The 49,633-nt window shown below is 69.6% G+C and carries 44 protein-coding genes and 1 pseudogene; 29 read left to right on the top strand and 16 right to left on the bottom strand.

Features of this window, described 5'->3' with window-relative positions; genetic code table 11:
• Positions 1-95: 95 nt before the first annotated feature.
• Positions 96-875 (bottom strand): PhzF family phenazine biosynthesis protein, encoded by a 780-nt coding sequence (locus tag IF64_RS0122190; protein ID WP_030534104.1) that lies wholly within the window; start codon positions 873-875, stop codon positions 96-98.
• Positions 876-967: 92 nt separating this feature from the next.
• Here IF64_RS0122190 and IF64_RS0122185 point away from each other — a divergent pair, with 92 nt between their 5' ends.
• Complete coding sequence (locus IF64_RS0122185; RefSeq protein ID WP_030534103.1) at positions 968-2,608, top strand: AMP-binding protein; 1,641 nt, start codon at positions 968-970, stop codon at positions 2,606-2,608.
• Positions 2,609-2,815: 207 nt separating this feature from the next.
• A complete protein-coding gene (locus IF64_RS0122180; RefSeq protein WP_030534102.1) occupies positions 2,816-3,424 on the top strand; it encodes an HAD family hydrolase in 609 nt (202 codons plus the stop codon).
• 98 nt (positions 3,425-3,522) lie between these two features.
• Here IF64_RS0122180 and IF64_RS0122175 read toward each other — a convergent pair whose 3' ends face one another.
• A complete protein-coding gene (locus IF64_RS0122175) occupies positions 3,523-3,756 on the bottom strand; it encodes a hypothetical protein (RefSeq protein ID WP_030534101.1) in 234 nt (77 codons plus the stop codon).
• Between the two features lie 163 nt (positions 3,757-3,919).
• Between IF64_RS0122175 and IF64_RS0122170 the strand changes: the two genes are divergently transcribed.
• A complete protein-coding gene (locus IF64_RS0122170; protein ID WP_030534100.1) occupies positions 3,920-4,306 on the top strand; it encodes a cold-shock protein in 387 nt (128 codons plus the stop codon).
• Between the two features lie 105 nt (positions 4,307-4,411).
• On the opposite strand, the gene IF64_RS0122165 is transcribed toward IF64_RS0122170, so the two are convergent.
• Genes IF64_RS0122165 through IF64_RS0122150 form a run of 4 tightly spaced genes read right to left on the bottom strand, consistent with a single transcriptional unit; the run spans position 4,412 to position 8,683 of the window.
• On the bottom strand, positions 4,412-5,338 hold the full coding sequence (locus tag IF64_RS0122165; protein WP_030534099.1) for a macrolide 2'-phosphotransferase: 927 nt from the start codon (positions 5,336-5,338) through the stop codon (positions 4,412-4,414).
• 4 nt (positions 5,339-5,342) lie between these two features.
• Positions 5,343-5,834 carry a DUF2771 family protein gene (locus IF64_RS0122160; RefSeq protein ID WP_030534098.1) on the bottom strand — a complete coding sequence of 164 codons (492 nt, stop codon included), beginning with the start codon at positions 5,832-5,834 and terminating at the stop codon, positions 5,343-5,345.
• 9 nt (positions 5,835-5,843) lie between these two features.
• A complete protein-coding gene (locus IF64_RS0122155; protein WP_084706035.1) occupies positions 5,844-7,829 on the bottom strand; it encodes an MFS transporter in 1,986 nt (661 codons plus the stop codon).
• Between the two features lie 50 nt (positions 7,830-7,879).
• Positions 7,880-8,683: a glutaminyl-peptide cyclotransferase gene (locus IF64_RS0122150; protein WP_036877543.1), complete on the bottom strand. Its 804-nt coding sequence runs from the start codon at positions 8,681-8,683 to the stop codon at positions 7,880-7,882.
• 96 nt (positions 8,684-8,779) lie between these two features.
• Here IF64_RS0122150 and IF64_RS0122145 point away from each other — a divergent pair, with 96 nt between their 5' ends.
• Complete coding sequence (locus IF64_RS0122145; protein WP_030534095.1) at positions 8,780-9,556, top strand: DUF3027 domain-containing protein; 777 nt, start codon at positions 8,780-8,782, stop codon at positions 9,554-9,556.
• Positions 9,540-12,503: a sacsin N-terminal ATP-binding-like domain-containing protein gene (locus tag IF64_RS0122140; protein WP_030534094.1), complete on the top strand. Its 2,964-nt coding sequence runs from the start codon at positions 9,540-9,542 to the stop codon at positions 12,501-12,503. The genes IF64_RS0122145 and IF64_RS0122140 overlap by 17 nt, the downstream gene beginning before the upstream one ends.
• A 103-nt stretch (positions 12,504-12,606) precedes the next feature.
• Here IF64_RS0122140 and IF64_RS0122135 read toward each other — a convergent pair whose 3' ends face one another.
• A complete protein-coding gene (locus IF64_RS0122135; RefSeq protein WP_048808499.1) occupies positions 12,607-12,879 on the bottom strand; it encodes a DUF2530 domain-containing protein in 273 nt (90 codons plus the stop codon).
• A gap of 45 nt (positions 12,880-12,924) precedes the next feature.
• Here IF64_RS0122135 and IF64_RS0122130 point away from each other — a divergent pair, with 45 nt between their 5' ends.
• From IF64_RS0122130 to IF64_RS27765, 4 genes are all read left to right on the top strand, one after another.
• Positions 12,925-14,388 carry an NCS2 family permease gene (locus IF64_RS0122130; RefSeq protein WP_030534092.1) on the top strand — a complete coding sequence of 488 codons (1,464 nt, stop codon included), beginning with the start codon at positions 12,925-12,927 and terminating at the stop codon, positions 14,386-14,388.
• A 171-nt stretch (positions 14,389-14,559) separates the two neighbouring features.
• On the top strand, positions 14,560-15,012 hold the full coding sequence (locus IF64_RS0122125; RefSeq protein WP_036877565.1) for a MarR family winged helix-turn-helix transcriptional regulator: 453 nt from the start codon (positions 14,560-14,562) through the stop codon (positions 15,010-15,012).
• A 94-nt stretch (positions 15,013-15,106) separates the two neighbouring features.
• On the top strand, positions 15,107-16,447 hold the full coding sequence (locus IF64_RS0122120; protein ID WP_246134909.1) for an MFS transporter: 1,341 nt from the start codon (positions 15,107-15,109) through the stop codon (positions 16,445-16,447).
• A gap of 256 nt (positions 16,448-16,703) precedes the next feature.
• Positions 16,704-17,036, top strand: a complete 333-nt coding sequence (locus IF64_RS27765) for a hypothetical protein (protein ID WP_211252638.1) — start codon at positions 16,704-16,706, stop codon at positions 17,034-17,036.
• A gap of 89 nt (positions 17,037-17,125) precedes the next feature.
• On the opposite strand, the gene IF64_RS0122110 is transcribed toward IF64_RS27765, so the two are convergent.
• The 4 genes from IF64_RS0122110 to IF64_RS0122095 form a co-directional block, all read right to left on the bottom strand.
• Positions 17,126-17,749: a superoxide dismutase gene (locus tag IF64_RS0122110; RefSeq protein WP_030534088.1), complete on the bottom strand. Its 624-nt coding sequence runs from the start codon at positions 17,747-17,749 to the stop codon at positions 17,126-17,128.
• 188 nt (positions 17,750-17,937) lie between these two features.
• Complete coding sequence (locus IF64_RS0122105) at positions 17,938-18,636, bottom strand: biliverdin-producing heme oxygenase (RefSeq protein WP_051758070.1); 699 nt, start codon at positions 18,634-18,636, stop codon at positions 17,938-17,940.
• A gap of 67 nt (positions 18,637-18,703) precedes the next feature.
• A complete protein-coding gene (locus tag IF64_RS0122100; RefSeq protein ID WP_030534086.1) occupies positions 18,704-19,333 on the bottom strand; it encodes a TetR/AcrR family transcriptional regulator in 630 nt (209 codons plus the stop codon).
• Between the two features lie 38 nt (positions 19,334-19,371).
• Complete coding sequence (locus tag IF64_RS0122095) at positions 19,372-20,868, bottom strand: glutamate-cysteine ligase family protein (RefSeq protein ID WP_030534085.1); 1,497 nt, start codon at positions 20,866-20,868, stop codon at positions 19,372-19,374.
• A gap of 222 nt (positions 20,869-21,090) precedes the next feature.
• On the opposite strand from IF64_RS0122095, the gene IF64_RS0122090 reads away from it, so the two are divergent.
• From IF64_RS0122090 to IF64_RS0122075, 4 genes are all read left to right on the top strand, one after another.
• Entirely contained in the window at positions 21,091-21,939 is an 849-nt protein-coding gene (locus IF64_RS0122090; protein ID WP_036877556.1) for a TrmH family RNA methyltransferase, read from the top strand.
• The gene (locus IF64_RS0122085) at positions 21,926-22,690 is read left to right on the top strand and encodes a DUF2537 domain-containing protein (protein WP_051758069.1); all 765 of its coding nucleotides are present in this window, start codon (positions 21,926-21,928) and stop codon (positions 22,688-22,690) included. Before IF64_RS0122090 ends, IF64_RS0122085 begins: the two co-directional genes overlap by 14 nt.
• 274 nt (positions 22,691-22,964) lie before the next feature.
• Positions 22,965-23,909, top strand: coding sequence for an NAD-dependent epimerase/dehydratase family protein (locus IF64_RS0122080; protein ID WP_030534082.1), 945 nt, complete (start codon positions 22,965-22,967; stop codon positions 23,907-23,909).
• A 41-nt stretch (positions 23,910-23,950) separates the two neighbouring features.
• The gene (locus IF64_RS0122075; protein WP_030534081.1) at positions 23,951-26,230 is read left to right on the top strand and encodes a glycosyltransferase family 2 protein; all 2,280 of its coding nucleotides are present in this window, start codon (positions 23,951-23,953) and stop codon (positions 26,228-26,230) included.
• A gap of 560 nt (positions 26,231-26,790) precedes the next feature.
• On the opposite strand, the gene IF64_RS0122070 is transcribed toward IF64_RS0122075, so the two are convergent.
• Positions 26,791-27,336, bottom strand: coding sequence for a GtrA family protein (locus tag IF64_RS0122070; protein ID WP_246134785.1), 546 nt, complete (start codon positions 27,334-27,336; stop codon positions 26,791-26,793).
• 156 nt (positions 27,337-27,492) lie between these two features.
• Between IF64_RS0122070 and IF64_RS0122065 the strand changes: the two genes are divergently transcribed.
• Positions 27,493-28,692: an NAD-dependent epimerase/dehydratase family protein gene (locus tag IF64_RS0122065; RefSeq protein ID WP_030534079.1), complete on the top strand. Its 1,200-nt coding sequence runs from the start codon at positions 27,493-27,495 to the stop codon at positions 28,690-28,692.
• A 123-nt stretch (positions 28,693-28,815) separates the two neighbouring features.
• On the opposite strand, the gene sepH is transcribed toward IF64_RS0122065, so the two are convergent.
• A complete protein-coding gene (gene sepH / locus IF64_RS0122060; RefSeq protein ID WP_030534078.1) occupies positions 28,816-29,793 on the bottom strand; it encodes a septation protein SepH in 978 nt (325 codons plus the stop codon).
• 237 nt (positions 29,794-30,030) lie between these two features.
• On the opposite strand from sepH, the gene IF64_RS0122055 reads away from it, so the two are divergent.
• Complete coding sequence (locus tag IF64_RS0122055) at positions 30,031-31,569, top strand: arylsulfotransferase family protein (protein WP_030534077.1); 1,539 nt, start codon at positions 30,031-30,033, stop codon at positions 31,567-31,569.
• An 84-nt stretch (positions 31,570-31,653) separates the two neighbouring features.
• Here IF64_RS0122055 and serC read toward each other — a convergent pair whose 3' ends face one another.
• Both serC and IF64_RS0122045 read right to left on the bottom strand, forming a co-directional pair.
• Positions 31,654-32,784, bottom strand: a complete 1,131-nt coding sequence (gene serC, locus IF64_RS0122050) for a phosphoserine transaminase (protein ID WP_030534076.1) — start codon at positions 32,782-32,784, stop codon at positions 31,654-31,656.
• A gap of 12 nt (positions 32,785-32,796) precedes the next feature.
• A complete protein-coding gene (locus IF64_RS0122045; RefSeq protein WP_030534075.1) occupies positions 32,797-34,161 on the bottom strand; it encodes a serine hydrolase domain-containing protein in 1,365 nt (454 codons plus the stop codon).
• A gap of 92 nt (positions 34,162-34,253) precedes the next feature.
• On the opposite strand from IF64_RS0122045, the gene IF64_RS0122040 reads away from it, so the two are divergent.
• On the top strand, positions 34,254-35,984 hold the full coding sequence (locus IF64_RS0122040) for an SDR family oxidoreductase (RefSeq protein ID WP_030534074.1): 1,731 nt from the start codon (positions 34,254-34,256) through the stop codon (positions 35,982-35,984).
• 66 nt (positions 35,985-36,050) lie between these two features.
• Here the strand turns inward: IF64_RS0122040 and IF64_RS0122035 are convergent, their stop codons facing one another.
• On the bottom strand, positions 36,051-37,199 hold the full coding sequence (locus IF64_RS0122035; protein ID WP_030534073.1) for a citrate synthase 2: 1,149 nt from the start codon (positions 37,197-37,199) through the stop codon (positions 36,051-36,053).
• Positions 37,200-37,637: 438 nt separating this feature from the next.
• On the opposite strand from IF64_RS0122035, the gene IF64_RS0122030 reads away from it, so the two are divergent.
• The 13 genes and pseudogenes from IF64_RS0122030 (at position 37,638) to IF64_RS0121965 (ending at position 49,032) form a co-directional block, all read left to right on the top strand.
• A complete protein-coding gene (locus IF64_RS0122030) occupies positions 37,638-37,940 on the top strand; it encodes an urease subunit gamma (protein WP_030534072.1) in 303 nt (100 codons plus the stop codon).
• Between the two features lie 109 nt (positions 37,941-38,049).
• Complete coding sequence (locus IF64_RS0122025) at positions 38,050-38,346, top strand: urease subunit beta (protein WP_030534071.1); 297 nt, start codon at positions 38,050-38,052, stop codon at positions 38,344-38,346.
• Positions 38,343-40,070, top strand: coding sequence for an urease subunit alpha (locus IF64_RS0122020; protein ID WP_030534070.1), 1,728 nt, complete (start codon positions 38,343-38,345; stop codon positions 40,068-40,070). Before IF64_RS0122025 ends, IF64_RS0122020 begins: the two co-directional genes overlap by 4 nt.
• Positions 40,071-40,170: 100 nt before the next feature.
• A complete protein-coding gene (locus tag IF64_RS0122015) occupies positions 40,171-40,863 on the top strand; it encodes an urease accessory protein UreF (protein ID WP_030534069.1) in 693 nt (230 codons plus the stop codon).
• On the top strand, positions 40,853-41,596 hold the full coding sequence (gene ureG / locus IF64_RS0122010) for an urease accessory protein UreG (protein WP_211252637.1): 744 nt from the start codon (positions 40,853-40,855) through the stop codon (positions 41,594-41,596). Before IF64_RS0122015 ends, ureG begins: the two co-directional genes overlap by 11 nt.
• Positions 41,593-42,423 carry an urease accessory protein UreD gene (locus IF64_RS0122005; RefSeq protein ID WP_030534067.1) on the top strand — a complete coding sequence of 277 codons (831 nt, stop codon included), beginning with the start codon at positions 41,593-41,595 and terminating at the stop codon, positions 42,421-42,423. The genes ureG and IF64_RS0122005 overlap by 4 nt, the downstream gene beginning before the upstream one ends.
• A 140-nt stretch (positions 42,424-42,563) precedes the next feature.
• A complete protein-coding gene (pdxH, locus tag IF64_RS0122000) occupies positions 42,564-43,241 on the top strand; it encodes a pyridoxamine 5'-phosphate oxidase (RefSeq protein ID WP_030534066.1) in 678 nt (225 codons plus the stop codon).
• A gap of 107 nt (positions 43,242-43,348) precedes the next feature.
• Positions 43,349-43,744, top strand: a complete 396-nt coding sequence (locus IF64_RS0121995; RefSeq protein ID WP_030534065.1) for an SdpI family protein — start codon at positions 43,349-43,351, stop codon at positions 43,742-43,744.
• A 110-nt stretch (positions 43,745-43,854) separates the two neighbouring features.
• The gene (locus IF64_RS0121990) at positions 43,855-45,192 is read left to right on the top strand and encodes an MFS transporter (protein ID WP_030534064.1); all 1,338 of its coding nucleotides are present in this window, start codon (positions 43,855-43,857) and stop codon (positions 45,190-45,192) included.
• A 366-nt stretch (positions 45,193-45,558) separates the two neighbouring features.
• Positions 45,559-45,768: pseudogene (locus IF64_RS0121985) on the top strand (amino acid permease); the annotation flags it as partial.
• A gap of 86 nt (positions 45,769-45,854) precedes the next feature.
• Positions 45,855-46,331, top strand: a complete 477-nt coding sequence (locus IF64_RS0121980) for a hypothetical protein (RefSeq protein ID WP_030534062.1) — start codon at positions 45,855-45,857, stop codon at positions 46,329-46,331.
• A 326-nt stretch (positions 46,332-46,657) separates the two neighbouring features.
• Complete coding sequence (locus tag IF64_RS26300) at positions 46,658-47,500, top strand: hypothetical protein (protein WP_051758067.1); 843 nt, start codon at positions 46,658-46,660, stop codon at positions 47,498-47,500.
• Between the two features lie 527 nt (positions 47,501-48,027).
• Positions 48,028-49,032: an AAA family ATPase gene (locus IF64_RS0121965; RefSeq protein WP_030534060.1), complete on the top strand. Its 1,005-nt coding sequence runs from the start codon at positions 48,028-48,030 to the stop codon at positions 49,030-49,032.
• The last annotated feature ends 601 nt before the right edge of the window (positions 49,033-49,633 follow it).

Genomic DNA, 49,633 nt, shown 5'->3' with positions numbered 1-49,633 from the left:
CTGGCCACGCGCTACGACAAACTCGCCACCATCTACCGATCAGCGGTCGTCCTCCACGCCGTGACCACCTGGACCAAAACATTGTCAGACACGCACTAGGCGTGCAGGGTGCCCTCGATGATCGTGACGGCACTGCCGGTGAGCACCACGTGGTCGCCGTCCAGCCGCGTGCGCACCGTGCCCCCGCGCGGCGACGCCTGGTAACCCGTGAGCGCGTCGCGGCCGAGTCGCTCCGACCAGTACGGCGCGAGCACGCAGTGGGCAGAGCCCGTCACCGGGTCCTCGGGGATGCCGATCGCGGGAGCGAACATCCGGCTCACGAAGTCGACACCGTCCACGTCGCCGGGGGCGGTGACGATCACCGAGTGCTCGTGCAGGCCGGTCAGTGCCTCGAGATCCGGTTCGCAGGTGCGCACCGCTGCGGTGTCGTCGGTGATCACCAGCAGGAAGCCGGCGCTGCGCCGCACCTCGACGATCGGCACCGCGGGCAGGGCCTTGGACAGGGTGGCGTTCGCTCCGTTCGGCACGATCTCCGACGGCGGGTCCGCGGGGAACCGCATGTCGATGCCCTTCCCGTCGTCCGACGGCGTGCAGGTGAGCGTGCCGGACGCGGTCGTGAAGGTCTGCCGCCCTCCGAGCACGTGTGCGGTCGCGAGCGTGGCGTGTCCGCATAGCGGCACCTCGGTCGTGGGCGTGAACCAGCGCAGCGGTTTGGGTTCCTCCGACGTGACCACGAATGCGGTTTCGGCGTGCTTCATCTCCGCGGCCACCGACTGCATCCACGCCTCGTCGGCCGGCTCGTCCAGCAGGACGACTGCCGCGGGGTTTCCGCGGAACGGAATGTCGGTGAACGAGTCGACGACGTAGAGGCGCATACGTCGCACCCTAGTGAGTCATGGCCGTACCGCGCGGCGGTCCCTAGACTCACCGGCGGAAACGTCAGCGTTGACGCCCGAGGAGTAAGAACATGACTTCGCCCGCAGTCCCCAGTTACGCATCCGGCACGTCCGACGTCCCGTTGCTCGGCGACACGATCGGGGCGAACCTCGACCGCACCGTGGCCGCGCACGGCGACCGCGACGCGCTGGTCGACATGCCCTCGGGGCGCAGGTGGACGTATCGCGAGTTCCAGGCCGACGTCGACGCGCTCGCCTCGGGTCTGCTGGCACGGGGCGTCGGCAAGGGGGACCGGGTCGGCATCTGGGCACCGAACTGTCCCGAGTGGACACTGACGCAGTATGCGACCGCGAAGATCGGCGCCATTCTCGTCAACATCAATCCGGCGTACCGGGCGCACGAACTCGAGTACGTGCTGGGTCAGGCCGGGATCCGCATGCTCGTGTCCGCCGAGCGGTTCAAAAGCTCCGACTACGTGGCGATGATCGACGAGGTTCGGCCGCGTTGTTCCGCGCTGTCCGACGTCGTGTACATCGGCAGCGACGACTGGAAGAGCCTGGCCTCCGGCCCGGCCGATCCGGCGAAACTGGCCGCATGCGAACGGGAGTTGAGTGCCGACGACCCGATCAACATCCAGTACACGTCGGGCACCACGGGATTTCCGAAGGGCGCGACGCTGTCGCACCACAACATCCTCAACAACGGCTTCTTCGTCGGCGAGCTCTGCAAGTACACCGAGGCCGACCGGATCTGTATCCCGGTGCCGTTCTACCACTGTTTCGGCATGGTCATGGGAAATCTCGCCGCCACGACCCACGGCTGCTGCATGGTGATTCCCGCGCCCGGATTCGATCCGAAGGCATCGCTCGACGCGGTCCAAGCCGAGGGGTGCACGTCGCTGTACGGCGTGCCGACGATGTTCATCGCGGAACTGGCCGAGCCGACGTTCGCCGACTACGATCTGTCCACTTTGCGCACCGGGATCATGGCTGGCTCGCCCTGTCCGGTCGAGGTGATGAAGCAGGTCATCGAGCGGATGGGCATGACGGAGGTGTCGATCTGTTACGGCATGACCGAGACCTCGCCGGTGTCGACCCAGACCCGCGCGGACGACTCCATCGAACGTCGTGTGTCCACTGTGGGCAGAGTCGGTCCGCATCTGGAGGTCAAGGTCGTCGACCCGGCCACCGGGCTCACGGTGCCGCGCGGGGAACCGGGCGAGCTGTGCACCCGCGGGTACTCGGTGATGCTCGGATACTGGGAGCAGCAGGACAAGACCGACGAGGCCATCGACAAGGCACGCTGGATGCACACCGGCGACCTCGCGGTGATGGACGACGAGGGATACGTCACCATCACCGGTCGCATCAAGGACATGGTGATCCGCGGCGGCGAGAACATCTACCCACGGGAGATCGAGGAGTTCCTCTACACCCACCCGGACATCCTCGACGCCCAGGTGATCGGAGTTCCCGACGCCAAGTACGGCGAGGAACTCATGGCCTGGGTGCGGATGCGCGAGGGCGCCGAACCGCTGACCGCCGACACGCTCCGGCAGTTCTGCGAGGGCAAACTGGCCCACTACAAGGTGCCGCGCTACGTCCACGTCGTCGACGAGTTCCCGATGACCGTCACGGGCAAGGTGCGCAAGGTCGAGATGCGGGAGACGGCCGTGGAACTCCTCGGCCTGAAGCAGCAGGCGACCACCTGAGGCCTGAGGTGTGAGCGCCGGGCCCGTGTCGCGGATTCTCGCCGATCCGCAACACGGGCCCCCGAATCCGCAACACGCGGCCCTGAGTGCCCAACACGGGCCCGGGATGCGCAACACGGGCCCCGGAATCCGCAACACGGGCCCCGGGATGCGCAACACGGGCCCCGGAATCCGCAACACGGCGGGGTGGCCGTTACCGTGGTCGGAGTGCTGACCTGCGTGGGATTCGACCTGGACATGACGTTGATCGACCCGCGGCCTGGTATGGCCGCGGCGATGAACCGCCTCGGCGACGACAACGACCTGCCGCTGGACGGGGAGTACTTCGCGGCGCACCTCGGCCCACCGCTCGACCACTCGTTGCGCGGATTCGGCGCACCCGAGGAGAAGATCCCCGACCTGATCACGCAGTTCAGGGCGAACTACCCGGAGATCGTCGTGCCGCAGACGGTGGCGTTGCCGGGTGCGCAGGAGGCGCTCGACGTCGTGCACGAGCTCGGCGCCACGACGCTCGTGGTGACGGGCAAGTACGGCCCCAACGCCGACCTGCACGTCAAGGCACTCGACCTGCCGGTCGACACGCTCGTCGGAGACCTGTGGTCGACCGGCAAGGCCGCCGCGCTCACCGAGCACGGGGCGTCGGTGTACGTCGGTGACCATGTCGGCGACATGCGCGGCGCGCAGGCCGCGGGTGCCGTGGCCGTCGGGGTGGTCAGCGGGCCGTGCTCGCGCGACGAACTCGTCGAGGCCGGCGCCGAGGTGGTGCTGGACTCGCTGACCGAATTCCCCGCCTGGCTGCGAGCCTGGGCGGCCTGACCCGCCCTACGTGAGCCGGTCCGGCGTGACCCGGTCTCGCGGCGCAGCTGCTTCCGGAACGCTGCGGGGACTGAAGGCGCGGAAACCGAACGCTCGCGTCACTTGCCCTTGTGTTCGCGGACGAGCGCGAACAGGCCCAGTGCGAGGCCGAGGGGTGTGATGACACCAGCGGCGACCGAAAGCCACACGGGCAGGTCCTCCATGCCCGCGGCGAACAGCACGAACACGGCGAGCACGGCGAGCATGCCGAGTGCGAAGAGGCCGATGCCGAGCCGCATCAGCAGCGGCTTGCCGTCGCTGGTCTTCGGCGTGTCCGGGGTGGCGGTGTCCATGCCGGTCATCGTAGAGCCTGCAATGTCCTGGTACGCACCGTGTGTGGCGAGATAAGCTTGTCGGTACGCGCGTCCTGGGTACGCAGACCTGGGGCGCGTTCGTCATGCGGGCGGGCAGGGTAGCCCGGGCCGCGGTCAGAGCAGCGAAGGAACGGTGAGGGAAGTGCCGACCGGCAAGGTCAAGTGGTACGACGCGGACAAGGGGTTCGGGTTCGTCACCCAGGACGGTGGCGCGGACGTCTTCATTCGGAAGGCCGCGTTGCCGCAGGGTGTGGAGTCCCTCAAGTCCGGGCAGCGACTGGAGTTCGGTGTCGCCGACGGCCGCCGGGGTCCGCAGGCGTTGTCCGTGCGGCTGCTCGATCCGCCGCCGTCGGTGGCCGAGGCGCGCCGCAGGCCCGCGGAGGAGCTGCACGGCCTGGTCGACGACATGATCAAGCTGCTGGAGAGCAACGTGCAGCCGGAACTGCGGAAGGGGCGCTACCCGGACCGCAAGAAGGTCAAGCGCATCGCCGAGGTCATGCGCGCCGTCGCCCGCGACCTGGACCCGTAGACCGCACGGGTCCGTAACGACGCAGAGCGTGGAAGCAGTGAGCCCCGGCGCCGCTGAGGTGCCGGGGCTCATTCGCGTTCGGGGTGATTCCGCGTTCGGGGTGACTCAGTCCGGTGCGGCCAGCATCGCGACGGCCCCGTCGAGGTGTTCCTGTTCGCCGGTGGTGAGCGCGTACAGGGCGTAGCCGACCGGTGAGGCGTCCCACAGGTGGCGCGCCTGCGCGGCCAGACCCGCATGCACGTGCCCGCCCGCTTCGGCATAGGCCTCGATGGTGCGGTTCAGCATGTCCTCGCCTGCGGCACCGTACTGGGCGGCGAGGTCGCGGGCGGGGTCGTCGACGCGGGCGGTGGTCCAGTCGAGCACGCCGGTGATGGCGCCGTCGGCGTCGAACAGCAGGTGGGCGGGGTAGATCTCGCCGTGGGTCGGCACGGTGCGGTCGGGCCAGCACGCGTCGTCGTCGAGCCATGCCCGCCAGGCCTCCGACAACGTGGGGTCGACGGGAAACTCGGCGAGCACCGTGGCGATGTCGTCCGACCACGACTGCCTGACCTGGTCCGGGGTTCGGATCTCCATGCCGGGCGCGGTCGCCTCGGCCACGGGGATCGTGTGCAGCGCGGCGAGCAGCCTGCCGAGCCGGTCGGCGTAGCCGGGGTCGGCCGGGTCGAGGTGCCATTCGGGCTCGCCGTTGTCGATGGTCAGCCCGGGGTCACCGCCCAGCGCCGGGTAGGCGATGAGCTCGCGTGACCGGATCCGCCAGTCGGGCACGGCGACGCCGTGGTCGGCCAGGCGCGGCGCGACGAGTTCGAGGATCCGGGCTTCGGCGTCCATCCCGTCGGAGACGTCGCCGCGCCGCGGCAGGCGGAGCACCCAGCGCGTGCCGTCACTGTCGTCGGCAAGGACGACGCGGTAGTCGAGACCGGCTTCCTCGAGGTGCGCGGTGGCCGGGTCGAGCTGCAGGTCGTGCCGTCCGGCCACCGCCAGTGCGTGGTCGAGCGCAGCGGCGGCCGGTTCGGGGGCGGAGTCGTCGGCCATGGGTTCAGCGGTGCGAGTTCTGGAGCGACCACAGGGCGCGGGCGACGAGCTGGGGCTGGCCGTTCTCGTCGGTGAGCGGGTTGCCCTTGCCGTCGGCGGCGTAGGCAGCGCCGATCTGCTGGATCTCGACCACGGCCACGCGGTCGCGCTGGGTCGGCGGCGTCGCGGTGTAGGCGTGCCGGGCACCGTCGGTGAACGCTCGCTGTTCGAGCTTCTGCTTGCCCGTCTCGGCGTCGACGTACTGCACGATGATCACCCAGGGCGTGTCGGCGACCTCGGACGGCACCGAGATCTGCACCGGCATGCCGGGCCGCACGTCCAGGTTGACGGGCGTGCCCTCCTCGCCGCACTTGGTGAGGACCTCGTCGCAGTAGATCAGCGGAGCGGCGACGGTGCTCTCGCCGTCGGCGTAGAACGTGACCTCGGGCTCGGGAGCCGAGCATCCGGTCATGACCAACGCCGCGCCCGCCAGCAAAGCACCTACCGCTCGTCGCATGGGCTCAGATTACGGCTCCTGCGACGACTTGGCGGGTGCGGGGCCGCCCGGTCGTCCGGTCGCGTTCCCGCTCGTGCCCTTGTCGCCGCCCTTGTCCGCGCCGTGGCCGGCCGCCCTGCTGCCCTTGCCGCGGCGGGTGCTCACCGTCCGGTTCCTGCCCTTGGCGATCGGGGGCAGCATCGTCTTGCCGCCGCGCACGAGCCAGGTCTGGGTCAGGCCCAGCGCGAGCAGCACCGACACCACGAGGAAGCCGATCCAGTACGTCGGGGGCAGCAGCAGGCCCACGGCACCGCCGAACACCCACGCCAGCTGCAGCACGGTCTCCGACCTGCCGAACGCCGACGCCCGTGACTCCTCGGGCATGTCCTGCTGGATGACCGCGTCGAGCGAGTTCTTCGCCAGCGCACTGGCCGTGGCTCCCGCGAGACCGACGATCGCCGCCGTGGTCAGGCCCGACAGCAGCGCGGCGAGCACCGTCGAGGCCAGCGCCGAGGCGACGCACACGAGGATGACCTGGTCGGGTTTGCCGAAGTGCATCCGTGAGCCGATGGCGTTGCCGATGAACCCGCCAGCGCCGGCGGCCGCGCCGATCACGCCGAGCATGATCAGCTGCATGAACGGGCTGTAGTCGCCCGCCTCGGTCTGTTCCTTCACCGCGAACGCCGCGAACATCATGAGGAAACCGGTCAGCAGGCGGATGCTGCCGTTGCCCCACAACGCCACCGTCGTGTGGTGGCTCATCGGGGTGCGTTTCGAGCCCTTGCCCACCGAAGCGTCGGCGCCCGTGGGGTGGTGGTCGGTCAGCGACGCGGGGACCTCGCCCTCGGTGACCTCGACCCACGCCGGGATGCGCATCGCCTGGTACGCCCCGACGCCGCAGATGATCGCGGTGAACCACAGTGCTGCCGACGACCCGAGCAACGAGTTGAAGCCCGCGGCGACCGCGCCGAACGCCCCGCCTGCCGCCAGGCCGAAGACGGTGAGCCGGGCGTTGGTCTTGGACAGGGTGATCTCCGGAGGCAGCACCCTCGGGGTGACCGCCGCCTTGAGCACCATGAACGACTTCGACAGCACCATCTTGCCCAGCGCGGCCGGGTAGAGGATCCAGTTCTCGAAGTTGAGTGCCATCAGCACGCACATCAGCAGCTGGCCGGCCGAGGCGATCGACATCGCGAGGCGGCGGCCGCGCTGGATGCGGTCGAGCGCGGGGCCGATCACCGGTGCGACCAGTGCGAACGGCGCGATGGTGATGAGCAGGTACAGCGCCACCTTGCCGCGGCTCTCCCCGCTGCTGGCGGCGAAGAACAGGGTGTTCGCCAGCGCCACGGCCATCGCCGCGTCGCTGGCGTAGTTGAGCATCACCGCGTAGGTCAGCGACGTCAGCCCGGACTTCTCGGCACCGTCGGCCTTCGCCGCGCGCTGGAACGCGCCGACCGCCCTGCCCGACAGCTCCCTGCCGCGCAGCGCCGCCACCCGCGTGACGGTCAGTTTGCGCGGCGTCCGCGGGCCGCCTTCGAAACCGTGCTCGGCCCTGGGCGGCTCGTGCGCGCCCTGCCGTTCGTGCCCCTGGTCGGGGTGCGGTTCCGTGGGCCGTTCCGCGGCCGCGGGGTCGGGCGGGTAGCCGCCGGTGTCGTAGTAGTCGCCGAAATCACCGCGGCGTGGCTCGTTCCTGCCACCGGGCGCGGACTGCTCCCACGGCCGCGGCGGATACGGGCGGGCACCCCGCGGCGGAGTGGGGATCGCGCCGGTCGGTGCGTTGTCGGCCGTCACCGGCGGCGGCTCGGGCGGGCCCTGCTGAGGTCCGTGCTGGGGTCCCGGCTGCTGCCCCTGCGCGGGAGGGGGAGGTGGCCCTTGGTGCGGAGGCGGGCCGGAAGGCCGAGGCGCCCGCGGTGGTGTCCGGGGCGGCGTCTCGGGTTTCGGGGTGCGGTCCGCGGGCGGTTGATGTGCACCCGGTTCGGGTGTCCACCTCCGCCTGCCCCGCTTGTTCGACCCCATGCGATCAATCCTGCCGTACTCGCCGCCGCCGCGTTCGGGTGATTCCCACCTCAGCCCGCGGGAACGAACGTCACCCGGAACATTTTCGGCCACAGCTTGCCGGTGATCAAAAAGTGGTCCGAGTCGGGATACGCGGCGATGCCGTTCAGCACGTCGGCCGAGGACGCCTCCTCGTCGGTGAGCAGCCCGGAGGCGTCGATCCGTGCCGTGACGTGGCCGGTTCCGGGGTCGATCCGGACGATGTCGTCGGACTGCCAGACGTTGGCGTACACGTCGTCGCCCACGCATTCGAGCTCGTTGAGCTCCTCGACGGGTTCGCCGCCCTCGGTGACGTCGACGGTGCCGGTCGGCTCGAACGTCTCGGCGTCGCGGAACGTCAGCGTGGCCGACCCGTCGCTCATGACGAGCCGCCCGCCCTGGTCACACAGGCCCCAGCCCTCGCCGTCGTAGTGCACGCGGCGCCGCTCGTCGAGGGTCTTCGGGTCCCGTTCGATGGCGATCCCGCTCGTCCACGTGAGCTGCCACACGCGCGAGTCGGTGACCGTGATGCCCTCGCCGAACAGCTCGTCCGGCAGATCCTTGCTGACCTCGGGTTCCTGTCCCGCCGGACCGGCCATGATCTTCGACTGGCCGTTGCGTCCCGTGCCCTCGTACAGCGTGTCGCCGGAGAACTCGAGGCCCTGCGTGAACGACGTCTCGTCGTGCGGGAGTTCCTGCTCGACCTGCACGCGAAGTCGCTCGACGCCCTGCCCGGCCGCCGCCCCCTCGCTCCGCTCGGCCGTGCCCGCACCGCAGGCCGCGAGCAGAGCGACGGCGGCGGGGAAGACGGTGAGCAGTGTCCATGCGCGCTTCACAACTGTGAGCCTGGCACATCGGCGGGGCGTGCGTCTGCGCCCGGCCGTGCGGCCTGGCCCCATCGCGGGACGGTCCGTGCGGCACAATGGGTACCTATGACGTTGCCAGTCACCCTCGACGACGGTGCCAACCGGCAGAAGCTGGTCGACGCGGTGGAGCCCGCGCGGGAGGCGGCCGTCCTCGACGCGGGCGAGGAGCACGTCGGTGCACACGTCGGTGTCGAACACGAGGACGCCGCCGCGGTCACCCACCTGTTCGACGCGCTGTTGCCGGGCTACCGCGGTTGGCGCTGGTCGGTGACGATCGCCTCCGCCGACGCGGATGCGCCCGTGACCGTCAGCGAGGTCGTGCTGCGACCCGGCCCCGAGGCGCTCGTCGCGCCGAGCTGGGTGCCGTGGGAACGCCGGGTGCGGCCCGGCGACCTGGGCGTGGGCGACCTGTTCCCGCCGGAGCCGGGCGATCCCCGGCTCGTGCCCGCCTACCTCGACGTCGACGACCCCGAGGTCACCGAAACGGCGCACGAACTGGGACTCGGCAGGGTGCGGGTGCTCTCGCGCGAAGGCCGTGAGGAGTCGGCGCGACGGTGGAAGGGCGGCGAGTTCGGCCCGCGTGCCGACATGGCGCGCAGTGCTCCCGCGACGTGCGGCACGTGTGGGTTCTACCTCCAGCTCGGCGGTTCGCTGCGGGCGGCGTTCGGGGTGTGCGGCAACGAGTACGCCCCCGCCGACGGCCACGTCGTGCACGCCGAGTACGGCTGCGGTGCGCACTCCGAGGTGGAGGTCGAGACCACGTCGTCGGTCCCGGTGGCCGAGCTGGTCTACGACGACTCGCTGCTCGACATGGAACCCGCGTCGGGTGAGCAGCCTGCCTGATCCCTTCGGTCTCGACCGGTTGCGCGCGGCGGTGCTGCGCGCGTGGCGCGATTCGCCGACCCGGCTGACCGAGGACACCAACGCCGAACGCGATCTGCGGATCGGCGGTTACCGCGACCGCCTGTTCGTCGAGCTCGCCCAGAACGCCGCAGACGCCGCCGCGCTCGCGGGCACTACCGGCCACGTGCGCGTGACGGTGGCAGACGGCGAGCTGCGGGTCGCCAACACCGGACAGCCGCTCGACAGCGCGGGGGTCGCGGCGCTCGCCTCCCTGAGGGCGTCGGCCAAACCCGAAGGCGTCGTGGGCCGGTTCGGGGTCGGCTTCGCCGCGGTGCTCGCGGTGACGGCGAGTCCTCGGGTGGTGTCGCGCACGGGCGGGGTGGCGTTCTCCGAGGCACGGACCCGCGCCGAGGCCGGTGCCGACGAGGTTCCGGTGCTGCGGCTGCCGTGGGAACTCGACGACGACGAACCTCCCCTGCCGGACGGGTTCGACACCGAGGTGCGGCTGCCGTTGACCGTGGACGCCGACGCGCTGCTGGCCACGATCGAGTCCGAGGTGCCCGATCTGCTGCTGGCGTTGCCGTCGCTGGCGACCGTGGACGTCGACGGCCGCCGGTGGACCCGTGCCGCCTCGTCGGGCGACGGCGTGCCGGGTGGCGTCGTCGAGCTGTCCACTCTGGACGGTGTCACCCGGTGGGCGGTGCACACCGAAGCTGGTGCGACGTGGGCGCTTCCGGTCGACGCCGACGGCACGCCGCTGCCGCGTACCGAGGACGTGCTGCACACGCCCACGCCGACCGATGAGCGCCTGTCGCTGCCCGCGCGGCTGCTCGCGGCCGTCCCCGTCGAGCCGTCCCGCCGTCGGGTGCTGGCAGGCGCCGGCACCGGTGCGGCGTTGGCCGAGGCGGCGCGGGCGTATCCGGGCCTGGTCCGTACGGTGGCGCCCGAACACCGCGTGTCGTTGGTGCCGTCCGCGGGTTTCCCACTGTCCGAGGTGGACTCCGAGCTGCGTGACCTCGTCACCGCTGCACTGTCCGAACAGGACTGGATACCTGCCGCCGGCGGAGGGGAACTTCCCGGTGCACGCTGCCGGGTCCTGACGGCCGAATCTCCCGAGTTGGTCGCGCTTCTCGGGGACGTCTTGCCGGGGCTCGCTGCGGACTCGGGCCGCGAGACCGCTCGGATCCTCGCCGCCGTGGGCGCGACCCCGATTGGGATCGCCGAGGTCGTCGACGTCCTGACCGGCATCGATCGCGAGCCCACCTGGTGGCGCGGGCTGTACGACGTCCTGATGGACGGCGTCGAGGCCCGCCGGATCGACACCGCGGAACTGGGCGCCCTGCCCGTACCGCTCGTCGACGGGCGCACCGTGCCCGGTCCCCGCGACGCGCTCCTGCTCGATGCCACCTCCCTGCAGGTGGCATCGCTCGGCCCCGGCGGTGACAGCGACGGCGATGGCGGCGATGGCGGTGACGGCGATGGCGGTGACGGTGGGCTCGATGTCGTGGGCCTGCACCTGGTCCACCCCGACGCGGCGCACCCCCTGCTCGAACGGCTCGGTGCGGTGCGTGCCGGGTCGGCCGAGTTGCTCGACGCGCCCGCACTGCGCGATGCGGTCGAGCGCAGTGTCGACGACGCCGAGTCCGGAGTGGACGTTCGCCCGCTCGTGGAGACCGTGCTGCGACTCGCCGCGTCGGGGCCGGTCGACGGACTGGGTGCACTGGCCCTGCCCGCCCGGTCCGGATGGCGCAGGGCCGACGAACTGGTGCTGCCGGGGGCGCGGCTGCTGGACGTGCTCGATCCGGAGGCGCTGGGGCCCGACGGTCCGCTCGACGTCCTCGACGAGGACTTCGCGGACCTCCACGACGACGCGGTGCTGGTCGCGGTGGGGGTCGCGGACACGTTCGTCCCGGTCGTCGACGACGAACCCGTGGAAGCCGACCACGACCTGCCCGACGAGCGTGCATGGTGGGACGCGGTGCAACCGGCAGAGGTCCTCGCCGTGCGCGACCTGGACCTCGTGGCCGACGACGCGTGGCCGCAGGCCGTCGGCCTGCTGGCCGAACAGCCGGAGACGTGGCGCGCGCTGACCACGCCCGGCGGGCACACGCCGTGGTGGATCGCGCGCTATGCCCTGCTGGCCGGCCGGCCGCCGCGCGAATGGCGGCTGCCCGGCGCGGGTGACCTGGAAGGCCTGTTCGACGCCGTTCCCGATGTCGACATGTCGCCCCGGCTGTTGGCTGCCGTGGGCGTGCGGACCGACCTGACCGTCGAGGACTCCGACGACGTCGCCGACCTGTGCGATCGGCTCGCCGACGCCGACCGCCGGGTGCCGCTGGGCACGGTGCTGCGTGCACACGGCGTGCTGGCGTCGGCGGCGTCCGGAGTGGAGGTCGAGCCGCCGGAGCGGGTGCGTGCGGTGGACGGTTCGGTCGTCGACGGATCGGTGGCCGCGGTGCTCGACGGGCCGTGGGTGCTCGGCGTACTGCCAGCCGGCAGGCTCGTCGCGGGGGACGGCGACCCCTCGGCGCTGGCCGACGTTCTCGACCTGCCGCTGGCCACGTCGATCGTGGCGGCGACCATCGGCGACGACGGCGAATTCGCCGAGTGGACCGACCTGCCCGCGATCGTCGAGGTGGCGGGACTGCTGGGGCTGCCGCTGCCCTCGGGCGGCGTCGTCCTGCACGAGCGGCTGACCGTCACCGTGGCCGGCGACGAGGGCGCTGGAACCGACGAGCCCGACGAGACCGACGAGTCCGGTGAGACCGACAGGACCGGTGAGCGGGCCGATGTGCCCGTGCAGTGGTGGTGCGACCGGGCGCTGCACGCGGCCGACACGTCCGAGGGGCTGGCGCGTGCGTTCGCCTGGGCCGCGGACAGCTGGGCCCGCCGCCGCGACATCGAGGCCCTCCTCGACGACCCGGCCCCGGAGACGCTGCTCAACTGACCCCGGCCGTTGAATCAACCCGGCCGTTGAATCAACCCGGCCGCTGAATCAACCCGGCCGCTCGGCTCGCCCGCAGTCGGCCTCGCGGGATCGCTGCCGGGGTTCAGAGGTCGCGCTGGGCTCCTCGGGAGCCGCGGCGGGACGCGGCCGTCTGCCATGCGATGATGCCGAAGCCGACGCATCCGAGTACCCCGCCGGCCAGCGCTGTCCACGTCCAGGTGCTGTCGGCACCGGTGACGAGCAGGACGACCAGCGCGCCGAACCACAGCGCGGTGCCCACCGAGACCGGTGCCCACAGTCCGACGACGGACTTGGGCAGAGCGGGGACCGGTCGAAACGGCCCCGTAACGCCATGGGTGTTGCCGGGTTCGTCCACGTGGGACAGGCTACCGCTGCCGGTTGCGAAAGAGGTGGGTGACAAGTGGCTCAGGAGAGCACCGAGAAGGACCAGGGCACGCCCCGAGGCGGGCTCGACCGGTTCTTCAAGATCAGCGAGCGCGGCTCCACCGTCGGCCGTGAGGTGCGCGGCGGCCTGGTCACGTTCGTCGCGATGGCCTACATCATCGTCCTGAACCCGCTGATCCTCGGCAGCTTCTCGCCCGACGACCCGGCCGCCAAGACCGACGCCACGGGCGCGATCCTCGGCGTGCCGCAGGTCGCGGCGGTCACGGCGCTCGTCGCGGGCGTGCTGACGATCGTCATGGGCCTGGTCGCCAACTTCCCGTTCGCGCTCGCCGCGGGCCTCGGCATCAACGCGCTCGTCGCCTACACGATCGCCCCGCAGATGAGCTGGGGCGCCGCGATGGGCCTCGTGGTCGTCAACGGCATCATCGTGCTGATCCTCGTCGTCACCGGCGTGCGCACGATCATCTTCAAGGCGGTGCCGGGCCCGCTGAAGGCGGCGATCGCCGTCGGCATCGGCCTGTTCATCTCGCTCATCGGCCTTGTCGACGCCGGGTTCGTCACGCCGGGCGACGGCACGCTGGTGCAGCTGGGCATCGACGGGTCGATCGCCTCGTGGCCGACGGCCGTGTTCGTCGTGACGCTGATCGTGATGGCGATCCTCGTCGCCCGCGGCGTCAAGGCGGGCATCCTCATCGGTGTCGTGATCGGCACGGTGCTGGCGATCGTGGTCGAGGCGGTCGCGGGTGCGGGCAGGCTCGGTGACGACAACCCCACCGGCTGGAACTACGGCTACCCGGCGCTGCCGGACAACGTGTTCGGCGTGCCCGACCTCTCGCTCCTGGGCAACGTCAACTTCGACGCCTGGGTGCAGGTGCCCGCGATCTCGGCGGCGCTGTTGGTGTTCAGCCTCGTGCTCACCGACTTCTTCGACACGATCGGCACCATGACCGGCCTCGGCAGGCAGGCGCGCCTCGAGCAGAAGGACGGCACCCTGCCGAACACGGGCAAGGGCCTGTTCGTCGACTCGCTCGGCGCGATCGCCGGTGGTGTCGGCTCGGCCAGTTCCAACACCGTCTACGTCGAGTCGGCTGCGGGTATCGCCGAAGGTGCGCGCACGGGTCTGGCGAACATGGTCACCGGTGGCCTGTTCCTCGTGGCCATGTTCTTCACGCCGCTGTACGAGATCGTGCCGATCGAGGCCGCCGCGCCAGCGTTGGTGATCGTCGGAGCGCTGATGATCCGCCAGGTCGCCGACATCGACTTCTCGGACCTGACGATGGCGCTGCCCGCGTTCCTGACGATGGTCGTCATGCCGTTCACGTACTCGATCACCAACGGCATCGGTGCGGGTTTCGTCAGCTACGTCGTGCTGGCGGCCGCGACCGGCAAGGCGCGCAAGGTGCACCCGCTGATGTGGGTGGTCGCGGTCGCGTTCGTGATCTACTTCGCGATCGGTCCCATCCAGGCGCTGCTGGGCTGAGCCGCCGCATCGGGCAGTGCTGCAGTGCTGCGGACCCGGCGCCTGCGGTGGTCAGCGGCCGCCCGGACGACGGGTTAACCGGTTCGGGTGTCGCGTTGCGCACCATCTGTGCTGGTCGCGCGGATCGTAAGCTAGACTAAGGAAGTGTCCGAGTCCGCGGAGGGCCTGACCGTGGCCGCTGCCAGCGGTGGCGACGAGGCCGAACAGCAGTCGTCACTGGCGAGCCGTCTGCGGCTCGCGGTCGTGCGGCTCAACCGCAGACTACGGGCGCAGCGGGTCGGCACCGATCTGTCGCTGACCCAGGTCGCCGCGCTGTCGACGCTGCACCAGCACGGCGCGATGACACCGGGCAAGCTCGCCGCGCACGAGGGTGTTCAGCCGCCCTCGATGACGCGGGTGATCGCCGCCCTCGAAGCGGTGGGGTACGTCGAACGCACGCCGCATCCCACCGACGGCAGGCAGGCGATCGTGACGATCACCGACGCGGGGCTGGCGTACGTGCACGAAAGCATCTCCGTGCGCGAGGCGTGGCTGGACCGGCGACTGCACGAACTGAGCGGCGAGGAGCGCGAGGTGCTCGACCGCGCCGCCACCATCATCCAACGAATGGCGGGCAACAGCTGAGGCCCGCCCGCTGAGGAGGCGACAACCCGGCGTGACGGTCACGGGGAGCGACGGCAGAACCTCATCGACGACTACCGCTGTACCGCGACCCCTCCTGTCACGATTCCCCGTACCGCGCTTGCGCCGGGGGTCCGCTCCCGGCATGTTCGCCTCCCTCGGCGTGCGCAACTACCGGCTGTTCTTCTCCGGTCAGATCGTGTCGAACATCGGCACCTGGATGCAGCGCACCGCCCAGGACTGGCTCGTGTTCACCCTCAGTGGCAACGACCCGGTGGCCCTCGGTGTGGCCGTGGCGCTGCAGTTCCTGCCCACGCTGCTGTTGTCGTTGTGGGCGGGTGTGCTGGCCGACCGCATCGACAAGCGCAAACTGCTGATCGCCATCCAGTCGGGCACGCTCGTGCAGGCCGCCGTGCTGGGCGGGCTCACGATCACCGGCGCGGCCGAGCTGTGGCACGTGTACCTGCTGTGTTTCGTCCTCGGGACGTTGTCGGCGCTCGAGGTGCCCACGCGGCAGTCGTTCGTGGCCGAGATGGTCGGCAAGGACCAGGTCGCCAACGCCGTCGCGCTCAACTCGTCGATCTTCAACCTGGCTCGGATCGCGGGCCCCGCCATCGCCGGGCTGGCGATCGTCGCGGTCGGCGAGGGGTGGCTGTTCATCGGCAACGCCGTGTCGACGCTGGCGGTACTCGCGGGCCTGGCGGCGATGCGGCCGGGTGAGCTCTACCGCGACCGGACGGTCGACCGGGCCAAGGGGCAGCTGCGCGAGGGCCTGCGGTACGTGCGCGGCAGGCCCGATCTGGTGGCGATCATGCTGCTCATGCTGTTCGTGAGCACGTTCGGCATCACGTTCTTCACCTCGCTCGCGGTCGTCGCGGGCAACGTGTTCGGCACCGACGCCGACGGCTACGGGCTGCTCTCGACGCTGTTGGCCGTCGGGACGTTCACCGGGGCGCTGCTGTCGGCGCGGCGGGGCAGTAGGGGCAAGCCGACGATGCGGTTGCTGCTCGGCGCGTCGATGGCGCTGGGCGTGCTGGAGTTCGCGACGGCGTTCATGCCCACCTATCTGGCGTTCGGGCTGGCGCTCGTGCCGCTCGGGCTGGCGACGATCACGTTCCTCAACACCGCCAACACCCTGGTGCAGACGTCGGTGAGTCCGCAGATGCGCGGCCGCGTGATGGGCCTGTACGTGCTGATGGTGATGGGTGGCAATCCGGTGGGCGGGTTGATGACCGGGTGGATGGCCGAGACGTTCGGCGGCCGCTCGCCGTTCTACATCGGCGGTGCCGTCGCGATGATCGCCACGGTGATCTGTGTGCTCGCACTGCGATCGGCGAGCGCGCGGCGCGCCGCGGCGGGCGCCTCCGCAGCGGACGAGGAGGCCGAGATGGGTGGGTCCGCCGAACACGTGGAGGCGGGGTCGGCGCCGAAGAACTGAAGCGGTGGGGCGGCCGAGCAGGGTTCGAAAACGCGTCGAACCGACCCCTTGCGTGCCGAGTTGAGGTTAGGCTAACCTCAGACACGTCGCTTCGTGGTGGGAGCGGCAGTCAGTTCGGGAACGGACGAGGCCCTGGCCGCGGGAACCGGCCAGGGCCTCGTTCCTGTACGGGGCAGTCTACGTCGCCCGGGCCGCCGAACTCAGTGGTCGTGCGGAACATCCGAACGTGTCGGTGGTCACCGCTACGGTCTGCGGTGTGCCAGCTCCTGGATCTCCCGAAGCCGATCGCCTGTCCGACGTCGCCGTGATCGCGGCGCCGAGCAATCTGGGCTTGCGCCCGCCGGGGCCCGGGCGCGTACCCGGCTGTGCGAAGGCGCCGGAGGCATTGCGCAGGGCGGCGGGACTACCGGCCGTCGACAGTCCTGCCGCCGGCGGTCTGGACCTCGGCGAGTTGACCCGGCTGCTGGCGGCACTCGTGCCCGGTGCCGTCGGGGTGCAGGTCACGGTCTTCGACCCCGACCTCGATCCCGACGGCCGATACGCACGGCTGCTCGCCGGCATCCTCGAGGCGGCTCTGGTCCCGGCATGACACGGGCCCGCGCATGACGAAGGCCCCGCACCGGAGCGGATCCGGTGCGGGGCCCACGCGAAGCTTCTCGAGCTGACCTCAGGCGAACCTCAGGGCAGGAGCAGGCCGTTGCGGCCGGCCTTGGCGTCCTCGAAGCGCTTGCCGATCTCGGCCCAGTCGAACACGTTCCACAGGGCGTTGATGTAGTCCGGCTTGACGTTCTTGTACTGCAGGTAGAAGGCGTGCTCCCACACGTCGACCAGCAGGATCGGCACGGTCGGCAGGATCAGGTTGTTGTGGTGGTCGCGCAGCTGCTGGGTGATCAGCGTCTTGCCGATCGGGTCCCACGACAGCGCGCCCCAGCCGTTGCCCTGGATGGTGGTGCAGACCGCGGTGAACTGTGCCTTGAACTTGTCGAACGAGCCGAAGGCGTCGTCGATCGCGGCGGCCAGCTCGCCGGTCGGCTTGTCGCCGCCGTTCGGGGACAGGATCTTCCACCACACGACGTGGTTGGCGTGCCCGGCCAGGTTGAAGGCCAGGGTGGTCTCGAGACCGACGATGGAGCCGAAGTCATCGGCCTCGCGAGCGGCGGCGAGCTTCTCCAACGTCTGGTTCGCACCGTTGACGTAGGTCTGGTGGTGCTTGCTGTGGTGCAGCTCGTTGATCTCGCCCGAGATGTGCGGCTCGAGTGCGCCGTAGTCGTAGTCGAGGTCGGGAAGCTCGTACGTGGGCATGAGCCCTCCTTCGTCGTTGAGGTCGCTTGCGCTGTTCGTCTCGTGTGCCAACCTAGTCGCCGTCCTGGCGTTCTGCTAACCGGGTCGACCCGAGTTGACCTTGCTCCTTCGACCTAAGTGGAGGTCAACGACGTGTCGCGCGGGTCACGTCGTCGATCTTGTGCACGAAGCGGCTCGGGCCGCTGCGATCAGGCCGCGCGGTGGGTGTCGATGGCGTCGGCGAGATCGTCGAGGACGGCGATGTTGAGTTCGAACGCCGCCACCGTCTCGGCCATGATCCGGGAGCGTTCGGCCTCGTCCCACGGTGCCTCGTCGAGCAGCGCGCGATACCGGGTGCGGAACGCCGAGGGGCTGCCGAGTGAGCCGAAGTCGTAGAAGCGCGTGCCGGGGCCCGCGATGCCGTACTCGCGTTCGAGCAGCTTGCCGATGACCTGGCCGCCAGCCAGATCTCCGAGGTAGCGCGTGTAGTGGTGCGCGACGAATCCGCCCGCCCAGGTGAACGCGACCTCGCGCATGCGCTCGACGTACGCGCGCGTGGCGGGCGTCGGTTCGATGCGTTCCCGCCAGCCCGGCCCTGCCAGCCGGTCGAGATCGGTGACCAGTGCCGACGTGCGGTGCAGTTCCGGGATCACGAACGGTGCGCCGACGGGGTCGCCGGTCATCGCCTCCGCCGCCTCCTCCAGCGTCGCGTAGACGAAGTAGTACTGCTCGGCCAGCGCCGTGTAGCCGGCGAGTGTGAGGTGTCCGTCGAGCAGCGCGCTCATGTAGCTCGACCGGTGGGCGCGATCGTGCACCTCGCGGGTCGATTCGCGCAGGCGCCGGGAGAACGGTTCGGTGGGCTGTGCCGCGTTCGGTGCCGTCGGGGGTCCCGTGGTTCCTCCGGTCATGACGCCTCCCTGGGTCCGGCCGCTGGAACGCGGCGGCACACGTTCTGACGCGCTGTCAGAAACGACCCTAGTGGTGGCGAGCGGCCGCCCGCGAGTCCTCGGCGGGAATTACTCCGACCGCGCGCAGGACGAACGCCACGGCCAGGTCGATCGCCCGCGGCAGTTCCTCGGGAGGGACGTCGACGACCTGTCTGGCGCCGAGCGCGGCCGTCACCATCGGGGCGAGCACCGCCGGATCCTGCTCCGGCCAGCTGCCGCGGCGCATGCCCTCGCGCAGGATGGCGTCGAGCGTTTCGCCGATCGGATCGGCGTGGGCGGCGATGCGCCGGTACGCCGACGGGGCCAACGTCCGAGCCAACGTCGTGCCGGGCGGAATGTGGTACTCGGCCAGTGTCGTCAGCTGCAGCCGGGCGAACGCGGCCAGCTTGTCGGCCGGATCGTCCACGGCGTCGACGGCCTCGGTGAGGCGGGCGACGTAGCGGGCGGCCTCGTCCTCGACGAACGCGACCAGCAGGTGCTCCCGGTCGGGGAAGTGGTTGTACATCGCGGTGCGGCCGACTCCGGCCTCGGCGGCGACGCCCGCCAGCGTGATCGCCTCGAAGCCGCGCTCGTAGAGCTGGTTGCGCAGGGCATCGAAGACCCTGGCGCGTACCTGCTCGCGGTGCTCGCCGAGCGAGTTGCCGATGATCTTGGGCATCGGGAGGCCTTCCGTTCGAGCTCGGGTGCCTGCCCTCGTCAGCCTACCGGCCAGTCGTGCACGGGCTCGCCCGCGCGCGTGAGGTCGAGGTAGGTACCGAGCATCGCCGCCAGCGCCGAGTCCCGGTCGAGGCCGCGTCGTTCGGCGGCCTCGACGGCGCTGCGCTGCCACGTACTCCCGTTGCGTTTGGTGACGCACCGGCGTTCGATCACCCCGAGGTAGCGGTCGGCCACCGTCGCCGACACCCCGGAGCTGCGCAGGCCCTCGTGAGCCAGCGGCAACAGCACGCGCAACACCAACTCGTCCGGTGGCACCGTGCCGATCCCCGGCCAGTAGAACTGCGCGTCGAACCCGTGCCGCGCCCCCGCGTGCAGATTCTGCTCGGCGGCCTGGAACGACATCCGTGTCCACACGGGACGCTCCTCCTCCGCCAGTGCACGCTGCGCCCCGTAGAAGAAGGCCGCGTTGGCCATCATGTCCAGCACGGTCGGGCCGGCGGGCAGCACGCGGTTCTCGACGCGCAGATGAGGTGTTCCGTCGACGACGTCGTACACCGGGCGGTTCCACCGCCACACCGTGCCGTTGTGCAGCCGCAGCTCGGTCAGCTTCGGTGCCCTGCCGTCGTCGAGGGCGTCCATCGGATCCTCGTCGTCGGTCTCGGGCAGCAATCCGGGGAAATAGCGGACGTTCTCCTCGAACAGGTCGAAGATGGACGTGATCCACCGTTCGCCGAACCACACCCTCGGCCGCACGCCCTGGTTCTTCAGTTCCTCGGGGCGGGTGTCGGTGGCCTGCAGGAACAGCGGGATCCGCGTCTCGGCCCACAGCGCCTTTCCGAGCAGGAACGGCGAGTTCGCGCCGACCGCGACCTGCGGGCCGGCCAGACACTGCGCTGCGTTCCAGTGCGCCGCGAAGTCGTCCGGCGCCACCTGCAGATGCAGCTGTACCGACGTGCACGCGGCCTCGGGCAGGATCGAATCGGCGTAGGTGTGCAGCCCCTCGAGTTCTCCGTCCCGCGGCGAGCGGCCCTCCAGCGACAGCAACGGACATTCCCCGCGGGTCGCCAGAATCCGGTCGTTGAGCAACGCGTAGCGCGGATTGTTGGTGATCCACTTCTGGTCGAAGTGCTCGGCGCCGATGGTGGGCAGGATCCCGATCACCGCGACGTGCGCGCCCGCCTCGCTCGCGGTGGTGTCCGCGCGGCCGAGGTGGGCGTGCAGATCGTCCTCGAGTTTCAGCGCCGACTCGCCATCGAGCGGCCGTGGCGGCACGTTCAGCTCGATGTTGTGCTGCGACAGCTCGGTGGTGAACAGTTCGTCGTCCATCGAGGAGAGCACCGCGGCGTTCGACATCGAGGGGCGCATGGTGCTGTCGACGAGGTTCAGTTCCACCTCGAGTCCGATGTGCTTGCGCGGGAACGTGAACCGCTCCTCGGCGAGCATCCTCGCGAACGTGTCGAGGCAGCGCTGCATCTTCTGCCGGTACTGCCCGCGATCGTGTGGGGGACGGCTTCTCGGCGAGACGTCCTTACCCATCGGTGCTTCCTCCCGAGATCCCGCCACGCTCTCTGCCGCGCGCGTTTTCCGTGGCAGAAGGCGACGTTGGCACACCGCGTCGACGCCGGGCCAGCGGCCAAACCGGTGCTCTGGCCCGGTTTTCGCCTCACACTCCGCGAGGCACCGTCGTTCGCACGAAGGGGCTACCCGGCGTTCGGAGCACCGATACCGGGGCAACGGGTGGAATGGGACACTCTGCGGGTGGCCGGGCCAGCACAGTTGATCTACACCGAGGACGTCTCCGACCCGCGGCTCGACGATTTCCGCGACCTGACGACCGCCGACCGCAGGCCGGACCGGCCCGGTGGCCGCGGTCTTGTCATCGCCGAGGGCACGGTCGTCGTGCGCAGACTCGTCGAATCGCCCTATCCGGTGCGGGCGCTGCTCGGCGTGCAGCGGCGCATCGACGAACTCTCCGATGCACTCTCCGGTCTCGACGTGCCCGCCTACGTCACGTCGGCGGACGTCATGGCCGAGGTCGTCGGGTTCCACCTCAACCGTGGTGTCCTCGCCACCGCGGACCGGGCGCCGCGGCCGTCGGTGGCCGAACTCGTCGAAGGGGCGCGCGTGCTCGCGGTGCTCGAGGGGGTCGGCGATCACGAGAACCTCGGCGCCTTGTTCCGCAACGCCGCGGCCCTGGGCATCGACGGCGTGCTGCTGGGGCCGGGCTGTTCGGACCCGCTGTACCGGCGCAGCGTGCGGGTGTCGATGGGGCACGTGCTGCGGGTGCCGTTCGCGGTGGCGTCCACCCCGGACGAATGGCAGGCGGCCCTGGCCACGTTGCGGACGTCCGGGTTCCTGCTCGCCGCGCTCACCCCGCGTCCCGACGCGGTTCCGCTGTGGGCGGCCGCGGGATCGGGCAAGGTGGCGTTGATGCTCGGTTCGGAGGGACACGGACTGTCGGAGGCGGCGCTCGAGGCCGCCGACGTCGCGGTGTCGATCCCGATGGCCGACGGTGTCGACTCGCTCAACGTCGCGACGACCGGTGCCGTGGCGTTCTACGAGCTGACGGTCCGCAGGGAAGGTGCTGGAGACCATGCGGGGAGCTGAGCTGGCGCTCGATGTCAGGGGCGATCGCGCCGTGCTCACCGGTGCCAACGGGCGGGAGGCCGATCCGCAGGCGATGGCACTCGGCGACGAGCTCACCGACGCGCTGCACGAGTGGGCGCGGGTGTCGGCCGTCGTCAACGCCTCGTCGGGCCGCACTCCCGACCGGGAGACGGGAGACGTCGAGGATCCCGGCGGCGGGGAGGGCCCGGGCGGCTCGGGAGGCGGTGCGGGTGTGGACGGCGCCGCGGTCGTGGCGCGCAGGGGACGGCAGTTGGCCGGACGCGTCGCCGAGACCCTGGGCGTCGCGGTCAGCTTCCACGACCCGGTCGAAGGCCGCACCTTCGTGCTGACCCCGCCTGCCGGTCACGGGCACCCCGAGGACGACTCGCACGCCGCCGCGACCGGGCCGGCGTGGGACCAGCCGCACCACGCGCCACCACGACGGCACGCCGGCCCCGCCTACTGGCGGGCGCGGGCAGCCAGGGAACCGGGGCCCACGCCGTGGGGAACCGGTCTGCTGGCCGCGGGGTTCTTCGCCGCCGTGATGATCGTGGCGATGCTGGCGTTGGCCGGCGCGCTGGCCTCGGCCACCCACGGGCTCGTGGCCGTCGCGGCCTGTCTCGTGGTGACCGCCGGGTTGGCCCCTTCGCTGTGGCTCGGCAGGCACGTACCCGTGGTCCGCTGGATCGTCGGCGGCACCGCGGCGGGCATCGCACTCTCGTGGATCGGCGTCCTCGTGATCGCACTCTGAGGCCCCGATTCCGACTCGGTTGCGCTACCGGTTGCGACTCGGTTGCGCCACCGACACCCGAAAGCTATGACGCCGAGCACATGTACCCCTTGTGAGAACGGACATACACACCAGGCCGGACGTCGATTCGGCCCAGGTCAGCGGGCCTACCGGGGAGTCGGAGGGGTCTCACGGGTCGGTAACGACCAGGTCGGAGCCTTGCCGAGGGACTGGCGACCGAGTATTGAGTCGGTCGGCGGCAGCGTCCGTTCGGGGGACCGGTACTTTACGCCCCATGGCTTCGTCTAACGCTCACGACGTGTCCAACGTCGTCGTCACCGGTGGTAGCGGCTTCATCGGGCGCGCGGTCGTCGCGAAGTTCCGGGAGCGCGGCGCCCAGGTCACCGTCATCGACAGGGAACCGTCGCCGTACCCGGACGACGAAGGCGTCATCCATGTCCAGGGTGACCTGAAGGACGCCGCCGTGCGCGAACAGGCGATCAAGCCCGGCGTCGACGGCATCATCCACCTCGCCGCGATCACCTCGGTGCTGAAGTCGGTCGAGATGCCCGCCGAGACCTACACCGAGAACGTGAACATCACCCACGAGCTGCTCGAGCTGGCTCGGATCCACGAGGTGCCGCGGTTCATCCTCGCCTCGACGAACGCCGTGGTCGGTGACGTCGGTACGGCCACGATCACCCCGGACCTGCCGCTGGCTCCGCTCACGCCCTACGGCGCGACGAAGGCCGCCTGCGAGATGCTGATGTCCGGGTACGCGGGCGCCTACGGCGTCAAGACCACGGCGCTGCGCTTCACCAACGTCTACGGGCCCGGCATGTCGCACAAGGACAGCTTCATCCCGCGGCTCATGCGCGCCGCGCTCGCGGGTGAGGGCGTCAAGGTCTACGGCGACGGCCAGCAGAAGCGTGACCTGGTCTTCCTCGACGACATCGTCACCGGCATCACGTGCGCATGGGACACGCAGTACGTCGGCCGCGCGATCCTCGGCGGCGGCAAGTCGGTGTCGGTGCTGGACATGATCGAGGGCGTGCGTGCCGTGACCGGCGCCGAGATCCCCGTCGAGCACGTGCCCGCGCCGGGCGGTGAGATGCCCGCGGTGATCGTCGACATCTCCGGCAGCGCGGAGACCATCGGCTACAAGCCGTCCTTCGACCTCAAGGGTGGGCTGGCCGCGACCTGGGAATACTTCCAGAAGGCCGCTGCGGCCGCGGGCTGAACCGCCGAAGGCCCGGCTCGACCGAGAAGAAAGTGCACGGAGTGTCCTCCTTTCTCCGCCGTCACTGGCTCATGGTGCTGCTGCTGGCCGGAGGCATCGCCCTGCGGATCGTGGCGTGGCTGGCCTACCAGCCCGCGCTGCTGTACATCGACACGTTCCGCTACCTGGGCAACCTCACCGAGCTGCGTCCCACGGACCTGAACCCGCTCGGCTACACGCTGTTCCTGAAGGGACTGCTGGCCTTCGGCGGGTTCGCCTGGGTGCAGGCGGTGCAGCACCTCATCGGGGTGCTGATGGCGCTCGCGCTGTACCGCCTGGCACTGCGGTACACCGACCGTGGCTGGCTGGCCGCGCTGGCCGCCGCGCCGGTGCTGCTCGACGCCTACCAGCTCCAGATCGAAGCGACGCTGATGTCGGAGATCCCGTTCCAGGCGCTGCTGGTCGGGATGGTGTGGGCGCTGCTGTCCCGCGGGGAGGCGACGTGGCAGCGGTCGGCGCTGGCCGGCGCGCTGCTGGCGGCGGCGGTCCTGACGCGCACGATCGGAATGGCCATCGCGGTGCCGTTCGTGCTGTTCCTGTTGCTGGCCTACGGCGGCTGGAAGCTGTGGACCACCCGGCAGGGCAGGCGCCGCGTGCTCGGCAGGACGCTCGCGGGCGTGGCCGGGCTGGCGCTGGTGCTGTTCGGCTACATGTCGTACTACTACACACAGGCCGGTCAGTTCGGCCTGACCGGCGCGTCGAACAACGTGCTGTACGGGCGCATGGCCACCATCGCCGAATGCGACAAGCTGCCCGACGACCAGGGCCTGCGCATCATGTGCCCGGACGAACCACTCGGCGAGCGCAAGTCGGTCGACTTCTACACGCACTTCCAGTACGGCTCGGCCGACTGGCCCGAGGAGCCGTTGCCCGACGACCGGGACAAGGCGACGTTGGCCAGGCAGTTCGCCTACCGGGTGATGCTCAACCAGCCGCTCGACGTCGCGGGCGCCGTGCTCTACGACTTCGGCAAGAACTTCTCGCCGTTCAAGGAGACGTTCTACAACGACGTCCCCGTCGAGCGGTGGCAGTTCCAGACGCACTATCCGTACCACGATGTGGGGACCGAGACCCCCCAGACGTACCACGCGTGGACGCTGGCCTACGACGACCAGCTGCCCCACGCCGACCGCGACCTGGCCACATTTCTGCGGTCCTACCAGCTGAACGGTGGGTACACATGGGGGCCGCTGCTGGCCGCCTACGCCCTGTTCGGCATTCTGGGTGCGGTCGGTGTAGGAAAGGCACGCAGATCACCGCTCAGGTCGGGCGCTTTCCTGGCGACCGGCAGTGCTCTCATCATCCTGGCAGGTTCCGCCGCGTTCGAGTTCTCCTGGAGGTATCAGTTGCCTGCGCTCGTCCTGCTGCCGATCGGCGGCGTGTTGGGTCTGGCCGCGATGTTCGGAATGGGAAAGAAGCCCGCGAAGGGCGGACGTCGTCCGAAGATGGACGACTATCCCGACGACGTCGACACCGCGGCGGTCTCCGAGTTCCGCAGTCGCTACGGTGACGCGCCGTTGAGCCCCCTGGTCGTGGTCATCGCGGCCTACAACGAGGCCAAGGGCATCACCCCGGTGCTGCAGAACATGCCCACCCACTGCGGGGACATCCCGGTGTCCACCCTCGTCGTCGTGGACGGCGCCACCGACGGCACGGCCGAGGTGGCCCGCGCGGCGGGCGCCTACGTGTGCGAGGCGCCGAAGAACCGTGGACAGGGCGGTGCGCTGCGGCTCGGCTATCACCTGGCCGCCGAGTGCGGCGCCGACTGGGTGGTGACCACCGACGCCGACGGTCAGTACGACAACAACGAGCTGCCGATGCTCATGAAGCCGCTGCTCGACGGCACCGCCGACTTCGTGACCGGCTCGCGCAGGCTGGGCTCGGGCAAGTACGACAGCAGCGTCCGGTGGCTCGGGGTGCGGGTGTTCGCCTGGCTGGCCTCGATCCTCACGATGCAGAAGATCACCGACACCTCGTTCGGCTTCCGCGCCATGCCCGCCGACCTCGCCTCGTCGGTGACCCTGCGCGAGCCGCAGTACCAGGCCTCCGAGCTGCTGCTCGGTGTCATGGCCAAGGGTGCGCGAGTGCTCGAGGTGCCGATGACGATGGAGCTGCGCAACAACGGCGCCAGCAAGAAGGGCGGCAGCATCAAGTACGGCGCGAACTACTCGCGCGTGATGCTGGGTACGTGGCTGCGCGAGTACGTCTTCCGCGGCGGCAAGCGCAAGCCGTACGTGCGCAGGAGCGAGACGTCGGCGGCGGACGAGCGCAAGCTGGCCTGAGCGCCTCGCTGACGCGACGAGAGCCTGCAGGCGGCCCTCCGCCCCGTGAAGGGGTGGAGGGCCGCTCTCGTTTTTGTGAGCCATTTTCGGATCGAGTCCACATTGTGCCGGTTTGCGGGAATTCCGCCGAGAGTATTGACGCGGTATCCGAATTGCGTGGACCGTCCGCCCGTGTTAGTCGGGTGTGGATTGTCCACATTCTTCCGTGTGGCGCCGGCGTGAAAAGTGGCGAAGTCGATCTTTCTCCGGCGGAGGACGAGTGTTGCGGGTTCTGCGGTGCACCTGGAAAAGGTCACCATTTCCGCCGGCCGAATAAGGACATATCGGGTGCCGTCGGTAGGCCCTCGTACGGCGCGCGGTAGCCGAGGGGGTAGGCCGGTCTCCCGGTGAGGTGGGCACTGACCAGCGCATACGGCTCGCGAGCGACCTCGGAAGGTGGCCGGAACGCCCCCACGTAGACGTCGTCGGTGGGGCGCATACGAAGAGGGTCCGTCCACCGCGGTGGTGGACGGCCCTCTTCGAAGCCGTGGCCCGCGCCCGTGCGGGCGCGTCGGCGCAGGTTACGCGGCCGCCGAGGCCTGCGGCTGCGCCGCGCGCTCGGCGATCTTCTGCATGTTGGACCCGCTGTAGACGAAGCGGTCCAGCAGCAGGAACTTGATCAGGAACACCAGCGCGTAGCTGCTCAGGAAGGCCACGTCGAGCACGATGACGCGCACGAAGCCCTCGATGCGCAGCGGCTCGGTGATCCAGCCGGCCACGGTCGTCAACGTCATCGACGCGAGACCGCCGAGTGCGATCACGCTCAGGTACGGCAGGAGCTCCCGCTTGAAGTCGGGCTTGCCCTTGCGGTTCCACGCCCAGCGACGTGCGACGAAGTAGTTGGGGATAGCCCCCGCCACGAACGCTGCGGCGCTCGCGACCGTTGGGTTAACGTCCATCGTGAGGAGCACGATCAACGTCACCTGGCTCATACCGGTGGCCAGGCCCGAGCTCATCAGCGCGCGGACCATGCGAGCGAAGAACGTCGGCTGGTCCGGACGGTTGTCCGGGTCATCAGCCGATTCCTGCTGGTCGGCGGCGTTTTGCCCTGCGGAAACGGTCGTCACATCTACCATTGTGCCAACCGCCTTTCTCGTTCGTGCGGCGACATCCCTATTCTTTGCACGGGGTTGAGATCGACCCGTTACTAAGACAAGGTGAACCGGCTAGTTCGGGCGCAGAGCCGGGCCGCGTGGCTCAGGCGATCAGGAGGAACGAAACACATGCGAGTACTGGTTCTTGGCGGCGACGGCTTCTGCGGATGGCCGACCTCCCTGCACCTGTCCGCGCAGGGGCACGAGGTCGCCATCGTCGACAACCTCTCGCGGCGCAAGATCGACATCGAGCTCGAGGCCGAGTCGTTGACGCCGATCCGGCCGATGGGCGAGCGGCTGCGGGCGTGGAAGGAAGCCACGGGCAAGGACATCGCCTTCCACAACCTCGACGTGTCGCAGAACTACCAGCGGCTGCTGGACCTGCTCCTGGAGTTCCGGCCCGACGCGATCGTGCACTTCGCCGAGCAGCGTGCCGCGCCGTACTCGATGAAGAGCAGCTGGCACAAGCGCTACACGGTGGACAACAACCTGGGCGCGACCAACAACGTGCTGGCGGCGGTCGTCGAGAGTGGCCTGGACATCCACATCGCGCACCTCGGCACGATGGGCGTGTACGGCTACGGCACGGCGGGCATGAAGATCCCGGAGGGCTACCTCAAGGTCAAGGTCGAGGTCGGCGACGGCGAGCTGGTCGACCAGGAGATCCTGTACCCGGCCAACCCGGGCAGCATCTACCACATGACGAAGACGCAGGACCAGCTGCTCTTCTACTTCTACAACAAGAACGACAAGCTCCGGGTCACCGACCTGCACCAGGGCATCGTCTGGGGCACGCAGACCAAGGACACCCAGCTCGACGAGCGCCTCATCAACCGGTTCGACTACGACGGTGACTACGGCACCGTGCTGAACCGCTTCCTGATGCAGGCCGGTGTCGACTACCCGCTGACCGTCCACGGCACGGGCGGCCAGACGCGTGCGTTCATCCACATCCAGGACACGGTCAAGTGCATCGAGCTGGCCATCACCAACCCGCCCGCCAAGGGTGACCGGGTGCAGATCCTGAACCAGATGACGGAGACGCACCGGGTTCGCGACCTCGCTCAGATGATCGCCGACAAGACCGGCGCGAAGATCGAGAACGTCGAGAACCCGCGCAACGAGGCCGACGAGAACGAGCTGCACGTGGCCAACGACCGGTTCCTGCACCTCGGACTCAACCCGATCACCCTCGACGAGGGCCTGATGGCCGAGGTCACGGAGATCACGAAGAAGTACGCCGACCGCTGCGACACGGCGAAGATCCCGTGCGTGTCGACGTGGACGTCGGACAAGTCGGACAAGGTCGGTACCCCGTCCAACGTGTGACGGTCCGGTACTGACGACGAGTGGGCGGCTCCCGATGGGGGCCGCCCACTCCTCGTTTCGGTGGCTGCGCCCGACGGTGGGGCTGTGCTTCTCGGTGGCTGCGCCCGACGCGTGGGGCCGTGGTCAGCCGCGTTGGCTGCGCACGCCGAGCAGGACGTCCTCCCACGCCGGCACTGGTGTGTGGCCCTTGCGCTTCTTCTGGCCGGGCTGCGCGCGGTTCGGGGCGTGGCCCGCGGCCTGCTGCCCCGGTTCGCCGTGCTCCCGGTGGTCCCGGCGGTCACCGTGGTCACCGTGGTCACCGTGCTCGACGGTCTCCGGGGCCCCGGCGGCGTCCATCTCGGGTTCGTCGGCTGGCAGCGGCGCCTCGATGACGTTGCTGGCCGTGTCGTCGTGTTCGTCGGGCTCGTCGAACTCCGGGCAGTCGAACAGCACCGGTTCCTGCTCGTCGGCCGTGCCGCCGGCGGATTCGGCGGTGCGGGCGGCACGCTCACCGAGATCGGTGACGGCGCGCGGCGTGCGGAACGACGTCGGGTCGAGCAGTGACGCCGCCAGGTCGTCCAGGGCCGTCACCGTGCCACCGTGGGCGCCGGGGGTGAAGGTCCAGTGGGCGCGGTTGGACGAGCGGCCCGCCGACCAGCGCAGGCAGACGACCCACTTCGCGTCGTCACCGCGCCAGGCATCCCATTCGGCCTGGGAGAAGTCGTGGCCGCGCACGCCGAACGCGTACGCGACGACCTCGGCGAGGGTCTGCACGTCGGGGCCGTCCTCTCGCACCGGGTGCGCGTGCTGGGCGAGTTCGGCGTGTCGCGAGCGTTCGAGGAGCACGGGGTAGGCGAACCGTTCGACGCGTTCGGCGGGCACCCCGGAGGCTGCCGCGACCTGTTCGACCGATTCGCCCGCGCGGATCCGGGCCTGGATTTCGCGTGGTCGCATCTGGGCCTCCAGCTCGATCTCGATCTGGCCGAGACGGGTGATGTCTCCGCGGGCGGCCGCGCGCAGGCGTTCGTCCGCGGGCAGGAGGAAGCGCTCGCGGCGCTCGGGGTCCTCGCACACGATGGACTCCCCGTCCTCGTGTAGCCCGACCACCCGTAGCGTTCGCATTCCCGCCTCCCATGCGCGTTCACGTTGCTCGTCGTTCACGTTAGGGCGGCGCGTCGCCTTGACGTGGCAGGCGCGCCGAGTCGTGCGTACATCACGTCGGGCGACATCGAGTGGCCACGGACCCGGCGGCACGAACTTGACAAACCCGACTTTCCCCCGATCGGATGACACTGGATCAGACCAGTGGCCGCCGGCGCGTGTACAGGCGGTGGTGGGGAAGGGACAGGGACGAACACGATGAGCCGCAACGAGCTCAGCAGGCGGCGGTTCTTCAAGGGTGCAGGCGTCGCGGGCACCGTCGCGGCGGTGCCGTTGGTCAGCGGATACGTCGGGTACCGCATTCCACAGACGCGACCCGAACCGGAGGTGCTGCCGCCGCCGAAGGCCGAGGACGTCCACACCTTCTACTCCCGGCCCGATCTGCGTCCGCCGCGCCTCGACCTGGCCGACGCGGACCCGGACACCGCGCCGCCCGCGAGTCCGCGGCATCTGTTCCTCGGCGTCAAGGAGTACCAGGGCGACGGTGCCGGCCAGGTCGGCCTGCTCATCGCGAACCGCAGGGGACAGCCCGTGTGGTTCCTCCCGCGCGAGGGCGAGCAGGAGATGCCGATGGACTTCCGCACCCAGACCTACCGCGGGCAACGGGTCCTGACCACGTGGGAGGGCGTGGCACCGAGCGGATACGGCCTCGGCAAGTGCGTGATCTACAGCGCGTCCTACGAGCGCATCGCGGAGGTGAACACGGGCAACGGCGTGGCGGACGCGGACCTGCACGAGTTCCTCATCACCGACGACGACACCGCGCTGATCATGGCCTACAACCCGGTGCGCACCGACCTGAGCGCGATCGGCGGTCCGCGCGACGGCTGGGTGCTGGACGGGGTGATCCAGGAGGTCGACGTCGAGACCGGTGAGGTGCTGTTCGACTGGCGCAGCCTCGACCACGTCGACGTCGCCGAGACCAGGAAGGAGCTGGGCGAGACGGGAACGAGGGATGTGCCGTTCGACTACTTCCACCCCAACTCCATCGAGGTCGACGACGACGGCGACCTGCTCGTCTCGGCACGCAACACCTGGGCGGTCTACAAGATCTCCCGCAGCACCGGGGACGTCACGTGGCGGCTCGGCGGCACGAAATCGGACTTCGCGCTGGGCGACGGCGTCGAGTTCTTCTGGCAGCACGACGCGCGCAGACAGCCGGACGGCACGGTGTCGCTGTTCGACAACGCCGCGGCCCCACCTCAGGCACAGCGTTCGCGCGGCATGGTCCTCGAACTCGACACCGATGCGATGCGGGCCGAGCTCGTCGCCGAGTACGTGCACCCGGCGGGCCTGCTGTCGGACAACCAGGGCAGCATGCAGGTCCTCGACGACGGCCGCGTGCTCATCGGGTGGGGCAGTCAGCCGTTCACCTCGGAGTTCGACGCCGACGGCGAATGGATCACGGACTGGCGCACGCCCGAGGCGGTGCAGAGCTACCGCGCCTACCTCGACGACTGGGTCGGCAGGCCCGACGAGCGGCCCGCCCTCGCCGTGCGGCCCAACAGCGCGCGTGGCGTGCTGGCCTACGCCAGCTGGAACGGGGCCACCGAGGTCAAGCGCTGGCGCGTGCTGGCGGGCCAGCGCGCCAACGATCTGTCCGAGGTGGTCACGGTGCCGCGCGGCGGATTCGAGACCGCCATCTCGTGCGATGCGAAGGGTCCGTTCTTCGCTGTCGCCGGACTCGACCGGGACGGCAACGAACTGGGCAGGTCCGAGCCGATCCGCGGCCGCTGAGCGGAGACAGAAAGTGCCCCCGAGGGCCCTTTGGTTGCGTTCAGTGCAACCAAGGGGCCCTCGGGGGCATGTGGCCGGTGCGGCTTACTTGCCGATCCGCTCGACGACGTACTCGATGCACGCCGTCAACGCGGTGATGTCGTCCGGCTCGATGGCGGGGAACATGCCCACCCGCAGCTGGTTGCGGCCCAGCTTGCGGTACGGCTCGGTGTCGACGATGCCGTTGGCACGCAGCGCCTTGGCCACGGCGGAGGCGTCGATGGAGTCATCGAAGTCGATCGTGCCGACAACCTGCGAACGCAACGCCGGGTCGGTGACGAACGGCGTGGTGTAGGAGGTCTTCTCGGCCCACTCGTACAGGCGGCTCGAGGAGTCCTTCGTGCGCGCCGTCGTCCAGTCGAGACCGCCCGCGGAGTTCATCCAGTCGATCTGGTCGGCGAGCATCAGCAGCGTCGCCACGGCCGGAGTGTTGTACGTCTGGTCCTTGCGCGAGTTGTCGAGCGCGGTCGGCAGCGACAGGAACTCGGGGACCCAGCGGTCACCGCCGCCGAGCTCCTCGACGCGCTGCACGGCCTTGGGCGACATGAGCGCGATCCACAGGCCGCCGTCGGAGGCGAACGACTTCTGCGGGGCGAAGTAGTAGACGTCGAAGTCCTCGGCCTTCACCGGCAGGCCGCCCGCGCCGGACGTGGCGTCGATGGCCACGAGCGCGTCGTCGCTGCCCGCCGGGCGCCGCACGGGCACGGCGACACCGGTGGACGTCTCGTTGTGCGCCCAGCCGACCAGGTCGCAGCCGGACTGGTAGGCGATCTCGGGGGCGCTGCCGGGCTCGCCCTCGACGATGACGGACTTGTCCAGGAACGGAGCCTTGTCGGTGACCTTCGCGAACTTGGACGAGAACTCGCCGTAAGTGAAGTGCTGTGCCCGCTCACGGACCAGGCCGAACGCGGCCGCGTCCCAGAACGCCGTCGTGCCACCGTTGCCGAGCACGACCTCGTAGCCGTCCGGCAGGGAGAACAGGTCGGACAGCCCGGAGCGCACACGGCCCACGAGGGACTTCACCGGCTTCTGGCGGTGCGACGTGCCCAGCACGTTCGCGCCCTCCGAGGCGAGATGGGCCAGCTGTTCGGGCCGCACCTTGGAGGGACCGCACCCGAACCGGCCGTCGGAGGGCTTGAGTTCTGCAGGAATCGTCAACTCAGCGGCTTCGGTCATGACCGCAGTGTTTCACGCCCTCCAGCCTTCGGGGTCCACTCCGCCGGGTACGGGGGCCGCCGGGTCGTAGGGAGTGCGGGTGAAAACAAAGGTCGCAAGGTTGAGGTACGCCGGTGTGCCATCGCTCACGCGACCCAGGGTGAGCGTTTCTCCCGCGTAGTAACCGTCGAGGCCGAGCCACCTGTCGTCGCCGAGCGGGCGGAACCGCGACGCCCGTCCGGACCCGTCCGCGGGCACCAAGTTGAACCAGCCGTCGGCCATGGCGTGCAGGTGGTACGGCTTCGGGCCCCAGTGCCACAGTCCGGTCAGTTCCAGCATGCCCGGCTCGACGGGGGACGGCGCCCACTCGGCCGGCAGCGGCGGCTCGTGGTCGTCGGCCATCGCGATCAGATCGGCGGCCAGGCCCGCGATGGCCACGCCCGAGGTGGTGTTGGCGTAGGTGACGGCGCCCGTCTGCGTCGCCGGGTCGATCAGCGAGCAGGCGAGGAACCCCGGCATCGAGCCGGTGTGGCCCGCGAGCCGCTTGCCGCGGGCCTGCATCAACTGGAAGCCGAGGCCGTATCCGGCGGTCCAGGCGCCTGCACTGTCGTCGACGGTCGCGGCCTCCCGCATCTCCGCGACGGTCTCGGGGCTGAGCACGTCGCGGGTGCGCCCGCCCACGAAGGCGGTCCAGCTGCACAGGTCGTCGAGCGTGGACCACAGCTGTCCAGCCGGTGCCATCGCGCCCGCGTCGTGGGCGGGCTCGGGCAGGAGGACGTCGGCGAACGGATGCACCGCGTACCCCGTGGCGTGCGGGAGCCCGCCCTCGCCAGGCGAGGCGGTGGTGTGGCGCATGTCGAGCGGTTCGAGGATCTCCTCGCGCACCACGTCGAGCCAGTGGGCGCCGCGGATGCGGGCGACGAGCTCGCCGAGGACGCCGTAGCCGACGTTGGAGTAGTGGAAAAGGCGCCCAGGGCGGTGCTTGGTCTCACCGGGCGTGAGGCTGGCCGACAGATCGTTCCAGTCGCCTCCCTGGCTGCGTTCCCACCACGCGCCGGGCGACTCCGACGTCAGGCCGCTCGTGTGCGACAACAGCCAGGCGATCGTGGTGCCCGAGCCGAAGCTCGTGCCGGGGACGTGCTTGTCGAGCGGGTCGTTCAGGTCGAGCCTGCCCTCGTCGCGCAGGCGCAGAACGGCGGCCGCGACGATCGACTTGGTGATCGATCCGATGCGATACTGCGTGCCGCGGTGCGGGCGTGCTCCGTCGACCGTGCCGCGCGAACCCCACCAGACGATCTCACCGTCGCGGACGACGGCCGCGGCCAGCGACGGTGCACGTCCCGCGACCTGTTCGGTGGCGATCCTGCGGTTCAGCACGAGCTCGGTGGTAGGCAGCATGCCGAAGATCGTAGACAGGCGGTGGGGCGTCGGCCTTTACCTGCGTCACGAAAGGTCCGGTTCCGGCGCCGGTCCGGACTAGGGTGCTCGGCATGGCGATGCAGCGAGTGCGGGTCGACGACGGCGTCGAACTCGCGGTACGCGTGTACGAACCGTCCGAGCACCCCGGCCGCGAGGCGGGCGATCCGGTACCGACGCTCGTGTGCGTCCACGGCTACCCGGACAACGCATCGTTGTGGGACGGCGTGGTCGCCGAGCTCGCGGGCCGCTTCCGGCTCGTGACCTACGACGTCCGCGGTGCGGGTGCCTCCGGCAAACCCCGGGAACGCGAGGCCTACGTGCTCGACCGCCTCGCCGCCGACCTGGCCGCGGTGATCGACGCCGTCAGCCCGGACCGGCCGGTGCACCTGCTCGCCCACGACTGGGGCTCCATCCAGACGTGGCACGCGGTGACGGGCGAGCGTCTCCGTGGCCGCGTCGCCTCGTTCACGTCCGTGTCGGGCCCGTGCCTCGACCACGCCGGGCAGTGGTTCCGCGACGGCCTGCGCTCACCGTCGCGGTGGCGCGAGCTGGCCCGCCAGGCGATGCACTCGACCTACATCGGGTTCTTCCAGCTTCCGCTCCTGCCGGAGTTGGCGATCCGCACCGGGCTGCTCGCCCGCATCGTGCGCGGCACCGACCCGGCCGAGCCGGCGCCGTCGGTGTCGGACGCCGAGCACGGACTGAACCTCTACCGGGCCAACATCTTCCGCAGGCTGAGCGCGCCGGGTGAGCGCCGCGCCGACGTGCCCGTGCAGGTGCTCGCGCCGACCGGCGACGCCTACGTGACGCCGCCCATGCAGACCGCCGTCGAACGATGGGCACCGGATCTTCGCGTGCGCCGCATCACGGGAGGGCACTGGGTTCCCCGTGCCGCGCCGGAACGCATCGCCCGCGCGGCCGCCGAACTCGTCGACCACGTGGAGGGCGGTAGGCAGGCGCGCTCGCTGCGGCGTGCCCGCGTCAGTCCGGCGCCGGCCGGGCGGTTCGCGGGCAGGTTGGCGCTCGTCACGGGGGCTGCGAGCGGCATCGGCAGGGCCACGGCGCTGGCCTTCGCCGCCGAGGGTGCGGACGTGGTGCTCGCCGACGTGGCCCCGGTGGACGGGGTCGCCGACGAGGTGCGTGCTCGTGGCGGTGCGGCCTATCCGTACCCCGTGGACGTCGCCGACGCCGAGGCGATGGCCGAGTTCGCCGCGCAGGTGGCCGCCGAAGTCGGGGTCGCCGACATCGTCGTCAACAACGCGGGCGTCGGGGTCGCGGGGTCCTTTCTGGACACCTCGCTGGAGGACTGGCAGCACGCCGTCGACGTCAACCTGTGGGGCGTGATCCACGGCAGCAGGCTGTTCGGCAGGCAGTTGGCCGAGCTCGGCGAGGGCGGGCACATCGTGAACGTCGCCTCGATGGCGGCCTACCTGCCCAGCGCGATGCTGCCCGCGTACTCGACGACGAAGGCGGCGGTGCTGCACCTGACCGAGTGCCTCCGTGCCGAGCTGGCCGCCCACGGTGTCGGCGTGAGCGCGGTCTGCCCCGGAATCGTGCGGACCGCGATCGCCGCGACCACGACGTTCTCGGGCGCCGACGAGTCCGAACAGGACAGCAGGCGCCTGCGTGGCGACCGCCTGTTCGCACGCCGCAACTTCGCACCGGAGAAGGTCGCGGCCGACATCCTGCGCGCGGTCGAGAAGGACCGGCCCGTGGTGCGGCCGACGGTCGAGGCGAAGGTCGCCGGAGTGGCGGCCCGGTTCACCCCGTCCCTGCTCCGAGCCGCCTCCCGCCGCGTCTGACATGCGCCCGAGGGCCCTTTAGTTGCGTTCAACGCGACCATGGGGCCCTCGGGGGGCAGGGAACCCTCAGACGAGGGGGGTGAGGGTGGACCAGCCTGCGACCTCCTGCGGGTCGCGGGGGCCCGGGCCGACGTACTTCGCCGACGGGCGCACGAGCCGTCCGGTGCGCTTCTGCTCCAGGATGTGGGCTGCCCACCCCGCGGTCCGTGCCGAGGTGAACATCGCGGGCATCATCGACGGCGGCACCTGCGCGAAGTCCAGGATGACCGCGGCCCAGAACTCGACGTTCGTCTCGATCGGACGGTCGGGCCTGCGTTCCCGCAGCTCGGCGAGTGCGGCCTGCTCGAGCGCGGAGGCGACCTCGTACCGCTCGGCACCGAGTTCCTGACACGTGCGGCGCAGCACGCGAGCGCGCGGGTCCTCGGCGCGGTACACGCGGTGGCCGAAGCCCATCAGCCGCTCCTTGCGGTCGAGCAGGCCCTTCACATAGGCGCGTGCGTCACCGGTGCGCTCGACCTCCTCCAGCATCGGCAGCACGCGGGCGGGTGCGCCGCCGTGCAGCGGGCCGGACATGGCGCCCATGGCGCCGGACAGCGCGGCTGCGACGTCGGCGCCGGTCGAGGCGATGACGCGCGCGGTGAAGGTGGAGGCGTTCAGTCCGTGTTCGGCGGCCGAGGCCCAGTAGGCGTCGATGGCCTTGACGTGTGCCGGGTCGGGATCGCCGCGCCAGCGGATCATGAACCGTTCCGGAATGGTGCGTCCCTCGTCCACACGCGACTGCGGCACCGCGGGCAGACCGGTGCCGCGCGCCGACTGGGCGATGTAGGACAGTGCCGTCACCGACGCGGAGGCCAGCTGGTCGCGGGCCTCGTCGTCGGAGATGTCGAGCAGTGGGGCGAAACCCCAGATGGGCGCCAGCATCGCCACGGCCGCCTGCGCGTCGACGCGGACGTCGCCGGTGTGGACCGGAACGGGGAACGGCTCGGCGGGCGGGAGACCACGTTCGAACCCGCCGTCCACCAGCAGGCCCCACACGTCTCCGAAGCTGACCTTGCCTGCGAGGTCCTCGATGTCCACGCCGCGGTAGCGCAGCGAGCCACCGTCCTTGTCCGGTTCGGCGATCTCGGTGCGGAAGGCGACGACACCTTCGAGTCCGGGGACGAATCCGTCCGAGTCGTCGGCCGGGGTGTTGGGGGAAGTGGGTGCGGCGGTCACGTCAAGCTGCCTTTCGACGGGGCTCTTCGGGTGCGGTCGAGCCTGCTGATCGTGTTCGGCGGTGCAGATTCGGTGGTGGAGATTGGGTGGTGGAGATCCGGCGGTGTGGATTCGGCGGTGCGGTTTCGTCGATTCGGGTGCGCGGTTCGTGCGTGGCGATTCGGGTGTGGTGATTCAGGTGTGGTGATTCAGGTGTGGTGCGCGCTGGTCGCCCTGGTGCGGACGGCGACACGAGTGCTGCGGGCCACACCCGGCTTATTGCGGAAGACTCTCCTCCACGCGCGCCCGCGTATCAATCGAAGAAACCGGTGGTTTCGGTCACGATCACGGGAACGATTCAGTGCGAAACCTGTCGTTGACGAAAGATCCACGCAATATCGGTGTTACGGCTACGTTGCCTGCCGGGCCGGAGCCCGAAACCGGTGATAGACACGGTTCATGCACCTGAGTCCGCAGGAACGGGACAAGCTTCTCGTCCACGTCGCCGCCGATGTCGCTCGCCGCAGACTGGAGCGCGGGCTGCGGCTGAACCATCCCGAAGCGGTCGCGCTCATCACCGATCACGTGGTGGAGGGGGCGCGGGACGGCAGGACCGTCAGTGAGCTGATGTCGTCGGGCCGTGAGGTGCTGTCGCGGGCGCAGGTGCTCGACGGCGTCCCCGAGATGCTCGATTCGGTGCAGGTGGAGGCCACCTTTCCCGACGGCACCAAGCTCGTCACCGTTCACAACCCGGTCGTATGAGGACTGGAGTGCCGGTGCGGGCGGAACCTCGGGCGGCGGTGCAGGTTGCGTTGGCGGTCGCAGCGGCGGCTCGCCTTGATCGGGTGGCCGGTTCGGAAGGGATGCGGTGATGAGGCCTGGTGAGATCGTTCCGGCAGGCGAGCCGGTGGTGCTGAATCCCGGGCGGGAGCGCACGACGCTGCGCGTGCGTAACACCGGGGATCGGCCCGTGCAGGTGGGTTCGCACTTCGAGTTCGCCCAGGTGAACAGCGCACTCGAGTTCGAGAGGGCGGCGGCGGAGGGCAAGCGGCTCGACATCGCCGCCGGCACCGCCGTCCGCTTCGAACCCGGCGTCGACCGCGAGGTCGACCTGGTGCCGTTGGCCGGTGCGCGCACGGTTCCCGGACTTCAACGGAGGTCGATGTGACGGAGCTGAGCCGGGAGCGGTACGCGGAGCTGTTCGGCCCGACGGTGGGTGACCGGGTGCGGCTGGCCGACACCGATCTGCTGATCGAGATCACCGAGGACCGCAGCATGGGCGCGGCGGGCGCGGGCGACGAGGTGATGTTCGGCGGCGGGAAGGTGATCCGCGAGTCGATGGGGCAGGCCGCGGTCACGCGTGCCGAGGGGGCGCCGGACCTGATCATCACGGGCGCGGTGATCCTCGACCACTGGGGTGTCGTGAAGGCCGACGTCGGGGTGCGCGACGGGCGGATCGTCGGCATCGGCAAGGCGGGCAACCCGGACACGATGGACGGTGTCGACCCCGCGCTCGTCATCGGACCGTCCACGGAGGTCATCGCCGGTAACGGACGGATCCTCACGGCGGGCGGCATCGACTGCCACGTCCACTTCATCTGTCCACAGTTGACCGACACGGCCTTGGCCTCCGGTGTGACGACCCTGATCGGCGGTGGCACCGGCCCTGCCGAGGGCAGCAAGGCCACCACGGTCACACCGGGTGCGTGGAATCTGGGCCGCATGTTGCAGGCGATGGACGACCAGCCGGTGAACGTGCTGCTGCTGGGCAAGGGCAACACCGTGCGGGCCGAGGCGCTGCGGGAACAACTCGCCGCGGGTGCGGCCGGGTTCAAGCTGCACGAGGACTGGGGGACGACGCCCGCGGCGATCGATGCGTGCCTGTCGGTGGCGGACGAGTCGGGTGTGCAGGTGGCGATCCACACCGACACGCTCAACGAGGCGGGTTTCGTCGAGTCCACGATCGACGCGATCGGCGGCAGGTCGATCAACGCCTACCACACGGAGGGCGCCGGTGGCGGGCACGCGCCGGACATCATCACGGTGGCGGGGTTGCCGAACGTGCTGCCGTCGTCGACGAATCCGACCCGTCCGCACACCGTGAACACGGTCGACGAACACCTCGACATGTTGATCGTCTGCCACCACCTCAACCCGTCGGTGCCGGAGGATCTGGCGTTCGCCGAGAGCCGGATCAGGCCGAGCACGATCGCGGCCGAGGACGTGCTGCACGACGTGGGTGCGATCTCGATGATCGGCTCGGATTCGCAGGCGATGGGCCGGGTCGGTGAGGTGGTGATCCGCACGTGGCAGACGGCGCACGTGATGAAGCGGCGCCGCGGTGCGATGCCGGGTGAGGCCGCGCACGCCGACGCCGACAATCTGCGGGCGCGTCGTTACGTCGCGAAGTACACGATCAACCCGGCGATCGCCCACGGCCTCGAAGGGCAGATCGGGTCGGTGGAGGTCGGCAAGCTGGCGGATCTGGTGCTGTGGGAGCCGAGGTTCTTCGGTGTCCGCCCGCACGCGGTGCTCAAGGGCGGGTTCATCGCGTGGGCGCAGATGGGCGATGCGAACGCCTCGATCCCCACTCCGCAGCCGTACCACGCGCGGCCGATGTACGGAGCGTCCGGCGCGGTGGCCGCGGAGTCGAGCCTGCACTTCGTGGCCGAGTCCGCGGATGCCGATCTGGCCGACCGCTGGCGGTTGCGGCGCACGCTGGTCCCCGTCTCGTCCACGCGCGCGGTCACGAAGGCCGACATGGTGCTCAACGACGCGACGCCCGACATCCGGGTCGACCCGGACAGTTTCGCGGTGCGCGTGGACGGTGACCTGGTCGAACCGGAACCGGTCGGCGAACTGCCCATGGCCCAGCGGTACTTCCTGTTCTGATGGGGTGCGTTTGGTTGGGTCGGCTACGTGCTCCGATGTGGATTTCCGCGGGGTGTGGCTATCCGGTGTGGACACATCCGTCCGTTGTGGATGGACTGTCGTGAGGGCGGGTGCGGTCTCGCTGATCCTCGCCGACTCACGGTTTCCCGGCGGTGGTCACGTGCATTCGGGCGGCCTCGAGGAGGCGGTCGAACGTGGGGTCGTAGGCAGGGTCGAGGACCTGCCGTCGTTCCTGGTCGGCAGGTTGCGCAGCGCGGGGGAGCTGGCTGCGGTGTTCGCCGCGGCGTCGGCGCACGCGGCACGGCGTGGAGTCGCGGGTGGACACTGGGCGGTGCTCGACGCCGAACTCGACGCGCGCACGCCGTCTGCGGCGCAGCGGGAAGCCTCCCGCGCACAGGGCAGGGGGACCGCGCGTGCGGCGAGGGCCGCCTGGCCGTCGCCGGTGCTGCGCGCACTGCTCGCCGCAACCCCGCGTCCGCACCATCCGGTGATCCTCGGGGCCATCACCGGCGTGGGCGGCGGCCTGCCCCTCGATGCCGCGGCTGCGGCGGCGTACCTCGCGGTCAGCGGGCCCGCCAGCGCCGCGGTGCGCCTGCTCGGTCTCGATCCCCTCGCGGTCAACGGTGTCGTCGCCGGGCTGGCCGGCCAGCTCGACGACGTCGCCGCGCGCGCCGCGACGTGTGCGGGCACGGACCCGCGTCAGCTGCCCGCTCCCGGTGCCCCGGCGCTCGACCTGTTCGCCGAGGCCCATCTGCGGCATCACAAGGAAGAGGTGCGTCTCTTTGCCAGTTGAACACGACCACACCCACGGTCACGAGCACAGCAACAGCCACGGTCACGGGCACGGGCACGTGCATCCGGTCAACTTCGATCCGACGGCCGCCGAGCCGGACCCGTTCGACGCGGCGCCGGAGGCCGGGCGTGCCTACCGCATCGGCATCGGTGGCCCGGTCGGCAGCGGCAAGACGGCGTTGACGGCGGCCCTGTGCCGCGCGCTGGGCGGGGAGTTGAACCTGGCCGTCGTCACCAACGACATCTACACCACCGAGGACGCCGACTTCCTGCGCAAGGCCGGCGTGCTCGATCCGGAGCGCATCGAGGCGGTGCAGACCGGTGCGTGCCCGCACACGGCGATCCGGGACGACATCACCGCCAACCTCGACGCGGTCGACGAGCTCGAGGCGCGATTCCCCGGGCTGGACCTGGTGATCATCGAGAGCGGCGGCGACAACCTCACCGCCGTGTTCAGCCGGGGTCTGGTCGATGCCCAGGTGTTCGTGGTGGACGTCGCGGGTGGCGACAAGGTGCCGCGCAAGGGCGGTCCCGGTGTGACGACGGCCGACCTGCTGGTGATCAACAAGATCGACATCGCCCACCTCGTGGGCGCGGACATGGACGTGATGACCTCCGACGCGCACCGGATGCGCGGGAAGCTGCCCGTGATCACGCAGTCCCTCGTGGACACTCCCGACGCGCCCGCGGTCGCCGACTGGGTGCGTTCGCTGCTTCCGGTCGGGGCGGTGTGAGGGCCACCGCGCGACTCACGGCCGAGTTCGACGGAGTCACCGGCAGGACGGTGCTGAGGCAGCTGCGGTCGATGGCGCCGTTGACGCTGTTCCCCCGCGCGCAGGCGGGCTCTGGGGTGGGCGCGGGAGTGGGCACGGGGGCGCAGGTCCACCTGGTGAACTCGGCGACGGCTCCGCTCGGCGGCGACGATCTGGTGCTGCACGTCCGCGTGGGTGAGGGGGCGAGCCTGCGGCTCTCGGGGGTCGCGGCGACGTTGGCCCTGCCCGGTCAGAGCGGCGGCGAGAGCGCGATGGCCGTGCACGTGGAGGTGGCCGACGGCGGGCGGTTCGAGTACCTGCCCGAACCGACCGTCGTGACGGCGCGGGCCCGCCACCACGCACGCCTCACGGTGGACCTCGATGGCGACGCGCGCCTGCGCACGCGGGAGGTGCTGGTGCTCGGCCGCGAGGGCGAGCGGCCCGGCACGCTGACGACGGCGACCCACGTCGTGCGGGCCGGGATGCCGATGTTGCGGCAGGAACTGACGGTCGGTGAGGAGCAGCTCGACCGCAGTCCGGCGTATCTGGCGGGCAGGCGGGTACTCGGTACCGAGATCGTGGCCGGACCGCAGGACGAGTCCGTGGACGGCGGTGTCGACCCGGCCGACCGCGCCGTTGCCGACCGCGCCGTTGCCGGGGCTGCGGGGGCGCTGTCGGGGCAGTGGTGGTCGGTGACGCCGCTGCCTGCGGGCGGGGCGTTGGCGACCGTGCTCGGCGTGGACGCCGTCACGGCGGAGCGGGACCTCGCGCGGGCCGTCGAGGCGTGGCTGGGCCGGTCTCGGGCGTGACGGCCTGCCCATCGGCGCGGGCCGGACGGGTGATCGCGTGGCGGTGGTCACGGATGTGGAGGTTTCGCGCGGTGTCGGGGAACCTCTAACGTCGCTGGGACGGTGCGACGAAGCCACGTTGCGTTTCGCGGGAGGTTGGCATGGCTGAGCTGGACGACGGCAGCGGTGCGGGTGCGGCGGTGCGGTTGCCGGACATGCGGGTGTCGTACGAGGCGGAGACGCTGGACGAGGACTCGCTCGCGCCGACGTGGCACGAACAGCTGCAGGCCTGGCTCGACGTCGCGATCGAGGCCGGGTTGCCCGAGCCCAACGCGATGGTGCTGGCCACGGCCGACGCCGACGGGATGCCCTCGTCGCGGACGGTGCTGTGCAAGGGCCTGGACGCCCGCGGGATCGTGTTCTACACGAACTACACGTCGGCCAAGAGCCACGATCTGACCTCGACGCGGTTCGCCTCGGTGACCTTCCCCTGGTATCCGCTGCAGCGTCAGGTGACGGTGCGCGGCGAGGTGGAGAAGGTCAGCGCCGAGGAGACGGCCGAGTACTGGCGCGGACGGCCCCGCGGGTCGCAGCTGGGGGCGTGGGCCTCGCCGCAGTCGACGAGGGTCGGCAGCAGGGAGGCCCTCGACAACCATCTGGCGGCGGTCGAGCGCAGGTTCGCCGACGTCGAGGAGATCCCCGTGCCTCCGCACTGGGGCGGCTGGCGGGTGCGCCCGGTGACGGCCGAGTTCTGGCAGGGCCGCAAGGATCGCCTGCACGACCGGTTGCGCTACGTCCGCACCGACGACGACTGGCGCATCGACCGCATCGCCCCCTGACCGGCGGATTCTCCCCGGTAGTGCTCCCGAGGGCCCCATAGTTGCGTTGAACGCGACCAAAGGGCCCTTGGGAGTTTCTGACCCGGTCGGCGTGGGCGGATGGCACGATGATCGGCATGGAGGCGCTGGCTGCGATCGTCGTGGCCACCGTGAGCCTGGCCGGGTGCGGCGCGTTACTGCAGTACACGACGAGGGCAGCAGGCCGGGGCGCGTTGCCGCACAACGGGGCCGTCGGTATCCGCACGCGTGCGACCCAGGCATCGGACGAGGCGTGGCGTGCGGCGCACGAGGCCGCGTTGCCCGCGATGTTGCGGGCGGCGCAGATCAGCTACGTCCTGGCTGCGTTCTCGGTGTTCGTCGCGGTGGCGTTCGCGATCGGTGGTCTGCCGGTGGAGTGGGCGCTCGTGCCGCTCGGCATCGGCTTCGTCGCGCAGCTGTCGTACTGCCTGCAGGGCGTGCGGGTCGCCAATCGCGCGGCCCGGGCCGTCACCGACGACCCGTGAGGGCCTTGTTGACCAGCGGTTCTCGGGCTGCCGGCGTCCGTGTGACTCCGTCGTGGCTCCGTCGCGGCTCCGTCGCGGCGAAATAGTTAGCTGTCGTAAGCTTATCGGTTGTGAGTGATCGGACCGAGCGAAGCCCGCGGGGAAAGCGCACGTTGCTCGGCTCGATCGTCATCGACGGCAGGCCGCTGCGGATCGCCGCGTTCCGCAGGTTGTGGCTGTCGTCTCTGGTCACCGCGATCGGTAGTCAGCTCACGGCCGTCGCGGTGCCGAAGCAGGTCTTCGACATCACCGGCTCGTCGGCCTACGTCGGACTGACCGGCGCCTTCGCACTCGTCCCGCTGTTGATCTTCGGTATCTGGGGTGGTGCGATCGCCGACACGGTCGATCGCCGCAAGCTGCTGTTCGTCACCAACACGGGGATCGCCGTCACCGCCTGTCTGCTGTGGGCGCAGGCCTTCTTCGACGTCGGCTCGGTATGGGTCGTGCTCACGTTGCTGGCGGTCAACCAGGCGTTCTTCGCGGTGAACATGCCGACGCGCAACGCGGTCGTCGCGCGGCTCGTACCGACGGAGCTGCTGCCGTCGGCCTCGGCGCTGACGGGCACGATGACGACGTTCGGCGCGGTGTTCGGACCACTCGGTGCGGGCGCGATGTTGCCGATCGTCGGCCTGCCGACGCTGTACCTGGTCGATTCGGTGGCGTTGCTCGTCGTGGTGTGGGCGGTGTGGCGGCTGCCCGCGTTGCCGCCGCTCGACGGGCAGGTCCGCAGGGCAGGCGTGCGCGACATTGTCGACGGTTTCCGCTACCTGGGCACGCAGAAGATCCTGCTGGCCTCGTTCGTGGTCGACATCATCGCGATGGTCGCGGGCATGCCGCGGGCGCTCTTTCCCGAGATGGCGGAGCGGACGTTCGGCGACCCCGCGGGCGGCGGGTTGGCGCTGGGTTGGTTGTACGCGGCCATTCCGCTGGGTGCGATGGTGCTGTCGTTGACGTCCGGATGGGTGAGCCGGGTCAGCAGGCACGGTGCCGCGGTGGCCGTGGCGATCGGCGTGTGGGGGTTGGCGGTCGCTGCGTTCGGTGTCACGTCGACGTTGTGGTTGTCGATCGTTTTCCTCGCGGTCGCCGGTGCCGCCGACATGGCGAGTGCGATCTTCCGGATGGCGATCCTGCAGACCGCCGCGACCGACGAGATGCGTGGCCGGACGCAGGGTGTGTTCACGGTCGTCGTCGCGGGTGGACCGCGGGTGGCGGACGTGACGCACGGCTGGGCCGCCGCAGGCGTGGGCACCGCAGCCGCCGCGTCCGGCGGTGGTGTGCTGGTGATCGTGGGCGTGGTGATCGCGATGGTGCTGATCCCGGCGTTCTGGCGGTACCGCGCCCCGGTCGCCAAGGACGACGAGGCTCCGGACGCGCAGGACCGCCGGTCCGCCGAGGATCGAAGCGGGTAACGGTCTCTTTCGAGGGAGGATGGCGGTTTCCGAACGGTTCCCGCCGGGGGTCGTGCGCGTCAGTGCAAGCCGTGGTTTCAGCGCGAGTCGCGGAGTCAGCACGAGTCAGCGCATGTCCGGGAGTCAGCGCGAGTTGGGGAGCCCCGGAAAGCTGGGGGAGTCCGGAAAAATCGGGGGAGTCCGGACGAGCCCGGGTGCGGAATCGAACGAACGTCACCGCTCGTGCACCAGGGGGTCCCCCTTTTCTTCACATTACCGCCTCGGTCCGACAATGTGGGGATTCGTCGATTAGGCGGATAAAACGGATGAATCGGATAACCTCCGCCATGTGTTTCCGCGTTCGGCCGTGTACGGCACACTCCCCGCATGACCGAGACAGCCCCGGCCGAGCAGCTTCCCGGACAGCCCCCGCTCAAACGCGTCCTCGGCTCCAAACTGCTTCTGTTCTTCGTCGTCGGCGACATCGTCGGAACGGGTGTCTACGCGCTCACCGGACAGGTCGCGGGCCGGGTCGGCGGTGCATTGTGGCTGCCGTTCCTGCTCGCGTTCGTCGTCGCGTTCATGACGGCGTTCAGCTAGTAGGGCCTGACGAAGTCTACAAAGATTGACGAGCCGCCCATCCGGGTACTTCGTCGTCCCTTTGAGCCCCCAAGGAGCCAGCCATGAAGACCCTCATCAACCAGCCGTGCTGGGTTGTTGCCTTCGCAGACCAAGGACACCTGTACGTGTCGCGTAGTCCGCTGCTGCGAGATGACGACCCGTGGTTAGCGCCGGTGTGGGACTACGTCGACAAGACCGGTGCGGCCTTGACGTCCAGGCGGACCGAAAAGTCGGATCGCTTCATGTTCGGTGAGGTAGTTCGGTCCGAGTACGTTGTTAAGAAATCCCTCCAACGTTCCTTCAGGACGCCTACAGACCTCGCCGCAGAAGCCCTGACCGTCGCGACGTACGCCGAAGTGGTCGCCAACGGCCTTAGTGACGGCTCGGACGAAGGGCGCCAGTACCGGAGTCTTGCGGAGGCCCGCCGAAGGGCCGTCGTCGAATCGAGCTATCCGCTGCCGGAAGAGATCTTGAACGGCGCCGATGCCGAGGCGTTCGAACGGATCTCGTCCGATGATCCGGAAGCGGCCAACGCCTGAGACGGACCGGACCGAGGCGGGGCTACGGCCCCGCCTTCGGCCTATGAATACCCCCGCTGGGGCCGTGCTGCCCTTGTTCGATTCGTGTTCGAACACTCACGCCCGGCTGCCTGAGCCGCGCCGCAGTGTGTGTATGGGGCCGCTTCCCGCGCTCGTGTGGAGTGCTTACCGCGCGTTCTCCTCCATCGAGGACTTCGAGAAGGGGATCACGGACCTTCGTCAGGCGATTGCGGATTCAGTCGACTGAGGTCCTCAGTCGGCAGTGGGAGTAGATGCGGACGACGCCACGGCGTCGCCGCTTGGCGTCAATCACGGGAGCGGAAGTCATGACAACCACCACAGCCACCCTCACGGTGGCGGAGGCCGACCAACTGGCCGATCTCGAAGCCGTGATCGCTCAGGGCCTCCAGACGTTCGTTCGGGTTGGCCAGGCGTTGTTGACCATCCGAGACAACCGGTTGTACCGGAAGACCCACGAGACTTTCGAAGAGTACTGCCGGGAACGTTGGGAGATGACCAAGGACTCCGCCAACCGGGTTATCCGGGCCGCCGAGGTGGTGGAGGTAATGAGTCCAATTGGACTCACTCCGGCCACCGAATCCCAAGCCCGCGAACTGGCGCCCCTGAAGGACGACCCGGACGCCATGCGGGCCGTCTGGGAGACCGCTAACGAGCGGACCGACGGCAAGCCGACGGCTAAGGTCATCCGGGAATGCCGGGAGGAGTTGACGGCCGAACCGGAGATCTTGGACGCCGAGGTGGTCGACGACGACGTTCCCGATCACTGGGAGCCGCCACAAGATCCCGATGAGCGTCGACGGTTTCGGATGGCGAAAGTTCACCAACAGATCGCCATAATCGAGAAGGCTTTAGATCAGATTCCCGGGATCCTGATGGATAAGTCGATCGACGGCGGAGACGTCCGGGAGTTTAACGAAGAGGTTAGATCGATGTTAGACCTGATGATCAAGAAAGCAGGAGGAGCGAAGGAGTTCACCTTCGAGGAGCAACAGGAAAGCGCCAGCCGAGTGCTGGCTAACGACATCCGGTTGTGGCTGAATCACCTTCAGACCGAGCCCGAAATGGATGACCTGTCAGACCGAGAGAAGTGGCACGTGATCGAAGGGCTTCGTGAAACGGCCGACGCATTGGAAGGACAGCTCAAGTGACCTTGGGCCCTTGGCGTCACGGCTCGCACTTATCCGTGCTGAACCTCTACGCCGACGAGCCCGGCTGGGTCCGCCTGTGGCAGCGCGGTAGTGACCTGTGGCTGAACCGGTCCGCCCTGTTGGCGCCGGAAGACATCTGGGAGTTCCGTACCGTACGTACCGTGCTGGCGTACTGGGAGTTAACCCGGAATTCCTACAGCCTGGAGATGCACGCCGGATACCCACGGCGGCCACGTCGTCCGGGAGCACTTCACGGTGCACCGCAGGCGGTCGCGGCCGGACCTGTTGTGCGCCATGACCCCGTAATGGCCCGGAGTAGCCCGCTGACGGGCTTCCGCCCGTCGCGGGTACGCAGGAACGACCCAATAACCCCGGGCGCTTACAGACGATTTGAGGCGCCTTATTTCTGGCCAACTATAGCTCATTCTGGAAAACATCTAACTTCCGAAACCGACCGGAGATGCCATTGAAAGGAGCGGTCCACTGATAGCCACGAGAGAGCGCGTCCACCGACAGGAGATCAAGCAGTGACCCAGGAATGGATTTCGATCAAAGAAGCTTACGAGCGGTCGCTAGCTGAGCCCGAATGGGTCTTTCCCAACACCATCGCGGGGTCGGTAACGATGATCTACGGCCGGTCCAACTCCGGCAAGTCCTATCTTGTCGGTGAGATGCTGCTTGCGTTGCTGGCCGAAGGTCGGAAGTTCCTCGGCCTGGAGCCTGTCGACGTAGACAAGGCCTGGAGGCCAGCCGTCCTGACGACGGACCCGGGTGCCCTGATGGAGTACGGCAAGCGGGTGTTTCCGCTGCTGCCGCCTGACGCGCCGCTCTTCCTGCGGCAGATCGGGCGGACTGCCCACGAGGACCGGATAACGGCGCTGGCGGATGAGATCATCGCCAACGGCTACAACTTTGTTGTAGTGGACAACCTGATGGGCATCACCGGCGACACGAACGACGTTACGGCCATGACCACGGTCTTTGACGGGCTCACAAAGCTCACCACAGTGGGAATTCCCGTTGTCGTGCTGCACCACGAGTCTGAGAAGGGCTTTACTGTGCCAGGGGCGCCGCCCATGGGGGCCTCGGAGTCGGTGCAGAAGTCCCGGGCATGGATTCAGGTACGCCAAACCCGGCGACGCGGACTTCGGGGCGGCAACGTCGCCCTTGTGGTCCAGTCGAACCAGCTTGACCGACCCGAGGAGATCGTGGCCGAACCTGGGCCGGGTCCGAACTACCGCGTACTCAAGCGCGGACCATGGGTGGCGCGGGAAGACAAGCCCGAAACCGAGGACAAACCGAAGCAGAACCGGGCCGACGCCACTAAGAACAAGAACGCCAGGGCGGCCGACTGGCTCGTCGCTAACGGGCAAGGTCTGGGCGTGAACGCGGCGGCCAAAGAGCTGGCCAAACAGTTCGGGGACTCTGACGCCACATGGCGTGACAAGCTCGTCTCAAACGGCGCGGTGGCCCAGATCGTCGCCCGCGCCGGTGAGGCTACGTCTACGGTCTGGAAGCTGCGCGACGCGTAGTCGGTGGTGGTAGTAGTAGTAGTAGTGGCCCCCTAAAGGTAGTTCGTACCTCACTACCTACCACCCCCACTGTAAGCGCCGGACGCCTATGGGCGGGACGAGACGCCCGGTAGGACGCCGAGAGCCGTACCGGAAGCGTCGCCACCGCCGCGAAAGCGGTGGCGCCGATAAACGGCGTAATGCGTCTCTAGTAGACCTACATGGCCGGGCGCCCGTCCGACGGGTGACGCTATAGGCGTCTTAGTTGCAGACTCGCGGGGCAAGCCCCGCGTATACGCCACTAAGGCTGCCTAGGGACGCCGGTAGGACACACCGTATATGCGTCGCCAGGAAGTAGCCGAGCCCCGCTTCGCGGCGGGGCTCGACGTACGACGACGGAAAGGCGGCTACATGCGCCCTAGGGCCGCCAGGCAAGGCGCACCCGCCGGATCGGCCCCGCCGCGCAGCGGGGCCGTTAGCGGCGCGTCAGAGGCGGCGTCGTGGCGCCCAAGGGGGCAACCCTTAGTACTCCAGCCGTAGATCGTGATGGTCATGGTTCTCTGGTGGATTGTTGCTGGTAGTGGGCCTGCCGGGCTCGGTATTGATGCTGTCTGCGCCAGGC

The organism is Prauserella rugosa (assembly GCF_000719975.1).
Taxonomy (GTDB): Bacteria; Actinomycetota; Actinomycetes; order Mycobacteriales; family Pseudonocardiaceae; genus Prauserella; species Prauserella rugosa.
The sequence above is the reverse complement of the archived record's forward strand: the minus strand, read 5'-3'. Positions and strand labels throughout refer to the sequence as shown.

Bases quoted from the DNA above. Each gene is read 5' to 3' on its own strand.
- IF64_RS0122190 (WP_030534104.1), bottom strand. From the start codon at position 875: ATGCGCCTCTACGTCGTCGACTCGTTCACCGACATTCCGTTCCGCGGA.
- IF64_RS0122185 (WP_030534103.1), top strand. From the start codon at position 968: ATGACTTCGCCCGCAGTCCCCAGTTACGCATCCGGCACGTCCGACGTC.
- IF64_RS0122175 (WP_030534101.1), bottom strand. From the start codon at position 3,756: ATGGACACCGCCACCCCGGACACGCCGAAGACCAGCGACGGCAAGCCG.
- IF64_RS0122165 (WP_030534099.1), bottom strand. From the start codon at position 5,338: ATGGCCGACGACTCCGCCCCCGAACCGGCCGCCGCTGCGCTCGACCAC.
- IF64_RS0122160 (WP_030534098.1), bottom strand. From the start codon at position 5,834: ATGCGACGAGCGGTAGGTGCTTTGCTGGCGGGCGCGGCGTTGGTCATG.
- IF64_RS0122155 (WP_084706035.1), bottom strand. From the start codon at position 7,829: ATGGGGTCGAACAAGCGGGGCAGGCGGAGGTGGACACCCGAACCGGGT.
- IF64_RS0122145 (WP_030534095.1), top strand. From the start codon at position 8,780: ATGACGTTGCCAGTCACCCTCGACGACGGTGCCAACCGGCAGAAGCTG.
- IF64_RS0122110 (WP_030534088.1), bottom strand. From the start codon at position 17,749: ATGCCCACGTACGAGCTTCCCGACCTCGACTACGACTACGGCGCACTC.
- IF64_RS0122105 (WP_051758070.1), bottom strand. From the start codon at position 18,636: ATGACCGGAGGAACCACGGGACCCCCGACGGCACCGAACGCGGCACAG.
- IF64_RS0122100 (WP_030534086.1), bottom strand. From the start codon at position 19,333: ATGCCCAAGATCATCGGCAACTCGCTCGGCGAGCACCGCGAGCAGGTA.
- IF64_RS0122095 (WP_030534085.1), bottom strand. From the start codon at position 20,868: ATGGGTAAGGACGTCTCGCCGAGAAGCCGTCCCCCACACGATCGCGGG.
- IF64_RS0122085 (WP_051758069.1), top strand. From the start codon at position 21,926: ATGCGGGGAGCTGAGCTGGCGCTCGATGTCAGGGGCGATCGCGCCGTG.
- IF64_RS0122080 (WP_030534082.1), top strand. From the start codon at position 22,965: ATGGCTTCGTCTAACGCTCACGACGTGTCCAACGTCGTCGTCACCGGT.
- IF64_RS0122065 (WP_030534079.1), top strand. From the start codon at position 27,493: ATGCGAGTACTGGTTCTTGGCGGCGACGGCTTCTGCGGATGGCCGACC.
- sepH (WP_030534078.1), bottom strand. From the start codon at position 29,793: ATGCGAACGCTACGGGTGGTCGGGCTACACGAGGACGGGGAGTCCATC.
- IF64_RS0122055 (WP_030534077.1), top strand. From the start codon at position 30,031: ATGAGCCGCAACGAGCTCAGCAGGCGGCGGTTCTTCAAGGGTGCAGGC.
- serC (WP_030534076.1), bottom strand. From the start codon at position 32,784: ATGACCGAAGCCGCTGAGTTGACGATTCCTGCAGAACTCAAGCCCTCC.
- IF64_RS0122045 (WP_030534075.1), bottom strand. From the start codon at position 34,161: ATGCTGCCTACCACCGAGCTCGTGCTGAACCGCAGGATCGCCACCGAA.
- IF64_RS0122040 (WP_030534074.1), top strand. From the start codon at position 34,254: ATGGCGATGCAGCGAGTGCGGGTCGACGACGGCGTCGAACTCGCGGTA.
- IF64_RS0122030 (WP_030534072.1), top strand. From the start codon at position 37,638: ATGCACCTGAGTCCGCAGGAACGGGACAAGCTTCTCGTCCACGTCGCC.
- IF64_RS0122025 (WP_030534071.1), top strand. From the start codon at position 38,050: ATGAGGCCTGGTGAGATCGTTCCGGCAGGCGAGCCGGTGGTGCTGAAT.
- pdxH (WP_030534066.1), top strand. From the start codon at position 42,564: ATGGCTGAGCTGGACGACGGCAGCGGTGCGGGTGCGGCGGTGCGGTTG.
- IF64_RS0121995 (WP_030534065.1), top strand. From the start codon at position 43,349: ATGATCGGCATGGAGGCGCTGGCTGCGATCGTCGTGGCCACCGTGAGC.
- IF64_RS0121980 (WP_030534062.1), top strand. From the start codon at position 45,855: ATGAAGACCCTCATCAACCAGCCGTGCTGGGTTGTTGCCTTCGCAGAC.
- IF64_RS26300 (WP_051758067.1), top strand. From the start codon at position 46,658: ATGACAACCACCACAGCCACCCTCACGGTGGCGGAGGCCGACCAACTG.